Source organism: Pseudomonas sp. S31, assembly GCF_016648105.1.
GTDB lineage: Bacteria > Pseudomonadota > Gammaproteobacteria > Pseudomonadales > Pseudomonadaceae > Aquipseudomonas.
The window spans coordinates 1-57,671 of record NZ_JACVVE010000033.1; the positions used below are offsets into that span (position 1 = coordinate 1).

47 protein-coding genes (1 of these 47 running past the window's edge) are annotated in these 57,671 nt (G+C 64.8%); 23 read left to right on the forward strand and 24 right to left on the reverse strand.

Features of this window, described 5'->3' with window-relative positions:
- Positions 1 to 208 precede the first annotated feature (208 nt).
- Both rhtA and IAE37_RS21410 read left to right on the forward strand, forming a co-directional pair.
- Positions 209 to 1,096 carry a threonine/homoserine exporter RhtA gene (gene rhtA / locus IAE37_RS21405; protein ID WP_201176733.1) on the forward strand — a complete coding sequence of 296 codons (888 nt, stop codon included), beginning with the start codon at positions 209 to 211 and terminating at the stop codon, positions 1,094 to 1,096.
- 193 nt (positions 1,097 to 1,289) lie between these two features.
- Complete coding sequence (locus tag IAE37_RS21410; RefSeq protein ID WP_201176735.1) at positions 1,290 to 1,571, forward strand: hypothetical protein; 282 nt, start codon at positions 1,290 to 1,292, stop codon at positions 1,569 to 1,571.
- Between the two features lie 52 nt (positions 1,572 to 1,623).
- Here the strand turns inward: IAE37_RS21410 and IAE37_RS21415 are convergent, their stop codons facing one another.
- On the reverse strand, positions 1,624 to 3,432 hold the full coding sequence (locus IAE37_RS21415) for an aminopeptidase P family protein (RefSeq protein ID WP_201176737.1): 1,809 nt from the start codon (positions 3,430 to 3,432) through the stop codon (positions 1,624 to 1,626).
- Between the two features lie 167 nt (positions 3,433 to 3,599).
- On the opposite strand from IAE37_RS21415, the gene IAE37_RS21420 reads away from it, so the two are divergent.
- Together IAE37_RS21420 and IAE37_RS21425 are read left to right on the forward strand one after the other, a co-directional pair.
- Positions 3,600 to 4,712, forward strand: coding sequence for a DUF3182 family protein (locus IAE37_RS21420; protein ID WP_201176739.1), 1,113 nt, complete (start codon positions 3,600 to 3,602; stop codon positions 4,710 to 4,712).
- On the forward strand, positions 4,696 to 5,466 hold the full coding sequence (locus IAE37_RS21425) for an alpha/beta hydrolase family protein (protein ID WP_201176740.1): 771 nt from the start codon (positions 4,696 to 4,698) through the stop codon (positions 5,464 to 5,466). The genes IAE37_RS21420 and IAE37_RS21425 overlap by 17 nt, the downstream gene beginning before the upstream one ends.
- An 8-nt stretch (positions 5,467 to 5,474) precedes the next feature.
- Here IAE37_RS21425 and IAE37_RS21430 read toward each other — a convergent pair whose 3' ends face one another.
- Entirely contained in the window at positions 5,475 to 6,458 is a 984-nt protein-coding gene (locus IAE37_RS21430) for a GlxA family transcriptional regulator (RefSeq protein ID WP_201176742.1), read from the reverse strand.
- An 81-nt stretch (positions 6,459 to 6,539) separates the two neighbouring features.
- Here IAE37_RS21430 and IAE37_RS21435 point away from each other — a divergent pair, with 81 nt between their 5' ends.
- The gene (locus IAE37_RS21435; RefSeq protein ID WP_201176744.1) at positions 6,540 to 7,088 is read left to right on the forward strand and encodes a cysteine hydrolase family protein; all 549 of its coding nucleotides are present in this window, start codon (positions 6,540 to 6,542) and stop codon (positions 7,086 to 7,088) included.
- A 35-nt stretch (positions 7,089 to 7,123) separates the two neighbouring features.
- On the opposite strand, the gene IAE37_RS21440 is transcribed toward IAE37_RS21435, so the two are convergent.
- Complete coding sequence (locus IAE37_RS21440) at positions 7,124 to 7,687, reverse strand: helix-turn-helix domain-containing protein (protein ID WP_201176746.1); 564 nt, start codon at positions 7,685 to 7,687, stop codon at positions 7,124 to 7,126.
- An 84-nt stretch (positions 7,688 to 7,771) separates the two neighbouring features.
- Between IAE37_RS21440 and IAE37_RS21445 the strand changes: the two genes are divergently transcribed.
- The 7 genes from IAE37_RS21445 to IAE37_RS21475 all read left to right on the forward strand — a co-directional run bounded on the left by IAE37_RS21445 (position 7,772) and on the right by IAE37_RS21475 (position 14,929).
- Positions 7,772 to 8,722 (forward strand): DMT family transporter, encoded by a 951-nt coding sequence (locus IAE37_RS21445; protein WP_201176748.1) that lies wholly within the window; start codon positions 7,772 to 7,774, stop codon positions 8,720 to 8,722.
- Positions 8,723 to 8,871: 149 nt separating this feature from the next.
- Positions 8,872 to 11,787: a monovalent cation/H+ antiporter subunit A gene (locus tag IAE37_RS21450; RefSeq protein WP_201176750.1), complete on the forward strand. Its 2,916-nt coding sequence runs from the start codon at positions 8,872 to 8,874 to the stop codon at positions 11,785 to 11,787.
- Positions 11,787 to 12,131 (forward strand): Na+/H+ antiporter subunit C, encoded by a 345-nt coding sequence (locus tag IAE37_RS21455; RefSeq protein WP_201176752.1) that lies wholly within the window; start codon positions 11,787 to 11,789, stop codon positions 12,129 to 12,131. The genes IAE37_RS21450 and IAE37_RS21455 overlap by 1 nt, the downstream gene beginning before the upstream one ends.
- On the forward strand, positions 12,128 to 13,807 hold the full coding sequence (locus IAE37_RS21460) for a monovalent cation/H+ antiporter subunit D (protein WP_201176754.1): 1,680 nt from the start codon (positions 12,128 to 12,130) through the stop codon (positions 13,805 to 13,807). Before IAE37_RS21455 ends, IAE37_RS21460 begins: the two co-directional genes overlap by 4 nt.
- Positions 13,804 to 14,292, forward strand: coding sequence for a Na+/H+ antiporter subunit E (locus IAE37_RS21465; RefSeq protein WP_201176756.1), 489 nt, complete (start codon positions 13,804 to 13,806; stop codon positions 14,290 to 14,292). Before IAE37_RS21460 ends, IAE37_RS21465 begins: the two co-directional genes overlap by 4 nt.
- Complete coding sequence (locus tag IAE37_RS21470) at positions 14,289 to 14,567, forward strand: K+/H+ antiporter subunit F (protein WP_201176758.1); 279 nt, start codon at positions 14,289 to 14,291, stop codon at positions 14,565 to 14,567. The genes IAE37_RS21465 and IAE37_RS21470 overlap by 4 nt, the downstream gene beginning before the upstream one ends.
- A complete protein-coding gene (locus IAE37_RS21475; RefSeq protein ID WP_201176760.1) occupies positions 14,564 to 14,929 on the forward strand; it encodes a Na+/H+ antiporter subunit G in 366 nt (121 codons plus the stop codon). The genes IAE37_RS21470 and IAE37_RS21475 overlap by 4 nt, the downstream gene beginning before the upstream one ends.
- 31 nt (positions 14,930 to 14,960) lie before the next feature.
- Here IAE37_RS21475 and IAE37_RS21480 read toward each other — a convergent pair whose 3' ends face one another.
- Together IAE37_RS21480 and IAE37_RS21485 are read right to left on the reverse strand one after the other, a co-directional pair.
- The gene (locus IAE37_RS21480) at positions 14,961 to 15,431 is read right to left on the reverse strand and encodes a hypothetical protein (protein ID WP_176516365.1); all 471 of its coding nucleotides are present in this window, start codon (positions 15,429 to 15,431) and stop codon (positions 14,961 to 14,963) included.
- Between the two features lie 568 nt (positions 15,432 to 15,999).
- Complete coding sequence (locus IAE37_RS21485; protein ID WP_201176762.1) at positions 16,000 to 16,404, reverse strand: TraR/DksA family transcriptional regulator; 405 nt, start codon at positions 16,402 to 16,404, stop codon at positions 16,000 to 16,002.
- 62 nt (positions 16,405 to 16,466) lie between these two features.
- Between IAE37_RS21485 and IAE37_RS21490 the strand changes: the two genes are divergently transcribed.
- Entirely contained in the window at positions 16,467 to 21,266 is a 4,800-nt protein-coding gene (locus tag IAE37_RS21490; protein WP_201176764.1) for a DUF6543 domain-containing protein, read from the forward strand.
- Positions 21,267 to 21,304: 38 nt separating this feature from the next.
- Here the strand turns inward: IAE37_RS21490 and IAE37_RS21495 are convergent, their stop codons facing one another.
- The 8 genes from IAE37_RS21495 to IAE37_RS21530 form a co-directional block, all read right to left on the reverse strand.
- Positions 21,305 to 22,078 (reverse strand): enoyl-CoA hydratase, encoded by a 774-nt coding sequence (locus tag IAE37_RS21495; RefSeq protein WP_201176766.1) that lies wholly within the window; start codon positions 22,076 to 22,078, stop codon positions 21,305 to 21,307.
- Positions 22,079 to 22,091: 13 nt separating this feature from the next.
- The gene (locus tag IAE37_RS21500) at positions 22,092 to 23,219 is read right to left on the reverse strand and encodes an acyl-CoA dehydrogenase (protein ID WP_201176769.1); all 1,128 of its coding nucleotides are present in this window, start codon (positions 23,217 to 23,219) and stop codon (positions 22,092 to 22,094) included.
- An 8-nt stretch (positions 23,220 to 23,227) separates the two neighbouring features.
- Positions 23,228 to 24,421: an acetyl-CoA C-acyltransferase gene (locus tag IAE37_RS21505; protein ID WP_201176771.1), complete on the reverse strand. Its 1,194-nt coding sequence runs from the start codon at positions 24,419 to 24,421 to the stop codon at positions 23,228 to 23,230.
- Between the two features lie 12 nt (positions 24,422 to 24,433).
- On the reverse strand, positions 24,434 to 25,201 hold the full coding sequence (locus IAE37_RS21510) for an SDR family NAD(P)-dependent oxidoreductase (RefSeq protein WP_201176773.1): 768 nt from the start codon (positions 25,199 to 25,201) through the stop codon (positions 24,434 to 24,436).
- 13 nt (positions 25,202 to 25,214) lie between these two features.
- Positions 25,215 to 26,861 (reverse strand): AMP-binding protein, encoded by a 1,647-nt coding sequence (locus IAE37_RS21515; protein WP_201176775.1) that lies wholly within the window; start codon positions 26,859 to 26,861, stop codon positions 25,215 to 25,217.
- A 90-nt stretch (positions 26,862 to 26,951) separates the two neighbouring features.
- The gene (locus tag IAE37_RS21520; RefSeq protein WP_201176778.1) at positions 26,952 to 31,499 is read right to left on the reverse strand and encodes an NEL-type E3 ubiquitin ligase domain-containing protein; all 4,548 of its coding nucleotides are present in this window, start codon (positions 31,497 to 31,499) and stop codon (positions 26,952 to 26,954) included.
- A 91-nt stretch (positions 31,500 to 31,590) separates the two neighbouring features.
- Positions 31,591 to 32,613, reverse strand: coding sequence for an AraC family transcriptional regulator (locus tag IAE37_RS21525; protein ID WP_201176780.1), 1,023 nt, complete (start codon positions 32,611 to 32,613; stop codon positions 31,591 to 31,593).
- Positions 32,610 to 33,473, reverse strand: coding sequence for a LysR substrate-binding domain-containing protein (locus IAE37_RS21530; protein WP_201176782.1), 864 nt, complete (start codon positions 33,471 to 33,473; stop codon positions 32,610 to 32,612). The genes IAE37_RS21525 and IAE37_RS21530 overlap by 4 nt, the downstream gene beginning before the upstream one ends.
- A gap of 112 nt (positions 33,474 to 33,585) precedes the next feature.
- Between IAE37_RS21530 and IAE37_RS21535 the strand changes: the two genes are divergently transcribed.
- Both IAE37_RS21535 and phnX read left to right on the forward strand, forming a co-directional pair.
- Positions 33,586 to 34,692 carry a 2-aminoethylphosphonate--pyruvate transaminase gene (locus IAE37_RS21535; protein WP_201176785.1) on the forward strand — a complete coding sequence of 369 codons (1,107 nt, stop codon included), beginning with the start codon at positions 33,586 to 33,588 and terminating at the stop codon, positions 34,690 to 34,692.
- Between the two features lie 34 nt (positions 34,693 to 34,726).
- Positions 34,727 to 35,554 carry a phosphonoacetaldehyde hydrolase gene (gene phnX / locus IAE37_RS21540; protein WP_201176787.1) on the forward strand — a complete coding sequence of 276 codons (828 nt, stop codon included), beginning with the start codon at positions 34,727 to 34,729 and terminating at the stop codon, positions 35,552 to 35,554.
- An 86-nt stretch (positions 35,555 to 35,640) separates the two neighbouring features.
- On the opposite strand, the gene IAE37_RS21545 is transcribed toward phnX, so the two are convergent.
- A complete protein-coding gene (locus IAE37_RS21545) occupies positions 35,641 to 36,201 on the reverse strand; it encodes an NADPH-dependent FMN reductase (RefSeq protein WP_201176789.1) in 561 nt (186 codons plus the stop codon).
- A gap of 157 nt (positions 36,202 to 36,358) precedes the next feature.
- Between IAE37_RS21545 and IAE37_RS21550 the strand changes: the two genes are divergently transcribed.
- Positions 36,359 to 36,577, forward strand: a complete 219-nt coding sequence (locus IAE37_RS21550) for a hypothetical protein (RefSeq protein WP_133332120.1) — start codon at positions 36,359 to 36,361, stop codon at positions 36,575 to 36,577.
- On the opposite strand, the gene IAE37_RS21555 is transcribed toward IAE37_RS21550, so the two are convergent.
- From IAE37_RS21555 to IAE37_RS21570, 4 genes are all read right to left on the reverse strand, one after another.
- Positions 36,561 to 38,810: an Orn/Lys/Arg decarboxylase N-terminal domain-containing protein gene (locus tag IAE37_RS21555; RefSeq protein WP_201176843.1), complete on the reverse strand. Its 2,250-nt coding sequence runs from the start codon at positions 38,808 to 38,810 to the stop codon at positions 36,561 to 36,563. The genes IAE37_RS21550 and IAE37_RS21555 overlap by 17 nt on opposite strands.
- A 241-nt stretch (positions 38,811 to 39,051) precedes the next feature.
- Positions 39,052 to 39,807: a DNA polymerase III subunit epsilon gene (dnaQ, locus tag IAE37_RS21560; protein WP_201176791.1), complete on the reverse strand. Its 756-nt coding sequence runs from the start codon at positions 39,805 to 39,807 to the stop codon at positions 39,052 to 39,054.
- A 50-nt stretch (positions 39,808 to 39,857) separates the two neighbouring features.
- Positions 39,858 to 40,304, reverse strand: coding sequence for a ribonuclease HI (gene rnhA / locus IAE37_RS21565; protein WP_201176793.1), 447 nt, complete (start codon positions 40,302 to 40,304; stop codon positions 39,858 to 39,860).
- Positions 40,305 to 40,317: 13 nt separating this feature from the next.
- Positions 40,318 to 41,091, reverse strand: a complete 774-nt coding sequence (locus IAE37_RS21570; RefSeq protein ID WP_201176795.1) for a class I SAM-dependent methyltransferase — start codon at positions 41,089 to 41,091, stop codon at positions 40,318 to 40,320.
- Between the two features lie 85 nt (positions 41,092 to 41,176).
- Between IAE37_RS21570 and gloB the strand changes: the two genes are divergently transcribed.
- The 7 genes from gloB to IAE37_RS21605 all read left to right on the forward strand — a co-directional run bounded on the left by gloB (position 41,177) and on the right by IAE37_RS21605 (position 50,976).
- Entirely contained in the window at positions 41,177 to 41,956 is a 780-nt protein-coding gene (gloB, locus tag IAE37_RS21575; RefSeq protein WP_201176797.1) for a hydroxyacylglutathione hydrolase, read from the forward strand.
- Positions 41,957 to 42,056: 100 nt separating this feature from the next.
- Positions 42,057 to 43,487 carry a lytic transglycosylase domain-containing protein gene (locus tag IAE37_RS21580; RefSeq protein ID WP_201176798.1) on the forward strand — a complete coding sequence of 477 codons (1,431 nt, stop codon included), beginning with the start codon at positions 42,057 to 42,059 and terminating at the stop codon, positions 43,485 to 43,487.
- Positions 43,488 to 43,606: 119 nt separating this feature from the next.
- Entirely contained in the window at positions 43,607 to 45,436 is a 1,830-nt protein-coding gene (locus IAE37_RS21585) for an extracellular solute-binding protein (RefSeq protein ID WP_201176799.1), read from the forward strand.
- Positions 45,433 to 47,268: an extracellular solute-binding protein gene (locus IAE37_RS21590; protein WP_201176800.1), complete on the forward strand. Its 1,836-nt coding sequence runs from the start codon at positions 45,433 to 45,435 to the stop codon at positions 47,266 to 47,268. The genes IAE37_RS21585 and IAE37_RS21590 overlap by 4 nt, the downstream gene beginning before the upstream one ends.
- A gap of 1 nt (position 47,269) precedes the next feature.
- A complete protein-coding gene (locus IAE37_RS21595; protein WP_201176801.1) occupies positions 47,270 to 48,343 on the forward strand; it encodes a microcin C ABC transporter permease YejB in 1,074 nt (357 codons plus the stop codon).
- 1 nt (position 48,344) lies between these two features.
- Complete coding sequence (locus tag IAE37_RS21600; RefSeq protein WP_201176802.1) at positions 48,345 to 49,364, forward strand: ABC transporter permease; 1,020 nt, start codon at positions 48,345 to 48,347, stop codon at positions 49,362 to 49,364.
- A 1-nt stretch (position 49,365) separates the two neighbouring features.
- Positions 49,366 to 50,976: an ABC transporter ATP-binding protein gene (locus tag IAE37_RS21605; protein ID WP_201176803.1), complete on the forward strand. Its 1,611-nt coding sequence runs from the start codon at positions 49,366 to 49,368 to the stop codon at positions 50,974 to 50,976.
- An 82-nt stretch (positions 50,977 to 51,058) separates the two neighbouring features.
- On the opposite strand, the gene IAE37_RS21610 is transcribed toward IAE37_RS21605, so the two are convergent.
- The 6 genes in view from IAE37_RS21610 to IAE37_RS21635 are tightly spaced (at most 11 nt apart) and all read right to left on the reverse strand, a layout consistent with a single transcriptional unit that may run on beyond the window.
- Positions 51,059 to 51,838 (reverse strand): cyclase family protein, encoded by a 780-nt coding sequence (locus IAE37_RS21610; RefSeq protein ID WP_201176805.1) that lies wholly within the window; start codon positions 51,836 to 51,838, stop codon positions 51,059 to 51,061.
- Positions 51,835 to 52,821 (reverse strand): NAD-dependent epimerase/dehydratase family protein, encoded by a 987-nt coding sequence (locus tag IAE37_RS21615; RefSeq protein WP_201176807.1) that lies wholly within the window; start codon positions 52,819 to 52,821, stop codon positions 51,835 to 51,837. The genes IAE37_RS21610 and IAE37_RS21615 overlap by 4 nt, the downstream gene beginning before the upstream one ends.
- A complete protein-coding gene (locus tag IAE37_RS21620) occupies positions 52,812 to 53,804 on the reverse strand; it encodes a fumarylacetoacetate hydrolase family protein (protein ID WP_201176809.1) in 993 nt (330 codons plus the stop codon). Before IAE37_RS21620 ends, IAE37_RS21615 begins: the two co-directional genes overlap by 10 nt.
- Complete coding sequence (locus IAE37_RS21625; protein ID WP_201176811.1) at positions 53,801 to 54,373, reverse strand: cupin domain-containing protein; 573 nt, start codon at positions 54,371 to 54,373, stop codon at positions 53,801 to 53,803. Before IAE37_RS21625 ends, IAE37_RS21620 begins: the two co-directional genes overlap by 4 nt.
- Before the next feature lie 11 nt (positions 54,374 to 54,384).
- Positions 54,385 to 55,611, reverse strand: a complete 1,227-nt coding sequence (locus IAE37_RS21630; RefSeq protein ID WP_201176812.1) for an MFS transporter — start codon at positions 55,609 to 55,611, stop codon at positions 54,385 to 54,387.
- Positions 55,601 to 57,671, reverse strand: partial view of an efflux RND transporter permease subunit gene (locus IAE37_RS21635; protein WP_201176815.1) — the 3' portion only. The gene runs 434 nt beyond the window's last position; the window shows 2,071 of its 2,505 coding nt (coding positions 435-2,505); its start codon lies off the right edge, out of view; it ends in the stop codon at positions 55,601 to 55,603. The genes IAE37_RS21630 and IAE37_RS21635 overlap by 11 nt, the downstream gene beginning before the upstream one ends.

The following is a 57,671-nucleotide window of genomic DNA, read 5'->3' on the forward strand; positions in this document are numbered from 1 at the left end:
AACTGTAGGAGCGGGTTTACCCGCGAAGCGCCGCGCGGGCGGCGCTCGATCGCATAGACGCTGCAAAGGCCATGGCGAACACCTGCATGCCCCACCACAACATCAACGACCAACACCCCCTACCCTAACGCCCCAACCTAGCCATCCCCACCCATTGCGCACTATAGTGCACAACCCGCACACCCTATCCAGGAACACCACCCCAAAAATGAACACCCAGCCCCGCAGCCTGGCCGCCACGCTGTTCCCTATCGGCCTGCTGCTCATCGCCATGACTTCCATTCAATCAGGCGCCTCGTTGGCCAAGAGCATGTTCCCCATCATCGGCGCTCAGGGCACCACCACCTTGCGCCTGATCTTCGCCTCCATTCTCATGCTGCTGATCCTCCGCCCCTGGCGCGCGCGCCTGACTGCCAGGGCGCTGCGCGATATCGTGATCTACGGTATGGCGCTGGGCGGCATGAACTTCCTCTTCTATATGGCTCTGCAAACCGTACCACTGGGCATCGCCGTGGCCCTCGAATTCACTGGCCCCCTGGCCGTCGCCCTGTTTGGCTCGCGCCGGGCGCTCGACTTCCTGTGGATCGCGCTCGCCGTCACCGGGCTGGTGTTGCTCATACCCGTCGGCCACGGCGGGCAGTCGCTCGACCTGCAAGGCGCGATCTATGCACTCGGCGCGGGCGTGTGCTGGGCGCTGTACATCCTGTTCGGCCAACGCGCCGGCGCCGAACACGGGATCCAGGGTGCAGCGCTGGGGGTGGTGGTCGCGGCCCTGTTCGTGGCTCCCATCGGTATCGTCCATGCCGGCAGCGCCCTGCTCACCCCGGCCGTGATTCCACTGGCACTCGCCGTGGCCGTGCTGTCCACCGCGCTGCCCTACAGCCTGGAAATGGTCGCACTGACCCGCATGCCCGCACGTACCTTCGGTACCTTGATGAGCATCGAACCTGCCATCGGTGCGCTGTCCGGCCTGATCTTCCTCGGCGAGGTACTGAGCACCACCCAGTGGCTGGCAATCGGTGCCATCATCACTGCATCGGTGGGCGCTACACTGGCCATGCGCAAGGACTCCAACCCACCGGTAGCGGCTGACTGACATGAGAAATATTTTCATTTGAGACGGGATTAATCGTTGTAGTCACCCGCCTCGCTGATTAAGCTGTCACAAAATCATAATCTTCACGCTATCTACTATTGGACCGAACACGGACGCTGGGGAATTTTCAGGAAGAACCAAAGCGATAACGACAGGGTCAGACAGCTGGTCAGCCCTGCAATTAAGGACAGGAATGAAACGTATTCTGCTCATCCTGGCCGTTTTGGCCATTGCTGGATGCGCCGCGACGACCAAGACCGAGGTCAAGAAAGGGAAGAAGGGCCTGCATATCAACTGCTCCGGTCTCTCTTCATCCTGGGACAAGTGCTACAGCAAGGCGGCTTCCTCCTGCACCTCCCGCGGATACAAGGTCGTGGCACGCTCTGGCGACGCCGACGAAGAGCCTGGGGACTATCTGTTCGGCATCAATCCAGCCGGATACACCAGCCGCAGCATGATCGTCATCTGCAAATGAACAAGGGCAGCCTCCGTGCTGCCCCTTCTTCGTTCACAGTGCGACAGCGCTTCTACAGGGGCGTCGTACGCGCTTCCAGCCAAGCCAGCGCATCCCCTTCAAGCAAGGGCGCAAGCCGCTCGCGCACCCTGGCATGGTAAACGTTCAGCCAGTCGCGCTCTTCCTTCGCCAACAGCTCCGGCAACAGGCAACGGGTATCGATCGGGCACAGGGTCAGCGTTTCGAAATGCAGGAAGTCGCCAAAGGCGCTGCTGCCCGCCTCCCGGTTCACCACCAGGTTCTCGATACGCACGCCCCATTCGCCTGGCCGATAGGTACCCGGCTCGATCGAGCTGATCATGCCGACCTGCATCGCGGTCTGCGGCGTGGTCGCCGCCTGGTAGGCGATCACCTGTGGGCCTTCGTGTACGTTCAGGAAATACCCGACGCCGTGCCCGGTCCCGTGGCCGTAGTCGACCAGGTCAGCCCAGATCGGCGCCCGTGCAATGGCATCGAGCAATGGCGAGAGAATCCCACGTGGGTAGGTGGCCCGCGACAGCGCGATCATGCCCCTGAGCACCCTCGTGCAGTCTTGCTTCTGCTCAAGGCTTGGTTCGCCCACCGGAACCATCCGGGTGATATCGGTGGTACCGCCCAGGTACTGGCCGCCAGAGTCGATCAGCAGCAGGCCATTGCCCTCGATCACTGCGTGGGACGCCTGCGTGGCCCGGTAATGAGGCATCGCACCGTTGCCATTGAATGCGGCAATGGTGGCAAAGCTCAGCGAGACGAAGCCCGGCCGACGTGCTCGCGCGGCACTCAGTTGCTCATCGACGGTAAGTTCGGAGATCACCTGCTTGCCTTGCTGCGCTTCGAACCAGGCAAAGAACTCGCATAAAGCCGCTCCGTCCTGCTCCATCGCCTGGCGGATATGGGCCAGATCTTCATCGCCCTTGCGCGACTTGCTCAGCGTGGTCGGGTTCAGCCCTTCGACCAGTTCAACCCCGGCATCCAGGCCCTGCAGCAAGCCACAGGTGACCCGCGCCGGGTCGATCAGCAAGCGGCTGTTGGGGGCCAGCGCGGCCAGCCCCTGGTAAGCCTGGGAGTAGTCACGCAGTTCGATCCCGTCGGCTTCCAGCACCTGACGCAGAGGCTCATCGAGCTTCTCGGCAGCAACGAACAGGGTCGCCTGAGTCTGGCTTATCAGCGCGAAAGCGACGAACACCGGGTTGTAGGACACATCGCTACCGCGCAGGTTGAACAACCAGGCGATGTCATCCAGCGTCGCGATAAAGTGCCAATCCGCACCTTTGTGCCGCAGGCTCTCACGCAATTGCGCAAGTTTCTCGACGCGGCTCACTGTGGCATGCGGTGGCAAGTGTTGATAGACAGGGTTGGCTGGCAGTACCGGGCGCCCCTCCCAGATACCCTCGAGCAGGTCGCGATCGGTCCGCAGCGTCGCAGCGCGCGCCTTCAGGCGGTCTTCCAACTGGCGCGCCGAAGCCAGGGCCATGACCGCGCCATCCACTGCCACGGTGCCATTGTGCCGAACGTTGTCACCCAGCCATTCCAGCGCGCCAGGCTTGCCCGGCAGCAACTTCATCAGGTCGATCCCGCTCCCCGCCAGCTCTTTTTCAGCTTGCGCCCAGTAGCGGCTGTCCACCCACACGCCGGCAAAGTCCGCCGTTACCACCAAGGTACCCACCGATCCGTGGAAGCCGGACAACCAGCGACGCCCCTGCCAGTAGCCTGGCAGGTACTCGGACAGATGTGGGTCGGCCGAAGGGACCAGCAGGGCATCGACACCCTCTCGGGCCATGACTGCGCGCACGCGCGCCAGGCGCTCCGGCACGCTCTGCTTGATGGTGGTCTGAACGTTCATGCGCACTCCTGCGGCCACTGCGGGGTTGATTCTGGACCTCAGATAATGGAGCAGCCTTCCGTCCCCTGCAATCTCGCTACCCATCACCCCTGTCGAACGCCGCGCAGCGCTGAACTTCCTCCCCAACTCGGGCCTCAGAAACAGTACGCACACCTGGAGGCCTCGCAATGCCTCGATCCAACGAAGCCAAACGCGCTGTGGTGCTGCTCGACACCCGTGAGCACAGCCCCGACCACGAACGTGCCACTCAGCTCAAGCTGGCAGAGGGCCTGGCAGGCTTGCTCGGCTGCCCATACGTGGAGCCAGCAAGGCCTGCAACGGCCGCCGACCGTTTCTACTACCTGGCGACACAGACACTGATCGACCCGCAACGCTACGTGCCCTTGGGCATCCGCAGCGAGCAGGATCTGTTCGGCGGCCTGGTGGGCCAGCCGTACATGGCCACCAAGGCGATTTCCCATCCACGCCTGGCCGATGGCATCTTTCCACCCGGCTGGACCGACGATTTCGCCCGCCTGGCAAGCAGTGCCCTGCTCAAGGGCTACTCCGTTTTCAGCAAGGAAGATGCCCGTGAGGCTGCACGACTGCTACTCGCCGAGGGCGCACTGCGGGTCAAGCCGGTACGCGCCAGCGCCGGTCGTGGCCAGCATGTGATCGAACGGCTGGATGAGCTGGAGCCCTTGCTCTGCGCCATGGACGAACAGGAACTGCTGACCTGGGGCCTGGTACTCGAGGAGAACCTCGTCAATGTCGAGACCCTCAGTGTCGGCCAGGTCCGCGTCGCCGGCATCATTTGCAGTTACTACGGCACCCAACAATTGACCCAGGATCACCAAGGCAGCGAAGTCTACGGCGGCTCCAACCTGCTGGTGGTACGTGGCGACTATCAGGCATTGTTGCAACTGCCCCTGGAGGATCACCTGCGCCTGGCCATCACCCAGGCACTCACCTACGAAGAGGCCGCACAGCGCTGGCTGCCCGGTTTCATCGCCTCCCGGCGCAACTACGACATCGCCCGTGGCACCGACGCCCGCGGCCACCTGCGCAGTGGCGTGCTCGAGCAATCCTGGCGCCCAGGTGGCGCCAGCACCGCAGAACTATTGGCGCTGCAGGCGTTCGCCAACGACGCGGCGCTGCAACGCGTGCGGGCCTCTTCGCACGAAGTGTTCGGCCAGCCCGACCTCCCCACCGACGCAATCCTTTTCTACCAAGGACAAGACAGTGAACTCGGACAATTCAGCAAATTTGCGCAGATCCGTGAACATGGCCATTCAGAGTGAAACGGTCGAGTTGCAGGTCGACAACGACACCATCGTCGGCACCCTGGTCAGCCCAGGCAGCAAGATGCCCGGCATCCTCTTCGTTCATGGCTGGGGCGGCAGCCAGCAACGCGACCTGGCGCGCGCACGACAGATCACCGGCCTTGGCTGCGTGTGCATGACCTTCGACCTGCGCGGCCATGAAAAGACCGAGAGCCAACGGCTGACCGTAACCCGTGAACAGAACCTCAAGGACCTGCTGGCCGCCTACGATCGCCTGGCCAGCCACGCTGCCGTCGACAGCAGCGCGATCGCCTTGATCGGCAGCAGCTACGGTGGCTACCTGGCGACCCTGCTGACCCAACTGCGGCCGGTGAAATGGCTGGCCCTGCGCGTGCCCGCGATGTATTGGGACGATGAGTGGGATACGCCCAAGCAGACCCTCGACCGACAGCGCCTCAATGCGTATCGCCAACGCGCCCTGGGCCCTGCCGACAACCGCGCCTTGGGCGCCTGCGCCGAATTCGACGGTGATGTCCTGCTGGTCGAATCGGAGCAGGACGACTATGTACCGCACAATACCCTGATGAGCTACCGCTCGGCGTTCGTCAATGCCCATTCGCTGACCCACCGCATCCTCGACGGCGCCGACCATGCGCTGTCCAGCGAGGAAAGCCAGAAGGCCTACAGCTCGATCCTGGCCGCATGGATCAATGAGATGGTGGTGGGCGCACGCCTGGACCGCTATCCGCATTACGCACCCTGGTATGCCTGAGCTCGGGGTCAGCCAGCTGCAGCCGCGATACGCTGTCGGTAGCCACTGGGGGTGACGCCGGTGACACGCTGGAACACCTTGCGAAAGGCGCTCGGGTCCTGATAGCCCACGCCCCAGGCGATCTGATCGACGGTCCGCCGGGTGAACTCGAGCATCCGGCAGGCACGCCCCACCCGTACCTGCTGGCAATACTCGGTAGGCTTGAGGCCGGTGGCCGTGCGAAAACGCCGCAGGAACGTCCGCGGCTCCAGCCCGGCGCACGCCGCCATGCCCTCCAGGTCAGCCTGCTCCGCACCAGTGGCCTGCAACCAGTGCTGCACTTTCAGCACCGCCTCGTCGCCATGATCCAGGCGAGGGTTGAACAACGCGCCTGGCAACGGTGCAGAGATCGGTTCGACCGACATGTAGCGAGCGGTCTCCCACGCCACCGAGGCCCCCAGGTAACGCTCCAGCAGGCGCAACCCCAGTTCGGTCCAGGCCATCAGGCCTGCGGACGTCATGAGGTCGCCCTCGTCGAGCAATGGCCGGTTGGCTTCCACTCGTACCTTGGGGTAACGCTCGGCGAGCGTTTGTGCATAGTTCCAGTGGGTACTGGCCGAACGGCCGTCGAGCAGCCCGCTGGCAGCGATGAAGAACACGCCGATGCACACCGAGGCCAGCACGGTGCCTTGGGCATGCCACTGGCGCAGCGGCGCACAGTGGCGCTCGAGTAGCTCGGGCGCGGGCATCGACTCCAGGCTCGGCGGCACGATCAGTACGCGCAGGTTCTGCGGCGATACCTCATGACCTTCGACGGGCTGCAACTGCCCGGTCTCGTCGACCTGCCATTGGCTGACCCGCACACACGGCCGATCGACAGCGCCGAGCTCGTGGGCAACACGGTTGGCCACCGCGAACAGGTCGACCAGGCCATGCACCGCCGCGCGCTGCGCGCCGGGATAGAGCAACAGGCCGATCTCCAGGCTGCCAAGGCTGTCAGTTTTTGCCGTCATTGTGTCGTTCGCGCCAATCCCCAGATCGATGTACACAGCCTATAACTATCGTCATCCACCGACTACTGCCCAGGAGGCAGCATGAGCAAGCAGGCCCTGATCCTCATCGACATCCAGAACGATTACTTCCCCGGCGGCAAATGGACCCTCGACGGTGCCGACCTGGCCGCCGACAACGCCGCCCGTCTGCTGGCGGCAGCACGCCAGCGCGGCGATCTGGTGGTACATGTGCGCCACGAGTTCGAGAGCGCCGATGCGCCGTTCTTCGCCCCCGCTAGCCAGGGCGCGGCGATCCACCCCAAGGTTGCACCGCAGGGCGGTGAACCGGTGGTGCTCAAGCACAAGGTCAACGCGTTCTTGGGTACCGACCTGAAGAGCACGCTGGACCAGCATGGCATCGGCGCGCTGACCATCGCCGGCAGCATGAGCCACATGTGCATCGACGCGGCGACCCGCGCCGCTGCCGACTTCGGCTATGACGTGACCGTGGCCCATGATGCCTGCGCCACCTTGCCGCTGGACTTCGATGGCAAGCAGGTACCGGCGGCCCATGTGCATGACTCGGCAATGGCGGCGTTGGCGTTTGCCTATGCCAAAGTTGTCAGGACCGATGAATTGCTCGAGGGTTGAGTTCTGCGCAGCTACGATGCGGCCGATGAATACGCTCAGATCACTACATTGCGCACGAAGCGCACGGCCACGGCGCCGTCGTTGCGATAGGCATACCGGCAATTGCTGGGAAACACATGAAACTGCCGGGCCTGCAGGCACTGCTCGACGCCTTCGATGATCAGCGTCAGTTGCCCTTCGGCCACGTAGATCTGCTCGCTCCAGCCTTCGGCGTCGGCTTCGCTGGTGTACAGCTCGCCCGGCGCCAGGGTCCACTCCCAGATCTCCACCTCGCGCCGGGCGGTGCTGCTGGCCAGCAGCACCGCCTTGCTCTGTGGCAGCTCGCCAGCCCAGGCCAGTTCGTCGATACGGCTGGGGTCACGCAGGTCCGGGGCCTGGATCAAGGTGCTGAACGCCACCTCGAGGGCTTCGGCGATCAGGTCGAGGGTGGTCAGGCTGACGTTCTTTTCCCCCGCCTCGATCGCCACCAGCATCCGCCGACTCACCCCGGACCGCTCGGCCAGAGCGCTCTGGCTCATGCCTGCCGCATTGCGCAGGCTGCGGACATTGAGGCTGACGTGCTGCAGCACCGACGCGCGGTGCGTAGAATCTTTGTGCACTATATTGCTCACTTATGCAGGTTGCGCAGTATACTGCCCACTTTTGCGGCGATTGTGCGCCGCCCCCTCCGAGTGTGCAAGACCATGAACCCGCTGACCTGCCAACCACACCCCGCCGTCACCTTCCGCCTGAGCAAGGCCGAAATGGTACTGGTGTTCATTACCATGCTCTGGGGCGGTACCTTCCTGCTGGTACATAACGTCATGACCGTGAGCGGCCCGATGTTCTTCGTCGGCCTGCGCTTCGCAGCGGCAGCGTTGTTCGTTGGCCTGGTGTCGGCGCGGTCGCTGGCCGGGCTCACCCTCACCGAGCTGAAGGCCGGCGTGCTGATCGGCACCTCGATCATGCTCGGCTACGGCTTGCAGACCATGGGCCTGCAAACCATCAGCAGCAGCCAGTCGGCGTTCATCACCGCGCTGTACGTGCCGTTCGTGCCGCTGTTGCAATGGCTGGTGCTGGGCCGTCGCCCGGGGCTGATGCCCAGCATCGGCATCTGCCTGGCGTTCGTCGGGCTGATGCTGCTGGCCGGGCCCGAAGGGGGTGCCTTGCACTTCAGCGAAGGGGAAGTGGTAACGCTGGTGAGCGCCGTTGCCATCGCCGCCGAGATCATCCTGATCAGCCGCTATGCCGGCCAGGTCGACGTGCGCCGAGTCACCGTGGTGCAACTGGCCACCGCCTCGTTGCTGGCGTTCCTGATGATCGTGCCGACCCAGGAACGGCTGCCCGACTTCTCCTGGTTGCTGCTGCTCAGCGCACTGGGCTTGGGCGCCATGAGCGCGGTGATCCAGGTGGCGATGAACTGGGCGCAGAAGTCCGTCTCGCCTACGCGTGCCACGCTGATCTATGCTGGCGAACCTGTATGGGCCGGCATCGTCGGGCGCATCGCCGGTGAGCGCCTGCCGGGGGTGGCCCTGCTGGGCGGGTTGCTGATCGTGGTGGCCGTGGTGGTCAGTGAATTGAAGTGGCGTCGCAGCACCGACGAAGACGAAACGCACGAAACACAACTCGAAGGTGAACGTCACAACGGCCTGTGAACCTTCTGCCAGCGGCTATGCTCTGTAAAAAACTGTTATAAAAAAACAGCTTGTCACAGCGCTTTTGTAGGATTCTGCGACAGCTTGCGTGTTGGTGATCGATGTCCCGGCACGTATGATCCTTGGCAATCCTTCTAGAATAGACCGCTATGTCATTGATAGTGCTACTGCTTCTGCCGTTCGTGGGCAGTTGCCTGGCGGCCGTGCTGCCGCACAATGCCCGAAACGCCGAGTCCATACTGGCCGGTGTCGTGGCCCTCGTCGGTACCGTCCAGGTAGCACTGATGTACCCCCAGGTCGCCCATGGCGGGGTGATCCGCGAGGAATTTCTCTGGCTGCCGAGCCTGGGCCTGAACCTGGTGCTGCGCATGGACGGCTTCGCCTGGCTGTTCTCGCTGCTGGTGCTGGGCATCGGCACGCTGGTTTCGCTGTACGCCCGCTATTACATGTCGCCCCAGGACCCGGTGCCGCGCTTCTTCGCGTTCTTCCTGGCGTTCATGGGCGCCATGCTCGGCCTGGTGATCTCTGGCAACCTCATCCAGTTGGTGTTCTTCTGGGAACTGACCAGCCTGTTTTCATTCCTGCTGATCGGCTATTGGCACCACCGCGCCGACGCCCGCCGCGGCGCCTACATGGCACTCATGGTCACAGGTGCCGGAGGCCTGTGCCTGCTGGTCGGGGCCCTGCTGCTCGGGCATGTGGTCGGCAGCTATGACCTGGACAAGGTCCTGGCTGCCGGCGACATCATCCGCCAACACGCGCTGTACCCGGTACTGCTGCCACTGATTCTGCTCGGCGCGCTGACCAAGAGCGCGCAGTTCCCCTTCCAGTTCTGGCTGCCCCATGCTATGGCAGCTCCCACGCCAGTGTCGGCGTACCTGCACTCGGCGACCATGGTCAAGGCAGGGGTGTTCCTGCTGGCGCGGCTGTGGCCAGTATTGTCCGGCAGCGAAGAGTGGTTCTGGATCGTCGGCGGTGCCGGCGCCCTGACCCTGCTGCTCGGTGCATTCGCCGCGATGTTCCAGAACGACCTCAAGGGCCTGCTGGCCTACTCGACCATCAGCCACCTGGGCCTGATCACCTTGCTGCTGGGGCTCAACAGCCCGTTGGCGGCGGTCGCGGCAGTGTTCCACATCCTCAACCATGCCACTTTCAAAGCCTCGCTGTTCATGGCCGCCGGGATCATCGACCATGAAAGCGGCACCCGCGACATTCGCCGCCTCAGCGGCCTGTTCCGCCTGGTGCCGCACACCGCGACCCTGGCCATGGTCGCCAGCGCCTCGATGGCCGGCGTGCCGTTGATGAACGGCTTCCTGTCCAAGGAAATGTTCTTTGCCGAGACTGTGTTCATCAGCTCCACGGCCTGGGTCGAAGCCACCCTGCCCGTCATCGCCACCCTGGCCGGCACCTTCAGCGTGGCCTATGCGCTGCGCTTCACTGTCGACGTATTCTTCGGGCCCAAGGCCGAAGACCTGCCGCACACCCCCCACGAACCGCCGCGCTGGATGCGTGCGCCAGTCGAACTGCTGGTGCTCACCTGCCTGGTGGTGGGCATCTTCCCCGCCCAGTCGGTGGGCCCCCTGCTGGCTGCCGCGGCACTACCGGTCGTGGGTGGCACATTGCCAGAATACAGCCTGGCCATCTGGCATGGCTGGAACGCCCCGCTGGTCATGAGCCTGGTGGCCATGAGCGCTGGCGTGGTGCTCTACTTGATGCTGCGCAAGCAGCTGCGCCTGGGTCGCTTCCCCTACCCACCCCTGATGGAACGCTTCAACGGCAAACGCCTGTTCGAACACGGCCAGGTTCACCTGATGCTGCTGGCCCGCCACGTGGAACGGCTGCTGACCAGTCGCCGCCTGCAGTCGCAACTGTTCATGCTGGTGCTCGCCGCGTTTCTGGCCGGCCTCACGCCCTTGCTGTACAGCGGCCTGAGCTGGGGCGACCGGCCGAAGATTCCGGGCTCCGGAGTGTTCGTCGCGCTCTGGCTGATCGCCATCGCCTGCGCCATCGGCGCGGCCTATCAAGCCAAGTACCACCGCCTGGCCGCGCTGATCATGGTCGGCGTCTGCGGCCTGATGACCTGCATCACCTTCGTCTGGTTCTCGGCGCCGGACCTGGCCTTGACCCAACTGGCGGTCGAAGTGGTCACCACCGTGCTCATCCTCCTCGGCCTGCGCTGGCTGCCGCGGCGGATCGAAGGCGTATCGCCGCTCCCCGGTAGCCTGGACCGGGCACGCATGCGCCGCCTGCGTGACCTGCTGCTGGCCGTGCTGGTCGGTGGTGGCATGGCACTGCTGTCGTACGCGATGCTGACCCGGCCGACGCCCAACGATATCTCCTCGTTCTACCTCAGCCGTGCGCTGCCCCAGGGCGGCGGGACCAACGTGGTCAACGTGATGCTGGTGGACTTCCGTGGCTTCGACACCCTGGGTGAAATCACCGTGCTGGTGGCCGTGGCGCTGACCGTGTTCGCCCTGCTGCGGCGCTTCCGCCCTCCGAAGGAGAGCATGCAGTTGCCCGCCCAGCAGCGCCTGCTGGCCCCCGATGTGGTCACCGACCTGGTCAACCCGCGGCATGCCGCCGATACCGCCCTGGGCTTCATGATGGTGCCGGCGGTGCTGGTGCGTCTACTGCTGCCGATCGCCCTGCTGGTGTCGATGTACCTGTTCATGCGCGGCCACAACCAGCCGGGTGGCGGTTTCGTCGCCGGCCTGGTGATGTCAGTGGCGTTCATCCTCCAGTACATGGTCGCAGGCACCCAATGGGTCGAGGCGCAAATGAGCCTGCGGCCGCTGCGCTGGATGGGCACCGGGCTGCTCTGCGCCACGCTCACCGGGGTCGGCGCCATCGCGCTGGGCTACCCATTCCTCACCACCCACACCGCGCACCTGCACCTGCCGCTGCTCGGTGATATTCACGTGGCCAGCGCGCTGTTCTTCGACATCGGCGTGTACACCGTGGTGGTCGGCTCGACGCTGCTGATCCTCACCGCCCTCGCCCACCAGTCGGTGCGCGCCCATCGCCCGGGCAACCCGGGTAAATCCAGCCAAGCAGGAGCCGCCTGATGGAAGAAGTCATTGCAGTCGCCATCGGCGTGCTGGCCGCCTCGGGGGTCTGGCTGGTGCTGCGCCCACGCACTTACCAGGTGATCATGGGCCTGTGCCTGCTGTCGTACGGGGTCAACCTGTTCATCTTCAGCATGGGCAGCCTGTTCATCGGCAAGGAACCGATCATCAAGGACGGCGTGACCCAGGACCTGCTCCACTACACCGACCCGCTACCCCAGGCCCTGGTACTGACCGCCATCGTCATCAGCTTCGCCATGACCGCGCTGTTCCTGGTGGTGCTGCTGGCCTCGCGCGGCCTGACCGGTACCGACCACGTGGATGGCCGGGAGCGCGACGAATGAGTGGCATGGGTCAACTGATCATCGCGCCGATCCTGCTGCCGCTGCTCACCGCGGCGGTGATGCTGCTGATCGGCGAGAAGCACCGCCAGGTCAAGGCGCGCCTGAACCTGCTGTCGAGCTTCGTCGGTCTGGGTATCGCCGTCAGCCTGCTGCTGTGGGTTCGTACCCAGGGTCAGGCCGAGTCGATCGGCGTGTACCTGCCGGGCAACTGGCCGGCGCCCTTCGGTATCGTGCTGGTGCTGGATCACTTGTCGGCGCTGATGCTGACCTTGACCGGAATCATCGGCGTCAGTGCCCTGCTGTTCGCCCGGGCCCGCTGGGACAGTGCCGGCGCCAGCTTCCATGCGCTGTTCCAGATCCAGCTGATGGGGCTGTACGGCGCCTTCCTGACGGCCGACCTGTTCAACCTGTTCGTATTCTTCGAGGTACTGCTGGCGGCCTCGTATGGCCTGTTGCTCCATGGTTCGGGGCGGGCGCGGGTGCGCGCGGGGCTGCACTACATCGCCATCAACCTGTTCGCTTCGTCGTTGTTCCTGGTTGGCGCGGCGATGCTCTACGGCGTCACCGGCACCCTGAACATGGCCGACCTGGCACTGAAGATCCCGCTGGTGCCGGAGGCCGATCGTGGCCTGCTGCACGCCGGTGCGGCGATCCTGGCCATGGCGTTCCTGGTCAAGGCCGGTATCTGGCCACTGAACTCCTGGCTGGTGCCGGCCTATGCCTCGGCCAGCGCACCGGTAGCGGCGCTGTTCGCCATCATGACCAAAGTCGGCCTGTACGCGGTACTGCGCCTGTGGACCTTGCTGTTCTCCGACCAGGCAGGCGCCTCGGCGCACTTTGGCGGCCAGTGGCTGATCTATGGCGGCCTGGCCACCCTCGCCGTGGCCGCCATGTCGATTCTCGCCGCGCAGCGCCTCGAGCGCATGGCGGGCTTGAGCATCCTGGTCTCGGCAGGCACGCTGCTGGGCGCGATCGGCTTCGCCCAGCCAGCGCTGACCGGGGCGGCGCTGTTCTACCTGGTGAGCTCGACCCTGGCCTTGTGCGCCTTGTTCCTGCTCGCCGAACTGATCGAGCGATCACGTTCGGCCAACGAGGTACCGCTGGAAGACGAAGAAGGCGTGATGCCCTCGCCGCTCGAGTCGCTGCACCCACCCAAGGGCATCAACCTCGACGATGAGCAAAAAGCAGTGATCGGCCAGGTCATCCCATGGACCATGGCCTTCCTTGGCTTGAGCTTCATCGCCTGCGCCCTGCTGATCATCGGCATGCCGCCGTTCTCTGGCTTCATCGGCAAGCTCAACCTGATCAGTGCGCTGTTCAATCCGCTGGGCCTCGGCGTGCCTGCCGAACAACCGCTGTCGGCTGCAGGCTGGGCCTTGGTGACCTTGCTGATCCTCTCCGGCCTGGCCTCGCTGATCGCCTTCGGCCGCGTGGGCATCCAGCGTTTCTGGAAACCCGAGGAACGCCCCTCGCCGCTGCTACGCCGCTACGAGTGCCTGGCCGTGGTAGTGCTGCTCGGCCTGTGCACCATTCTCAGTTTCCGCGCCGAACCATTGCTGCGCTACACCCAGGACACCGCTGCCAGCCTGCAGGCGCCGGACGCCTACATCCAGGCAGTCATGGCGGCCAGGCCGCTGCCGGGCCCGACCACCCTCGACGTGCAGGTGCAGCCATGAAGCGACTGTTTCCCACTCCACTACTGTCGGTCGCGCTGTTCGTCCTGTGGTTGCTGCTGAACCTGTCGGTCAGCCCCGGCAACCTGCTACTGGCCGCCGCTCTGGCGGTGCTGGCCCCTCTGTTGATGGCGCCTCTGCGCCCGCAGCATGCCCACGTGCGCAAGCCGATGACCATCGCCCGGCTGATCGGCCGGGTCGGCATGGACGTGATCTCCTCCAACCTACAGGTGGCGGTTGGCGTGCTGCGCGCCGGGCAGCGCCCGCCCCGCTCGCGCTTCGTGCACATCCCCCTGGACCTGCGCGATGCCCACGGCCTGGCCGCCTTGTCGATGATCACTACCGTGGTCCCCGGCACGGTCTGGTCGGAACTGGCCCTGGATCGCAGCGTGCTGTTGCTGCACGTGTTCGACCTGGAGGACGAGCAGCGCTTCATCGAGCACTTCAAGGCCACCTATGAACGCCCGCTGATGGAGATCTTCGAATGACTGGCCTGCTTGCCAACGCACTTCTCGCCAGCCTGTTCATCCTGGCAATAGCCATGGCCCTGGCGCTGATCCGCCTGTTCCGCGGCCCATCCGCCCAGGACCGGGTACTGGCGCTGGACTATCTGTACATCCTGGGCATGCTGATGATGCTGGTACTGGGCATTCGCTACGCCAGCGACACCTATTTCGAAGGTGCGCTGCTGATCGCCCTGTTCGGCTTCGTCGGCTCGTTCGCCCTGGCCAAGTTCCTGTTGCGCGGCGAGGTGATCGAATGAATGCCACCCCTGAATTGCCCTTCTGGCTGGAATTGCTGACCGCCGCCCTGCTACTGATCGGCAGCCTATTCGCCCTGATCGGCGCGGCCGGACTGCTACGCCTGAAGGACTACTTCCAGCGCATGCACCCACCCGCGCTGGCCTCGACCATCGGCGCCTGGTGCGTGGCCCTGGCGTCGATCCTGTACTTCTCGTGGCTCAAGCAGGCACCCGTGCTGCATGCCTGGCTGATCCCGGTGCTGTTGGCGATTACCGTGCCGGTCACCACCCTGTTGCTGGCCCGCGCCGCGTTGTTTCGCAAGCGCATGGCCCGCGACCCGGTCCCCGAGGAAGTCAGCAGCGGGCACGACCGCGGCAATTGAACGCTTCTGCGTAAGGCCGCGCGCCCGTGGCTCACTCGCTGGCCTTGAAGGTGGTCAGCTCGCCCTTGCGCCATTTCGCGACCTTGCCGGTCACCGCCTTGAGCAACTTGCCCAGGCCTTCCTGCACCTGCTGCTGGGCGGCGAACACCAGCATCACGCCCTGGCCTTCGCGGAACACGATGCCCTCGCCCTCAGGCACCGAAACGAAGGCATAGTCGCCGACGCCGTAGACGTTGAGCTTGATCTCGCGAAAACGCATTTCCAGCTTGCCGCCTTCTCGGCTGGGCAGCACGGCAGCACGGAAATGGTCACCGACTTTCAGCTCCAGGCGCTGTTTGTCGTCGACCACCAACGCACTGTCGGTATCGATCTCGGCCATGTACAGGCCTTCGGGGTTCTGCTCAGTGACATAAATGAAACGCCCTTGGAACAGCTTGGCCAACTTGCCGCGCAAATCCCCCAAGGCAAACAACGCGTGGGTATCAAGAGTACTGACTGCCAATGAAGTGATCCTCAAACCGGTAACATCCCGCCCCCGCCCGAACTGGACGAGGCACGGCCATTTCAAGTCGATAAACAAAATAGTAATGACGCAATGCGCGAACTATCTGTGCCGCTTGGCGATGCAACTTGCAGGAATCGTCAAGGCGCGTTGCCAGACAGGCACCGCACGAGGCTTTCGGCATATATCCCAATCGGGAAGCGTAACGTCTGACAACACATACGCCAGAAAAGATGCAATGGATAGTTACAGGCCCGGGGGCGGAAGTCGGGCTCTGGGTCCATCAAGACATTGCAAACGGAAATATGCACGAAAACACTGAAATCCGTCGAGAGGGAAACGACATTTCTTGTCCGCTATCGTTGCATCACATCGTCACGGGCAAGCGCCCTGGCGCATTACTTAGCAACCTAACGATGACCGCATGATACGCCTGAGCAGGGCCGAGGAAAAGCGCGGCCTTGCAAGTCTGCCTTGCGTTCACGGCAACAAAGCTGCGGCAACGGCCGCCGAACCCATGCAAAAAGCCCCAGGGATCGCTCCGTGGGGCTCGGTACACCGCGCTCGGTCAGATCTGCCGCTGGTGGCGGTCGAGCTGCTCGTGGCGTTCCTGCGCTTCGATGCAGTACTTGGTGGTCGGGCTGATCAACAGGCGCTGCAGGCCGATCGGCTCACCGCTGTCGTCGCACCAGCCAAAGCTTTCGTCGGCGATACGGCCCAGGGCCATTTCCAGCTGCGGCAGCAGGCGCTGGTCGCGCTCGATGGCGTTGACCAACCAGTGGCGCTCTTCTTCGACCGAAGCCACGTCGGCCGGATCCGATGGGGTATCCAGGCTTTCGATGGTGGTGCGGCTCAGCTCGATGCGTTCATGGGTTTCGACTTTCATCGCCTGCAGCATGCCGGTGAAGTAGGCCAGCTGGTCGGCGTTCATGTAGTCATCGGCCGACATGGCCAGCAACTGTTCCTTGGTCATCGATATCTCTATGAAAAAATGTGCATTTGGGCGATTCGGGTGCCATCCGCGACGACTCGCGTGTGACGGAATTTTCAAGCGCCAACCGGCACTCTTTTACAGGGGGCGGCAGTCTAAGGTGCCAGGCCGCACGGGGCAACAGAAATGAAGGACGATTCGATCGATTCAGCCGATTATCCGTCCGCCGGTATCCATACCTTCACGGCGAGCATCGCATTTCTGGCTTCATCCCGGCAATGGTCGAGCATTCGTCGGCGGGTGTTAGCCGAATACGGCATCACCAGGTGCGGGGGGCGTTTAGCTGCACGTCTCATCAATCAGAAGTCCGAAACATGCCCACACCTATCCGCATCCCTCGCAGCAGCCAGTTCACTTGTGCGGTCGCCGAGCATTTCGCTGCACGGCCGACCTTGTACGATGTCGCCGAGCGCATCCTCAACGACCAATGGCAAGCACGCAGTCTGGCACCACAGCCACAGCAGGGGCTTTACCTGATCAGCCGCAAGCCAGGCTCGCAAGACACGTTCATCCGCCCGCTGCACCATGTGCTGGTGGAGCGCTACTGCCATGAGCGCACGATCAACCTCACCGAACACGAAGACCACTTGAGCAGCCGTGCCGATGCCGACCAGCAATACGCGGTCTCCGTCGACCTGCACGCCGTGGAGTTGCTGCTCAACGAATGTGGTCCCTGGCTCTTCGAAGCCTACGCGGGTGCATTGGTCGCGTTCTGGGGAGCAGCAGACGCGCAAGGGCAGACGCCCTGGCAGTGGTATGGCACCTATCTGCGCACCCAACTGGATCAGTCGATACAGCGCCTGTCCGACGACGGCACACTCGATCAGAAGGACGCCGAGATGGCAACACGGGTTCAGGCGCATTCGCAACCGGCTGACGTCGAGCAGTGGTTGAAACCCGAAAAGATCGATGTGCACTTGTTGCGCCTGGATCTGGCCAGGCAGTGGCAGTTGGAGCCCGACCTGGCCAGTGCCGTGCTCATGGAGCGCGAACACGGCGCGTTGCTTTACACCTTGTCAGGAAGGCTGCTGGCATTCACCTCGCGACAGGCGCTGCTGGAGGTTCTGGCGCAGAATTGGCCTGAGGCGCTGGCGGACGCCCGACCCTTGCTGCAACAGTCGCGTGCGGACATGGAGCTGTTCAGCGCCCAGGCACTGAATGTGCTGCACCAGCAACTGCTGCTCATGGAAACCGCGTGCCTCAGTTATCGCCAACGCTCCGATAGCGATACGCTAGCGCGCACCTTGGATAGCATCGGTGACCTGGGCGCACAGTGCGACTTTTCGCAGCAGAATCGCCAACGATCCGTGGCGAAGCGGTTGCCTGGTTGGTTGCGAGATGCCAGCGTCCATTCACTTCTGCATTACAGTGCACTGCTGGGCGATATTGCCAATGCCACATACGCATCCGCCGGGAAGTACTGGCTCGATGGCATCGAAGATGCCGAGGCCTTCGCCTACACCCGGCTCACACAACGCATCCAGCAGGATCATCCCGGGCAACTGCCAGACCTGACCAAGATACGTGTGGTCAATCATCAGGTGATCGCAGCCGCGACTGCCAACCAGGGCACACTGGTACAGGACGGCGTGATCCAGGTAGTCTCCTTCACCCTCGCTCAACTGGCGATCTCCAATCTCGGGCTGCTCAGACCCGGCCAGGTCACCCTCGAACATCTGGAAAAACGAGCATTGCCGCAATGGCTCGATGAAGCCTACGTCCGTCGACTCATCAGCGAAGTGGACATCGGTACCCACTATCCGCAGATGCTGCGCTCGCAACTGCTGGACGACCCGCAGCAGCGAATGCAACGCGAAGGCCTGCTTACCCAGCAGTTGCGTGCCCAACTGCCGGCGATGGCGCTGGAGCTGAGCATGCTCGAAGGGCAATTGTCGGCCTCGGCGGTGGACAGGCTGGGGCAATTGTTCACAAACGAGCCGCTGCCCGGAAAACCCAGGTGGGAGATGCGTCGCCTGGGTTTGCTCGCAAGCCCCGATAACAGCCCTGACCATCCTCTCAACACTTGGCTGATCGAATCACCGGAGGCTGATGTGGGCCCCTGCCTGCTCTATCGCCCGCTGCACAGCAAGCCGCTGTTATTGTTCGCGGACCGTCTGGCCCTTCTGGTCGCAATCAGTACACCCGGGGATCTTCAAGACGACATCCTGCAGCGACTCGCCCCCGAGGACCGCAAGACCTACGACCACGGCGGTTTTGTGGAGCCTCATCTGTTCCACCCGATCGACGATCCGTTCAGCATTCCCTTTGGCACTCCAGCGCCTGCCACCCTGGCCCGGGAAAAAGCTGTCGACAACTCCACGGCAGCGATCTACGAAGGCTGCGTGCGCGAAACCCTCGAACAGTTCCAGTCCCAGTCCTCCACAACCGCGCAAACACGCTGGAAGCGTTGGGCTGATTTAGGCTGGATGCTGCTCGACAGCGTACTGCCGTTCACTGAAGGCGCGGTAGCCAGGGTCGCCTGGCTGGCCAGGATGGAGATAGCCCTGACCCAGGTGGTCGAAGGCTCTACGCAGGACGACAAGACTCAACGAAACGAAGCGCTGGTGCAGCTGTTGCTCGACCTGGCCTCTGTGATCCTGCACTACGCGATCAGCCGCCAGACGCTGGAAGTGCCAGCACCGGCAGCTTCAGCCACTACCGCAATCCCGGCACCCCGCCCCCAAGCCCGGCTCATCCTCGGCAAGTCCGCTACCACCCTGGATTTCCATTGGTCCACGGCGACACTGAAGCTCACTGCAATACAACGACAGACACTCGACGAGCTGCGCGCCGGTCTCCTCGCCGAGGTGCTGGGCCCGCCGATAGCCCAGGGGCCGCTGCGTGGCATGAGCATTCATGAGGATGCATTCTGGGTTGTCATGGAAGGCGCGGTCTACAAGGTCCAGCTGGATACCGAACAAGGCGCACCGCGCATCGTCGGCGGGCAACAGGATGAGCGGCTGGGACCGTGGCTGCAACTTGACGAGGTCGGACGCTGGCACCCGGACCTGAGGCTGCGACTGCGCGGTGGGATGCCCTTGAGTGCCCGCCTCAAGCAGATGAGGCTGGCCAATATCCAGGCCCTTGCCGAAATGGATGTGCAACTGCGCCAGGATACCGAGCACATGCGCAGTCAGGTCGCCTACCTGGAGTCAGTGGCCAAAATCGCCGCAGGTGATGTCCCGCCACCGATTCTTTACAACTACTTGGACAAGGCGCAGACATTCTCGCGCTTCCTCGACGAACACCTGGCACGACTGAAGGCGCGCAACGAAAAGGAACCTCTGGCCCAGTACAAGGTGCTGCGCGCCAGCGCCCTGAACCAGAGGCTGCGCTGCGACCAGTCGATTGCGACCAACTTGTCCCGATTGTACCGACCGCTGCGCCAACAGATCGTCGAGATGGCCAAGCGTCAGGCAGATGGCCATGAGTTGAGCGAAAGCGATGAAAGCATCGTCGGCACGCGCATCGACAGCCTGCTGCCATTGCTTGCACAGATGATAGACAACAGCACCCGACTTTCCGTTGGTCTGGAGCAACTTGAGCAACTGGCGAGCCGCTCACAACCGCAGATCACCACGATGGTGACGAAGGTCCGGGAAAACTGGAAGCCCCCCACCGATCCAACGGTGTGGCGCCTGATTCGCCTGGAATCCTGCACCAATCGTCTGTCCATGCTGAAGAGTCTGGATGACGAGTCGGTGTATTGGCTGGATCACTACTGGTCCAACATCGAACTGGCCGTCGCCCAGCATCTGCACTTCAAAACCCTGGACAACGCCAGCGAAGAAGTGCGTTATCGCCTGCTACAGAGCATCGATCAGCACACAGGTACCGCGCAGCGGCAGTTGAACAACTTCCAGGCACGTTTGCCGGCCGCTGAAACAACCGGAGCCTTCACCCAGCTGCAGCAGGACCTGCAGGACTTCGCTGGGCAGATCAAAAGCGAACTGGCCGAGTATCCGGACTATCCCGCCAGGAGCTCCGTCCCCCAGCTTCGTCGAGGGTTGCCCGGATTGATCGAGACCCCCGATGAAGGCTTGCTGCTCGGCAAGCCGCGCCCCGGCAGCGACCACCTCGTCGACATACCGGCCACCAACGATAAACTGACGCCAACCCGCACCTACCGGCTGCAGGACGAGCAATGGGTGCGTGTGGAACAACCTGCCCACCGCGAACCGGTCGTCCAGCTACGCAAGCTCAAGACCCTGCTGGGCCAGGGCGCACGCCTGCTGGAAGGCGCACGTCAGGCCCTGACCAGCCTGCAGGCCAGAACCGCCAGCAACTACCTGCCAGTGGAGATCGAAGAGATTCTGCGCAACCAGAAGCTCAATCTGGACGCGCATCGCAACGCTCTGGAACAGCGCTTGACTGCCAACAACCAGACCGACGAAAGCAGCAGTAGCCAGGACGCGGCGATCACGATCAAGGCGCTCGAGGATCTATCCGCCACCCTCGATCAACAGGCCATTACGCTGCGCACCCGAGCCGCCTTGGCACAGAAACCACGCATGGGGGAACTGAAATTCCTGATCGACCATGACCAGGTTCAGATCCGTCAGGAGGGCGCCCGCAAACGGCTGGCGCAGCAAAAAGGCCGTCCTGCTGACTATCTTGATGAGTATGCGATCAGTCACGACGGCCAGGCGCTGTGGTATGCCCACTTCCACTACCGTGCCATGGACAGCGACAAGACCGACTTCGTCGCCGGTCACCTGAAAACCGCAGCGCAGCGCTTTGCCCATGGGCGCTTCTCGGTGGACGACAGCACCGGCCAGCAGACCGATGTCTATCGCATGCCGATCACCCGGGTCCAGGCACAGGAGGCGTTCTTCAACCTCTGATGCTGAAAGGGGGCGCTGCCTGGCAGCGCCCCTGCCACTCAACGATCCTTGAATTGCGCCTCGCGCTTGGCGATGAAGGCGGCCATGCCTTCCTTCTGGTCCTCGGTGGCGAAGGCCGCGTGAAACACACGACGCTCGAAACGCACACCCTCGCTCAGGTTCACTTCGAAGGCACGGTTGACGCTTTCCTTGACCATCATGCTCACCGGGATCGACTTGCCGGCGATGGTCGCCGCCACCTTGAGCGCCTCCTCCAGCAGCTCGGCCTGGGGCACGATCCGCGCGACCAATCCTGCTCGCTCGGCTTCCTCGGCCCCCATCAAGCGGCCAGTCAGGCACAACTCCATCGCCTTGGCCTTGCCCACAGCGCGCGTCAGACGCTGGGTGCCGCCCATACCCGGGAGCACACCCAGATTGATTTCCGGTTGACCGAACTTGGCGTTATCAGCAGCGAGGATGAAGTCGCACATCATCGCCAGCTCACAGCCACCGCCAAGCGCGAAACCCGACACTGCAGCAATGATCGGCTTGCGCCGATTGGCGATCCGGTCGGCATCGCTGAACAGGTCTTCGACGTAGATCTGTGGATACTGCAGATCGGCCATTTCCTTGATGTCGGCACCCGCGGCGAACGCCTTGGCGGACCCGGTGAGCACCACGCAGCCGATGTTCGGGTCGCGCTCGAGTTGGTCCAGGGCCTGGTTGATCTCGCCGACGATCTGCGCGTTGAGCGCATTCAACGCCTGGGGGCGATTGAGGGTGATCAGGCCAACCTTGCCGTGGATGTCCAACAGGATGGTTTCGAATGCCATGCAGTCTGCTCCTTCAAAGATTGCGCGCAATGACCATGCGCTGGATATCGCTGGTGCCTTCGTAGATCTGACAGACCCGAACGTCACGGTAGATCCGCTCCAGCGGGAAGTCGCTCAGATAGCCATATCCGCCCAGGGTCTGCAAGGCATCCGAACAGACCTTTTCTGCCATTTCCGAGGCGAACAGCTTGGCCATCGAGGCTTCCACCAGTGCCGGCCGCCCGGCATCGCGCAGCGCAGCGGCATGCAGCACCATCTGCCGCGCTACGGCGATGCGCGTGGCCATGTCGGCCAAGCGAAAGGCCACGGCCTGGTGTTCGACCAGTGCCTTGCCGAAGCTCTGCCGCTCGCTGGCGTAGTCGCGCGCCACCTCGAAGGCGGCGCGGGCCATGCCCACGGCCTGGGAGGCGATACCGATGCGCCCGCCTTCGAGGTTGGCCAGGGCGATCTTGTAACCTTCGCCCTCCTCGCCCAGGCGGTTGGCCAGCGGCACACGCACGTTGTCGAAAACGATCTGGCAGGTGTCGGAAGCGTGCTGGCCGAGCTTGTCCTCGATCCGCGCCACCTGGTAGCCCGGCGCGTCGGTGGGCACGATGAAGGCGCTGATGCCGCGCTTGCCCGCCTCGGGGTCGGTCACGGCGAACACGATCACCACCCCGGCATTCAGCCCCGAGGTGATGAACTGCTTGCTGCCATTGAGCACATACTCGTCGCCCTCGCGCCGCGCGCGGGTCTTCAGGCTGCTGGCATCGGAGCCGGCCTGCGGCTCGGTCAGGGCGAACGCACCGAGCATCGCGCCGCTGGCCAACGGGGTGAGGAACTGCGCTTTTTGCCGTTCGTTGCCAAAGCGCAGGATCGGCACGCAGCCCACCGAATTGTGCACGCTCATGATGGTCGAGCAGGCGCCATCGCCTGCGGCGATTTCTTCCAGGGCCATGGCATAGGCCACGTAGCCGGTGTCGCTGCCGCCCCACTGCTCCGGCACCAGCATGCCGAACAGGCCGAGCTGGGCCATTTCCTCGATGGCCTCCTTGGGGAAGCGGTGCTCCTTGTCCCATTGCTCGGCAAACGGCCGGATACGCTCTTGGGCGAAGGCCCGCACCGCGTCGGCGATCTGTTGTTGTTCGTCAGTTACCAGCATGGTTCACCTCAATACAGGCATTCGACGGCCATGGCCGTGGCTTCGCCGCCGCCGATGCAGATGGCCGCCACGCCGCGGCGCAGGTTGTTCTGGCGCAGGGCCGAGAGCAGCGTCACCAGGATACGCGCGCCCGACGCGCCGATCGGGTGGCCCAGGGCGCAGGCGCCACCGTGGATGTTGACCTTCTCGGCCGGCAGGTCGAGGTGCTTCATGGCGGCCAGGGTGACCACGGCGAAGGCCTCGTTGATCTCGAACAGATCGACATCGCCCAGGCTCCAGCCGGTGCGCTTCATCAACTTGTCGATGGCGCCGATCGGCGCGGTGGGGAACAGCGCCGGGGTGTCGGCAAAGGCCGCGTGACCGTGGATCAGCGCCAGCGGCTCGAGGCCACGCTTCTTGGCCTCGGAACGGCGCATCAGCACCAGCGCTGCGGCGCCATCGGAGATCGAGCTGGAGTTGGCCGCCGTCACCGTGCCACCTTCGCGAAAGGCCGGCTTGAGCTGCGGGATCTTGTCCAGGCGTGCCTTGGGCGGTTGCTCGTCGTCCTTGATCACGCGGGTCTGCTTGCCCTCGGTAACCTCCACCGGGACGATCTCGGCGGCGAAGCGGCCACTGCTCATGGCCTCCTGGGCGCGGGTCAGCGAGTCGATGGCGAACTGGTCCTGGGCCTCTCGGCTGAAGCCGTTGGCCTGGGCACAGTCTTCGGCGAAGGTGCCCATCAGCCGGCCTTTGTCGTAGGCGTCTTCCAGGCCGTCCATGAACATGTGGTCGATGACCCGGCCGTGCCCCATGCGGTAGCCGCCACGGGCCTTGTCCAGCAGGTACGGGGCATTGCTCATGCTCTCCATGCCGCCGGCCACCACCACGTCGGCGCTGCCGGCCAGCAGCAGGTCATGGGCCATGATCGCCGCCTGCATGCCCGAGCCGCACATCTTGTTCAAGGTGGTGCAGGTGGTGTGCTTGCCGAGCCCGGCGCCCAGGGCGGCCTGGCGCGCCGGTGCCTGGCCCTGCCCTGCGGGCAGCACGCAGCCGAACAGCACCTGGTCGACGCTGGCGGGGTCGAGGCCGGCGCGCTCGACGGCGCCGCGGATGGCCGCGCTGCCCAGTTGCGGCGCGGTCAGGCTCCTGAAGTCGCCCTGCAGGCCGCCCATGGGCGTGCGCACGGCGCTGACGATGACGATCGGATCGTTGGCGAGGGACATATCGTGCTCTCCTTACTTGGCAGCCATGCGCAGTGCACCGTCGAGGCGGATCACCTCGCCGTTGAGCATGCTGTTCTCGATGATGTGGCGGGCCAGCGCGGCGTACTCCTGCGGGCGGCCCAGGCGTGGCGGGAACGGCACCCCGGCGGCCAGCGAATCGCGCACTTCCTGGGTCATGCCGGCCATCATCGGTGTCTCGAAGATACCGGGGGCGATGGTCATCACGCGGATGCCGAAGCGCGCCAGCTCACGGGCCGCTGGCAGGGTCAGGCTGGCGATGGCGCCCTTGGACGCCGCATAGGCGGCCTGGCCGATCTGGCCGTCGTAGGCGGCGATGGACGCGGTGTTGATGATCACCCCGCGCTCACCGTTCTCGTCCGCGCTGCCTTCGGCCATGGCCGCGGCGGCCAGGCGCAGCAGGTTGAAGCTGCCCACCAGGTTGACGTTGATGACCTTGGCGAAGCTGGCCAGGCCATGCGGGCCTTGCTTGCCGAGCACTTTTTCGGCGCCGACGATGCCGGCACAGTTGACCAGCCCATGCAGGGTGCCAAAGGCGGCCAGCGCAGCATCGACCGCGGCCTGGGCAGCCTGCTCGTCACTGATGTCGGCGACTGCGAAACGGGCGTGGTCACCCAGCGCCTGGGCCCTGGCCTGGACCGCCTCGGCATTGAGGTCGACCAGCATGACCCTGGCTCCGGCCTCGACTAGCATCTGCGCGGTGGCGGCCCCCAGCCCGGAAGCGGCGCCGCTGACGATGAAGTGTTTGTTGGCAATGTGCATGTCCGGTTTCCTTTCAGGCGCTGGCGCGGGTGGCCAGCTGCGCGGTGTGTTTGGCGATTTCCTGGTTGCGCAGGATGAAACGTTGCAGCTTGCCGCTCGGGGTCTTGGGCAGCTCGGCGACGAATTCGATTTCCCTCGGGTAGGCATGGGCGTAGAGGCGCTGGCGCACGTGCTGACGCAGGGTCTCTTCAAGTTCGGCGCTGCCCTGGAAGCCGTCGGCCAGGACCACGAAGGCCTTGATCAGCTCGGTGCGCTCGGGGTCGGGCTTGCCCACCACCGCGGCTTCGACCACCGCAGGATGCTCGATCAGTGCGCTTTCCACATCGAACGGGCCGACCCGGTAGCCGGAGGTGGTGATCACGTCGTCACTGCGGCCGACGAAGCTGATGCTGCCGTCGGCGTTCAACTCGACGGTGTCACCGCTCAGGTAGTACTTGCCGACGAAGGCCTTGGTCGGCGAGCCTTGATAGCCGGCGAACCAGCACAGCGGTGACTGTTCGCGGTCGACCGCGAGGATGCCCGGCTGCCCGGCCGGCAGTTCGTGGCCTTGCTCGTCCAGTACCACGATACGGTGTCCGGGAATGGCGAAGCCGGCCGACCCCGGGTGCACCGGGTGCGCAAGGCCATGGTGGTTGCACAGGACCATGCCCAGCTCGGTCTGCCCGTAGTGATCGTGGATGGTCACCCCCAGCGCGTCGGCGAACCAACGGATCACCTCGGGGTTGAGCGGTTCGCCCGCACTACTGACCACCCGCAGGCGGCCCTTGATCGGAGCCGAAAACCCATCGCCGGCGGCGATCAGCAACCGATAGGCGGTGGGCGAGCCGGCCAGGTTGGTGATACCCAACTGGTCGATCACCCGCGTGCAGCTTTCGACGCTGAACGGGCCGTCGTAGAAGGTGGTGGCATGGCCCAGCGACAACGGGCCGGTGACCGCATAGTAGAGGCCGTAGGCCCAGCCCGGGTCGGCCAGGTTCCAGAAGTTGTCCTGCGGCCGCAGGTCGATGGCGTCGCGCATGTAGCCTTGGAATGCGACGATGGCACGCAGCGGCACCTGCAATGGCTTGGCCGGCCCGGTGGTGCCGGAGGTGAACATCAACAGGAAGGGGTCGTCGCCACTGCGCATGACCGGTTCGCAATCGCTGGCCGCAGCGTCGAGCAACTGCTGGAAGTCGGCCTCGCCGGGGCGGGCATTCAAGGTGATGCAGGCCGGGCAGTCGGCAACCTCGTCGAGCTTGGCCCGGTTGCCCTGGTCGGTCACCAGCACCTTGGCCTGGGACTGGTGCAAGCGGTGCTCGAGGGCCTTGGGGCCGAACGCCGTGAACAGTGGCTGGTACACCGCCCCCAGGCGCCAGGTGGCGAGGATCGTCACCAGCAGCTCGGGGGTTCGCGGCAGCAGCCCGGCCACCCGGTCGCCCTCGACCACGCCCTGGGCGCGCAGCACATTGGCGAAGCGGCTGGCCATGGCCTGCAAGCGCTCGAAGCTGTAGCGCCTGGCAATGCCATCGCTGCCCAGCCAGACCAGCGCATCGCGGTTGCCGCCGACATGGCGGTCACAACATTCGACACAGGCATTGAGGGCGGTCAGCTCGCCATGCAGCGCCGCCTTCACGGCACCGGCATGCTGGAACGAACGGACGGCCTCGGCGTAATCGCGCATCGTCAGACTCCTGGTTTCTTATTGTTGGAATCACACCACAGGTCTGACGATGGTCACGCCATGACTGCAGGCCGACAATGGCCAAAGCGGTCAATCGCGATGAGCGGTTTGGCCGCCTTCGGCCTCCTCCAGGGCTTCGCGGGTCAATTGCAGGGCCAGCTCATGCTCGCCTGCGTCGCGCTCGGCACGCAGATCCTCCCATGCCTGCGTGTACCGCTCGCTATTCATCAGCGCCTCTTGTTCCGCGAGCAGCGCCTTGCGCTCGGCCGGCTCTGCAGTTGGGAAGGCGCGCTCGATCTGCTCGGCACGCGATGCGTCGCGTTCGGCCCGCTCATCGAGCTTCGTGCCGCGCTCGCCGAACGCGTCCTCGACCCCCGCGAACACCTGCGTGTGCTGGGCTCGCAAGTAGGCGAGCCAGAACGACTGCTTGCTCACGCTGTGCACCAAGGCTTCGCGGGTTGCCTCAGCCCGCACCACCTCCAGCGCGTCGCGTTCGTCCTGCGCAGTGATATCGGCCAGACGGGTGAACACCATGCTGCGAGGCTGGCACGGCAGGTTCAAGGCATCGGCAAGACGAATGCGATAACCCAGCACCACCTCCAGTTCGTCGACCTGTTGCCCAGCCTGCTCCCTGTCCTTCACGACCCGCAACGCGTATGCATCGACCCGTTCGAGGCGGAACAGGCGCTTGCCCAGGTCGAGCAGTTCGCTGCCTGCCTCGGCCTGGGTGCTGCGTTGCCCGGCCTGGAACACCAGTACCTCGATCTGCAGCCTGCTGAAACGCTCGGCCACGCTGTCCACGCAGCCTCGTGGCCCTGCGGCGCTGGCGAAGATCTGTTGTCGCAGTACTTGATCGCCATCGAGGGTCTCGAGCAGGCTCCACACCTGGTCACGTACGTAAGGGGCCGCACGCAGGAAATCGCTGCCCTCGCGCAAAGCTTGCAACAGTTCGAAAAGGCCTGTGCTGCCCTCCTGCCCGTGCAGGCGGTCCCAGAGCTGCGACCTGGCCTGAGCCGCTGTGGTCGGCTCACCTCGCAACCAACTCTCCATGGTGTCCTGCATGGGCTGCGCCGGCCTGACGGTCACGCCGTGCCGGTCGACGCTGTAGAAGTCCTCACGCGTCCTGGCCGACAACGCATTACGCGCCAGATTGATCCTCGCCCGGAAAGCCCATGGCTGGCTCATGAGCGAGGTGGGCAGGTCGCTGATCTGGTTGTCGCTGAGGTCCACGAAGTCCAGGTGCTCGCACTGCTCAAGCCCATAGGGAGTCCGAGTCAAGCCGCAAAAGGCCAGGCGCAGGCTGCGTAGCTGCGATGGCATCTCGAGCCGCAAGTCCAGCGTGCGCAACGGGTTGTGACTCAGGTTCAACGAGTGCAGCCTCGACAGCGAGGCGAGCACTTCGCGGTTGCTGGGCGTCATGCGGATGCGATTGGCCATCAAGGACAGGTGGCGCAGCTCGCCCAACTGCGTCACACCGGCAGGAATGTTGGTCAATCGATTGTTGGTCAGGGTCAAGGTGCGCAGCCCATGGAAACAATGCAGGAAGTTGGCCGGTACCTGCTCCAGGTCAAGGCCCGCCATGACCAGTTCCTCGACATGCGACAGGTCCACCTCTTCGGGCAACGCGGGGAGCTGAGTGACGCGCCAGCCACTCAGGTTGAGGCGCAAGCCGCCGGTCGCGCCGTCGCTGCCAAGCATGACCTCGCCCTCCAGGCGCCATGCTGCACGCAGCAAGTCCGCCAGTTGCGTCCTCTGAGCACGTACCGCCCCGTCCCTAATCGCCGCTTGCCACCGACTCAGTGCACTGTCCAGCCGCGCGTAGTTGCGCTCTTGCCGCAGCAGGTTTTCGAAGACATCTCCCTCGCGCAGCAGCCGCTGTATGAAGACCATCACCTGGGCATTGTCGAACCCGGGATAGAGCGCGCGAACCCGGTCACGAAGCGTGCCGCGGGCACCGCGTTGACGCGTGGCCCTGCCGCCGAGCGGATAGCCCACGCGCCCATCGCTCAGGCGAACGCCGGGGTTGAACCAGGGCGCGCCCTCACGCCACCCCAATAGATTGAGCACGCCAGAGTGGCGGGCGGGGAGCAGGTCGATCAGTCGCGCCCGCAATTGCCGCGATGCGTCATCGCCCGCCATGCCCAATGCCTGGCGTTGATCGGCCGTCAGCATTGCCAGCAGCGCCTCGAACAGGCCGCCAGGGGAATCGATCTCTTCCTCGCGCTCCAGGCCCCGGTGGTCGTACAAGCGAAACCGACCCTGCCGCTCGACCAGCACCGTGCGTGCCTCGGCAGCCCCTTGTGGGTCGAGCACACTCAGCAACCGCCCGCTGGCCGAGCCTTCGCGCAGTTCCAGGTTCAACCGGTCAGGCCAGGACGCCCAACGACGCAGCAATGCGAGCGCCAGCTCACCTGTGCCCGATGTGTAGCAGTCCTCCAGGAACAATCCCTCCACGGCGCGATTGACCCGTGCCAATGCCAGCAACGAGCGGGCCTTCTGCGCCAGTTCCAGGGGAAGCTTTTTTTCGGCCAGCGCCACCTGCCGCAGGCTCGGGGACAGGCCCTGGGTGGCTTGGACCGTGTAGGCCGCAGGCAAGCCGGGAAAGTCGCGGTTGATCACGGCCAACAGGGGGTCGTCCGGCAAGGGTACGTCGCTCAGGTGCGCGAACAGCTCACCTCGCCAGGACGCCGGATCTGCCAACAGCTGCGAAGCGACCTGCGCTTCATCCAAGGTCTGCATGCCGGGTCGTGCCCTGCACCATTGCAGGATGGCAGGGTCGTCGAAGCTTGGCGGAGACTGGCGCAGGCCCTCCAGCAATCGGGTGATACGCGCATCGGCCTGGAACCTGCGCAATGCATCGCGAAGATTGAACGGCACCGGCCGGTTTTCCACCAAAATGCCGCGTAGTTCCTCTTCATCCATGCCTGCCGCCTGCAGCACCTGCCCCGCCCGCGTCGGCGACAACGGCGGGTCGCTGGGCCACAGGCGATCGAGCATGTAAGCGCGGTCGTCCCAGTCCAGCGGACGTTCCAGGCGCACGCGCCAGCAGCGCTCGCCGTTGTTGTGCACTTCGGGCTCGTATCCTTCGTCCCCCGAGGGATGGCGCAGGCGCCAGGCTGCCTGCGGATCTGGCTGGTAGACTTCGTGGAAACGCCCATCGATGCGCAGAAAGCGGCGCTCGCCATCGGTGAACAGCCCATCCTCCTGCAACATCGGCCGTAGCGGGCTGACTGCATAAGGCTGCAGGTCGCGGTGCCACAACCGCGCCTGCGCGCCATCGTTGTCCACCGGTTCCAGGCCGTCGATGAAATCGCTATGGGCAAAGCCTCGCGCGACCAGGCCCACCGTGCCCACGCCCACCGCCGTCACCGCCACCACCTCGGCCACGCCCAGCAGGTGCTCGACCGCTTCGTGCCGATGGCCGCGAGCCCAATCGGCGACACCGGCGTAGGTTTGCTGGGTGACATCGACCACCAGATCCGCCAGCAGCAACTCGCCGATCCCCGGCACGAACAGCCCGGCGACCCCCGCTGCGTCCATCGCGATACCGGCCCAGCGCGCCATACGTGCCTTGGCCTCGCTGGCATCGGCATCCGCGTTGCTCACCAGCAACATCCGCGCATCGTCCTCGATCCGCTCGACATGGGCCTCGGCGAGGTGCTCGAACACATCCTTGTGCAGGGTCGCCCCCTCCAGCGCCAGGTCGGTTCGCTCATCCAGCAAGCGCTTGTTCAGGGTGGAGAGGAACGTCTCACGGTCGCTCAGGCGAACCTGCTCGGCGAAACGCTCGCGCTTGGCAGCGCTGTCCAGGTCGGTTTTCAACGCGGCCACCATTTGCGCCTCGTCGGCGAAATGGCGCAACGGCGTTTGTGCGGACCGGGGCAGATAGAGGACCACCCCCAGGTTCTGCCCGTCGTCGCCACGCAGTTGAATCAACAAGCCGTCGGCGATCACGCAGTGCAGCATTGTCAGCTGGCCCGCCAGGCCTTTGACCTGACCGGCCTCGGACATGGCCCGCAATGCCGCGTGCTGGCTGGCACTCAAACGGCCTTGCAGCACCGCCAACTGGAGGGCCAGGGCGAACGCGCTGCGTTTGGATTCGATGAGCAACCGGCGGACCTGAGGGCTGGCCTGCTGTTTCAGCAGTTCCTGATAGCGCTTGCCGATGTCCAGCGCCCGGCAGCGCGTGACGAACTCACTCGGTTCGCCTGAGAGCACCGTATCGCTGCCGCTCCTGACCAGGCCAGTGCCCTCGTAGAAGGTGGCACCAGCAGGGAAATTCTGCATCAGCCGCAGCAAGGCGGGCGTGCGCAGCGGCAGGATTTCGTCGGTCGGCAACCCGCCACCTGGCGCAACGGTGAATCGCCGGCGGATTTCCAACCATTCGAACCCGGCCAGGTCAAGCTGGGCGGATAACGTTTCGAGCAAGGGCGCATAGGCCGCCTGGGCGAACTGCTGGGGTGTCGGCAATGGCGACAGCGCGCTGTTCAACGCCTGCTCCGTGGCCCGATGGGTGGCGAAGCAGTCGCGCAGCTTGTTGATCTGCCCGACCGAGGCCTGCCGCAGCCAGGTAGGCAGCCGGGCCGCGACGAAGGCGTCAACGTGATTGTCGAGGGTGGTGGTACGTGCTTGGGTCATGGAAATGTCCTTGAACTGACAAACCACGACTCTGATCCCTCATCGGCGCAGGCAGCAGAGGGAAATATTCCGACACCAGCGTCGGCGCCTGCTAGCCGCGCCCCTCGCCTTGCAGCATCAAGTTACGGTAATGCCCGGGATTGCAGCCGAACCATTTACGGAACGCCTTGTAGAACGAACTGCTGTCGGCGAACCCCAGGCGCTCGGCGACTTCGACCAACCCCAGCTCGGGCTCGGCCAGCCAGGCGATCGCCAGCTCACGCCGGACGCTGTCCTTGAGCCCCTGGTAAGTCTGGCCCTGCTCGCCCAGGCGGCGGCGCAGGGTCGAGGCGGACATGCACAGGTCGCTGGCCAGCCGTTCGGCATCTGGCCAGCGAGCTGCATCCAGACTCAACAGCTTGTGTCGGATCCTTCGCGCCAAACTATCGGGATCGCGGAACTTGACCAGGATATTGCCCGGCGCCTCGGCCAGGAACCGCTCCAGGTCCTGCGCGCTGCGGCGGATCGGCAGGTCCAGGCAATCGCCGGTGATGATCATGCGCGTGCGCGGCCTGTCGAACTGCAGGTTTTCCGAGAACATCACCCGGTAGTCATCGCAGAAAGGCGGCTCGGCGCAGCGCAGTTCGATGGCCAGGATCGGAATGCGCCGCCCCGCCAGCCAGCAGGCCACGCCATGCACGATCATCCAGAAGGTGAAATAGGTGAAGGCCCGGCGCGGCGCGTCACGCGGCTCGTTGATGACGATCTCGGCCAGACTCTGCTGGCGCACCAGCGTCGGTTGCAGGTCTTCGAGCATCAGCGAGAGGAATGCCAGGGCGTTTTCCATGGCCGCGGCGAGGCTGGGCTGGGCCATGCTCGAACGGCTCAGGAAGGCCAGGCTGCCACTGGGCAGGCCGCGCGGGTCCATGGCGAAGAACTCATCGTTGCAACGCCGTGCCAGCAGGCGCCAGAGCCGCGCGTAGGCCTCGGCGCTCACCCGCGCCCCTGGGCGCTGCAACGCTTGCAGGTCGATGCCGGCCTGGGACAGCAGGGCGGCATCGGGCTCACCGGCCGGGCAAGTCTGCAACAGGGCCTCGCGCACCAATTGCATGGAGATGGTGTCCTTTTCGCTCATGGCTCGCCCGCCAGTTGCAGGAACGCCTGGATCAGCCGCAGCTCGCGCCGGCGCTCCAGGCAGCCGATCATGTGCTGGTTGACCAATCCCGCGCCGCCCAGGGGGCGGGCCACCACCCGTGGGTCGTGGGCCACCTCGGTGGACGAGACCACGCCCACGCCCAGTTGCGCGGCCACCGCCTCGGTGACCGCTTCGCGGCTGTCCAGCTCCAGCAGCACCCGCGGCTGCACCCCGGCAGCGGCGCAGGCGCGGTCGAAGGTACGCCGGGTGGTCGAACTGGGCTCGCGCAGCACCATGATCTGCTCGTGCAGGCTGGCCAGAGGCAAATCGTCAGCGGCGTCGGCCCAGGCGTGCCCGGCCGGCAGCAAGGCGCACAGGTGCGACTCGCAGAGTTTCTGCAGATGCAGCCCCTGGCGCGGCTCGATCTCGGTCAGCACGGCCACATCGGCGTGCTCGGACAACAGCGCCGCCAGGGTCTCCTGGGCGTTGCCCAGGCGCAGGTTGACGGTGATGCCCGGGTAGCGCTCGCGCAAGCGCGCGAGCATCGGCATGACCCGATGCGGACCATCGGCGGCCACCTCCAGCCGGCCAGTGAGCAACTGCCGGTTGGCCTCGAGCATCACCTGGGCTTCCTCGGCCAGGCCGAACATGGCCCGGGTGATCGCCGCCAGGCGCGTGCCCTCCTCGGTCAGCTCGACCCGCCGCGCGGTGCGCCGCAGCAAGGTGATCTGGTAGTGCTCCTCCAGAGCCTTGACGTGCCCGGTGACAGCCGGCTGGCTGATGAACAGCCGCGCTGCCGCGCGGGTGAAGCTGCCTTCGCGGGCGACGGCATCGAAGGCACGAAGCTGGAACAAATTCATAGTTATCGGCCTGACTTATGACTGGCATAACGACAAACAATTTGATTGATAACCCGGGGAATTGCAACCTGAGCGCCATAGATTCAGCCCACCGCTCGCGAGGAACCACGGAATGAGCAACGCCCCGATTCTGCTGACCCCCGGCCCACTGACCACGTCCATCCGCACCCGCCAGGCCATGCTGGTGGACTGGGGTTCCTGGGACCGCGACTTCAACCAACTGACCGCCAGCGTCTGCGAGCAACTGCTGGCGATCCTGGACGCCAGCGCCAGTCACCACTGCGTGCCCCTGCAAGGCAGCGGCACCTTCGCCGTGGAGGCCGCGATCGGCACCCTGGTGCCGCGCGACGGCAAGGTGCTGGTGCTGATCAACGGCGCCTACGGCCAGCGTCTGGCGAAGATCTGCAAGGTCCTCGGCCGCGCCTACAGCACCTTCGAGACCGCCGAGGACCAGCCGACCACCGCCGAAGACGTCGACCGCCTGCTGGCCGCCGACCCGGCCGTGACCCACGTGGCGCTGATCCACTGCGAAACCAGCACCGGCATCCTCAACCCGTTGCCGGAGATCGCCCAGGTGGTCAAGCGCCACGGCAAACGCCTGCTCATCGACGCCATGAGTTCGTTCGGCGCGCTGCCGATCGATGCCCGTCAGGTACCGTTCGAGGCGCTGATCGCCGCCTCCGGCAAGTGCCTCGAAGGCGTACCGGGCATGGGCTTCGTGTTCGCCGAGAAAAACGCCCTGGCGGCTGCCGAGGGCAACGCCCACTCGCTGGCCATGGACCTGCACGACCAGCACGCCTACATGGCCAAGACCGGCCAGTGGCGCTTCACGCCGCCGACCCATGTGGTCGCCGCCCTGCACGAGGCGCTGGCGCAATACAACGAGGAAGGTGGCCTCGCCGCCCGCCACCAACGCTACGCCGATAACTGCAAGACCCTGCTCGACGGCATGGCCGCCATCGGCCTGCGCAGTTTCCTGCCGACCGAGATCCAGGCGCCGATCATCGTCACCTTCCACGCGCCGAACGACGCCCGTTACCAGTTCAAGGACTTCTACGAGCGGGTCAAGGCCAAGGGCTTCATCCTCTACCCGGGCAAGCTGACCCAGGTCGAGACCTTCCGCGTCGGTTGCATCGGCGTGGTCGGTGCCGCAGGCATGCAGGCCGCCGTCGACGCCGTGGCCGAGGTGCTGCGGGAAATGGAAGTGCTGGACATCTGACCCTTTCGCCACCCAATTTCAGGAACACGCGCACATGAACTACAGCAACCCCACCCAGCTGCAAGCCGCCATCCTCGACTGGGCCGGCACCGTGGTCGACTTCGGCTCGTTCGCCCCGACCCAGATCTTCGTCGAGGCCTTCGCCGAATTCGATGTGCAGGTGTCCATCGAGGAAGCCCGTGGCCCCATGGGCATGGGCAAGTGGGACCATATCCGCACCTTGTGCGACGTGCCGGAGATCGCCGAGCGCTACCGCAAGGTGTTCGGCCGCACGCCCACCGACGATGACGTGACCGCCATCTACAACCGCTTCATGCCGCTGCAGATCGAGAAGATCGCCGTGCATTCGGCGCTGATCCCCGGCGCCTTGGACACCCTCACCGGCCTGCGCCAGGACGGCCTGAAGATCGGCTCGTGCTCGGGCTACCCGAAGGTGGTGATGGACAAGGTGGTGGAACTGGCCGCGCAGAATGGCTACGTCGCCGACCACGTGGTGGCCACCGACGAGACCCCGAATGGCCGCCCATGGCCGGCCCAGGCCCTGGCCAACGTGATCGCCCTGGGCATTGACGACGTGGCGGCCTGCGTCAAGGTCGACGACACCGTGCCGGGCATTCTCGAAGGTCGCCGCGCGGGAATGTGGACCGTGGCGCTGGTGTGCTCGGGCAATGCCTTGGGGTTGACCTGGGAAGGCTATCAGGCACTGGACGCGGAGCAGCTGCAGAGCGAACGCAAGCGGATTCACGCACTGTTCGCGGGGTCGCGCCCGCATTACCTGATCGACACCATCAACGAGCTGCCCGAGGTGGTGGCTGACATCAACCGCCGGTTGGCGCGGGGCGAGATGCCACAAGCGTTCTGACAGACCCAGCGCATTCGCAGGTTCCACACCGCCCCTGTAGGAGCGGGTTCACCCGCGAATGCGCAGGCCCAGGCAATACTGAACGATCAGACCGCCCGATTCAGCTTCACCCAGGACGCGAACTTGTCGATGAAGGCCTGCAGGAACGGCCGGGTCTTGTCACTCAACTTGCCAGCCTCGTCGAACAGGCTCGCCGCCCCACCGATGTAGGCCTCGGGCATCTGCATGCAGGGCATGTCGAGGAACACCAACGACTGGCGCACCGCATGGTTGGCGCCGAAGCCTCCGATGGCCCCGGGCGACACACTCGCCACTGCCGTCGGCTTGCCGCTCCAGGCGCTCTGCCCGTAGGGACGCGAGCCCACATCGATGGCGTTCTTCAGGCCACCCGGCACCGAGCGGTTGTACTCCGGCGTGACGAACAGCACCGCATCGCTGCGGCGGATCTCATCGCGAAAGCGCGTCCAGGCCTCGGGCGCACCGCTGGCCTCGACATCTTCGTTATACAGCGGCAGATCGCCGATCTCGACGATCTTCAGCGCCAGGCTCGACGGCGCCAACTCTGAAAGGGCACGGGCCACCTTGCGATTGTAGGAATCCTTGCGCAAGCTGCCGACGACTACCGCTACCGAATACACCTGGGTCATGGCGATTTCCAACCTTTGCTGGCTTAAGAGACGTTGTAGTTATAGATGACCACTGCTCGGCGACTTGGTTTTTTTTCCTGCAACGGAAAACTTCCAGGTATGTTGTATGGTCTATCCCTGCAGACATTTCCTACGTAATTCAGAGGTTTTCACCTAAATGGCAGCAGTAATGGTCGGCCAATTCCACGCCCGTGACGCCGAAGGCCGCATCTATCCCGTGCACGAGTTCCAGGAGTCCACCCTCCAGGCCGACGGCAGCACCCTGGGCGCACCGATCACCACCTACCGCCTGGCCATCGGCGACCGCGTCACTCACCTGGGTGAAGACCGCTTCGAGCTGGCCCAGAGCGGCGTCGAGATCATTCGCATTCCTTGATGCAATCCACCGTGTAGCGACCGTTCTCGGCCTGCAGGCCGTGCACGTCGGCGACGAAGCCGGGGAAGCCGCTGCTGAAGGCGCGGGCGAAGGCCAGGTAATCGAGGATCGACCGGGTTTTCTCGGTGAAGCGCTCACCCGGCATGATCAGCGCGATACCCGGCGGGTACGGCACCAGCATCACCGCCGCGATGCGGCCCTGCAAGGCCTCGATCGGAACGGCCTCGACCTCGCCACGGACCATATGGTCGTAGGCTTGCGCCGGGCTCATGACCACCTCCGGCAAGGAGGTGAACAAGCGCACCAGCTGCTTGACCGTGGCGTTGGCCCTATAGCAGTCGTGCAACTGTTCACACAGGTCGCGTAGCCCCAGACCCTGGTAGCGCATGGCATCCACCGCGACGATGCTCGGCAGGCACGTACCCAGCGCGGTATTGGCGTCGTAGTGGCGCTTGAACTCCAGCAGCTCGGTCAGCAGCGTGCTCCACTTGCCCTTGGTGATGCCCATCGAGAACAGCACCAGGAAGCTGTACAGGCCAGTCTTTTCCACCACCAGCCCACGCTCCCAGAGAAACTTGCCGACCACGGCCGCTGGAATACCGTGCTCGCCCAATACGCCTCCGGCGTTCAAGCCCGGCATCACCAGGGTGACCTTGAGCGGGTCGAGCAGCACATAGTCCGGCGCCACGTCGGCAAAGCCATGCCAGGCCGCCCCCGGCTGCAGCAACCAGTCCTGTGCCGCCAGCTGCTGGCTGCCTTCGGCCGCCGGCGGTTGCCAGATGCTGAACCACCAGTCACCGACGGCCAGGTGCTCGCGCAGGTTGGCCAGGGCGCGGCGAAAGCTCAGTGCTTCGTCGAACATTTCCTGCAGCAGCGAACGCCCGGCCGGGCCCTCCATCATCGCCGAGGCCACGTCCAGCGAGGCGATGATGCTGTACTGCGGCGAAGTGGAGATATGCATCATGAACGCTTCGTTGAAACGGTCGCGGTCCAGCTGGCGTTGGGCGCCTTCCTGCACGTGGATCATCGAAGCCTGGCTGAAGGCGGCGAGCAGCTTGTGCGTGGAATGGGTGCTGAACACCAGCGGGCTGCCCTCGACGCAGTCGGTACCCATCGCATAGCGCCCAGTGAAGAACGGGTGGAACGCCGCATAGGCGAACCAGGCTTCGTCGAAATGCAGTACCTCGACGCTGGCGCCCAGGGCTTGCTTGATCAGCCCGGCGTGATAACACAGGCCGTCGTAAGTGGAGTTGGTCACCACCGCCAGCTTGATGCGCGGCGCGCGTCCCTTGGCCAACGGGTTGGCCCGGACCTTGGCCTGGATCGACTCGGCGCTGAATTCGCTCAACGGGATCGGGCCGATGATCCCCAGTTCGTTACGCTCGGGGCACAAGTAGAGGGGTATCGCCCCGGTCATGATGATCGCGTGCACCACCGACTTGTGGCAGTTGCGGTCGACCAGCACCAGGTCGTCGCGCCCGACCATGGCGTGCCAGACGATCTTGTTGGCGGTGGAGGTGCCGTTGATGACGAAGAACGTGTGGTCAGCGCCGAAATTGCGTGCCGCCCGGGCCTCGGCTTCGGCCAGGGGGCCGGTGTGGTCGAGCAGCGAGCCCAGCTCAGGCACCGAGACCGACAGGTCCGAGCGCAGGGTGTTCTCACCGAAGAACTGGTGGAACGCCTGGCCCACCGGGCTCTTGCGGTAGGCCACGCCACCGCCGTGGCCAGGCGTGTGCCAGGAATAGTTGGACTGCGCGGTGTGCTGCACCAGGGCCTTGAAGAACGGCGGCAGCAGGCCATCGAGGTAGCGATGCGCGGCGCGCGCCACCTGGCGCGCCAGAAACGGTACGGTGTCTTCGAACAGGTAAAGGATACCGCGCAGCTGGTTCAGCTCGCTCATGGCCTCGGCCGGGGCATTCTCCAGCGTCACCTGCTCGCCAAGGGCGAAGATCGGTAGGTCGGGGGCGCGCAGGCGAGCCAGGCCGATGAGTTCGGCCATGTTCTGCAGCAGGTGGGTATTGTCGCCGGCGCCCTCGGCGGCGAGCAGCATGCAGGCCAGGCCGTGGTGGGTGGCGGCGACCAGGCGCGCTTCGGCATGGTCGGCGGCCTGGATGATGGCGAAACCGTCCTGGGCGAGTTCGTCGGCGATGCCACGGATGCGTTCACCGGCCACGCTGTCGGCCTTGATGGCGCGGTGGACGATGAGGATGGGGAACTTGAGGTCCTTGTACATCAGGCGGCTACCTCCGAAGGACATGGGGTTGTCTTCAGGGTAGTTGAGGTGCGCGGCCTCAGGTGCTGGCCTATTCACCCAGGCTCAGCACATTACCGGTAGGAGCGGGTTTACCCGCGAACACCGGCCCTGCCGGTGCCATGCACCGCGGCGTCCGGTTCGCGGGTAAACCCGCTCCTACAGAATCCCGGTGGCCGTGGGGTCCATCTGCAGGACCCGGCGTGCCGGCGATGAAGCCCCATCAGCTGGCGGGCGTTTCACTCAAGGCCTGCCACATCGATGGCCCACCAGCCGACTTGGCGATCGCCGCCAGGCGCTCGGCATGGGCTTCGAGCTCCTCGGCACTGGCCATGATCACCGGCCCCGGCACACGGCCAGTGATGCGGCGGATCTCACTACCACCACTGCCCTGCCCTTCATCACCTTCGGCACCATTGCCAGCCAGCGACAGACTGGTCTGGCCACCGGTCATCGCCAGGTAGACGTCGGCCAGCAACTCGGAGTCGAGCAGTGCGCCGTGCAGTTCACGGCCGGAGTTGTCGATATCGTAGCGTTTGCACAGGGCGTCGAGGCTGTTGCGCTGCCCCGGGTGACGGGCCCGCGCCAGCAGCAGGGTATCGAGGATGGTGCAGTGCTGCGAGATGTCGGCGCGGTCAGCCTGCCCCAGCAAGGCGAACTCGTTGTTGATGAAGCCGACGTCGAACGCCGCGTTGTGGATGACCAGGGTGGCACCCTGGATGAATTCGAAGAATTCCTCGGCCACCTCGCCGAAGCGCGGCTTGCCGATCAGGAACGCGTCGGTGATGCCGTGGACGTTGATCGCGCCCTCGTCACTCTCGCGGTCCGGCTGCAGGTAGACGTGAAAGTGCCGCCCGGTCAGGCGCCGACCAATGACCTCGACGCAGCCGATCTCGATGATGCGGTGGCCTTCGGTCACCGGCATGCCGGTGGTTTCGGTGTCGAGAATCACGAACCGCTTATCTTGCTGCTGCTCCACGCGCAGACTCCACGTTGAATCGGTGACAAAGCCGGGGATTGTACCGCAGCTCAGCGCTTGCCGCGCACCTCGTCGACACCACGGTTGGCCAATTGGTCGGCACGTTCGTTACCGGGATGACCGATATGGCCACGAACCCATTTCCACGTCACCTTGTGCCGGTTGACCTGCTCGTCGAGCTGCTGCCAGAGGTCGGCGTTCTTCACCGGCTCCTTGGCGGCGGTCTTCCAGCCGCGCTTCTTCCAGTTGACCATCCACTCATTGATGCCCTTCATCACGTATTGCGAGTCGGTGGTCAGCAGCACCTCGCATTCGCGCTTGAGGGCCATCAAGCCCTGGATCGCGGCCATCAGCTCCATGCGGTTGTTGGTGGTCTCGCGTTCGCCGCCCCACAACTCTTTCTCGACGCCTTTGTAGACGATCAAGGCACCCCAGCCACCTGGGCCAGGATTACCCTTGCAGGCACCATCGGTGTAGATCTCGACGTTATCGCTCATGTACCACTCATGTTCAGTGCTTTTCGGAATCCGGCTCTACTGCACCGCGATTGACCTTGGCCAACGGCAGCGGCAACAGCTTGCCCATCGGCTCGCGGCGCTGCGGACGCAGGGGCCGCAGGCCGACCACCATCTTGCGCGCCACCAGCAGGTAGACGCCGCCGCCCGCGCTCTGTCGCGCGCCAGCGACCCGCTCCCAACCGGCCAGGCGTTGCTGCCAGGCCGGCGAGGCAAGCGGCGGACGATAGCACCCGAAGCGGCGTTTCTCCAGCGCGAAGCCCAGCAGATTGAGCCAGTCGCCCACCCGCGAGGCGGAGATGCAGCGCGCCTTGCGCAAGGCACCGTGGCTGAAGAAATGGCGCATGCCCCAGCTGCTCCAGGGGTTGATGCCGACGATCAGCAGATGTCCGCCAGGACGCACGGCACTGGCCGCCTCACGCAGCAGGCCATGGGGCGACAGGCTGAAGTCCAGGCCATGCTGCAGCACCACCACGTCGGCAGCGTGCTCACCCAGCGGCCAGGCTTGTTCCTCGCAGACGATCTCGACCCCCGGCAACGGCGCGCCCAGGCGCACGTTGCGCTGCACCTGGGGTGCAGTGGGCGGCGCATCGGCACAAGGCCCGTAGTGCACCAGGTAGCCGCCGAAGAACCGGCCGAGCTCCTCTTCGAGGAGTTTTTCCTCTTCTTTCAACATCAGTTGCCCGATCGGCCCGTCGAACCACTCACGGGCCAGGCTGATCAGCTTGACCCACTCCGGGTCGGCCTGGGCAAAGGCTTGGTCGGTCATTGCGTTCTCCCTCGAAGGTTCTCGCCCCGCGCCATCGCGGCTAAGATGCCTTCATGTCCCACGCTTGGCGAATCGGATCCGCACCATGATACAGATCGACGCACTACCCGCTTTCTCCGACAACTACATCTGGTTGTTACAGGATACTGCCAAACGCCGCTGTGCGGTGGTCGATCCGGGTGACGCCGGCCCGGTGGAAGCCTGGCTCGATGCCCACCCCGACTGGACCCTGACTGACATCCTGGTCACCCACCACCACCACGACCACGTCGGCGGGGTCGAACGCCTCAAGCTGCGCACCGGTGCGCGTGTCTGCGGCCCGGCCAACGAACGGATTCCCGCCCGCGACCTGGCCCTGGACGACCTGGACCAGGTCGAAGTGCTCGGCCTGACCTTCGACGTACTGGCGGTACCTGGCCACACCCTCGGCCATATCGCCTACTACACTGCGCTGACCCCCACCCCATTGCTGTTCAGTGGCGACACGCTGTTCGCCGCCGGCTGTGGGCGCATGTTCGAAGGCACCCCCGAGCAGATGCAGCCCGCCCTCGCCCGCCTTGCTGCCCTGCCGACGGCAACCCAGGTCTACTGCGCCCACGAGTACACCCTCAGCAACCTGCGTTTCGCCAGGGCGGTCGAGCCGGAAAATCCGCACGTTGCCCAACGGTTCGAAGACGTTACCCGACTGCGCGCCGACGATCGCATCACATTGCCATCAACGATCGGCCTCGAGCGCCAGACCAACCCCTTCCTGCGCACCGCTGAAACATCCGTTAAACAAAAAGCAGACGAATGGAAGGGGCTTTCCAATACAAGCCAAGCCGCTGTTTTTGCTGCCTTGAGGTCTTGGAAGGACACCTTCTGATAACCCCAAGATATATCGTGCGAGGCGGTCAAAGGTTGACCCGGCCGGGAGCGGTTTCTAGAATCGCCGAAATTTTTTGCCCGGATAACTGTCCCCGCCGATGTCTTCCCGTAGCCGCAGAACCTCTCATTCCGTCGCCTTGACGCGCCTGGCCCAGGTCAGTGCGCTGGCCCTGGCCGCCACCCTGGTGGGCTGCCAGAGCACCCGTCAGCTCGACGAATCCGACAGCGTTCGCGCACACAGCTACCAGGCGCGGATCAAGCACAAGCCCCAGACGCTCGTGGTCAAGCCGGTCGAACAGGCGCCGCAGGATGTCTGGGAACGTATGCGCCAGGGCTTCGCCCTGCAGGACAGCATCGACGTCAATCCGCGTATCGAGCAACAACGTCTGTGGTTCGCCAGCAACCCCTCGTTCCTCGAGAACGCCAGCGAGCGCGGCAGCCTGTACCTGCACTACATCGTCGAACGCCTCGAAGAACGTGACATGCCGCTGGAGCTTGCCCTGCTTCCGGCCATCGAGAGCGCCTACAACCCGATGGCGTATTCCCGTGCCCATGCCGCAGGCATGTGGCAATTCATCCCCTCCACCGGACGCCATTTCAACCTGCGGCAAACCAACTTCTACGATGGCCGCCGTGACGTTACCGCCTCGACCAACGCGGCGCTGGACTACCTGAGCCGCCTGCACGACATGTTCAACGGCGACTGGTTGCTCGCCCTGGCCGCCTACAACGCCGGCGAAGGCACCGTCAGCCGAGCCATCGAGCGCAACGAACGGCTCGGCCTGCCCACCGACTACTGGAACCTGCCCCTTCCGCAGGAAACCCGCGACTACGTGCCTAAACTGCTGGCACTGTCCCAGGTGGTGTCTACTCCAGAGGCCTACGGCGTCAACCTCACACCGATCGCCAACGAGCCCTACTTCGAAGCAGTGGCGATCAACGACCGCCTCGACCTGTCGCGTGTCGCCGCTTTCGCCAACATCGACGAAGACGAGCTGATCCAACTCAACCCGGCGTTCAAGAAGCGCATGACCGTGGATGGCCCCAAGCAACTGCTGGTGCCGACCGCCAAGGCCCAGTTGCTCAGCGACAGCCTCTCCAACCTCAAGCCCGAGCAGCTGCTCAGCCTGCAACCGAACAAAGCGGTGTTCGCCCGCGCAGTGGCCGAAAGCAAGGCTCCGGCGACCGCACGCAGCTATCGGGTCAAGCGTGGCGACAACCTGAGCACCATCGCCAAGGCCAATCGGGTTTCGGTCAAGGACATCCAACGTTGGAACAAGCTGCCAGGCAATCGCGTCAAGGCCGGCCAGGTGCTCGCCCTGCGTGGCGGCAATGCGCCAAGCGCCGCCGGCAACCGCGTGGCCGCCTCTGGCAAGCGCTCCACCCAGTACAAGGTGCGCAAGGGTGACTCGCTCTACTTGGTTGCCAAACGTTTCAATGTCGAGATGAAGCACCTCAAGCGCTGGAACCCTCGCAGCGGCCACGCGCTCAAGCCCGGCCAGACGCTGACCGTCTACCTGTCGCACTGATGCCCCCCGGGGCTGCCTCGCAGCCCCTGGAATTCCCCTCCCCGCCTCTCTTTTTCCAACCCCGCCAAGCTGTTACTGTACTCCGACCAAAGCCCAACGCCCCTGGATCGGATGCCGACTTGATACGTCCCCTCCTGCTGTCCCTCAGCCTGGCCTTGAGCTTTCCCGCAGCCGCGATGGTGAGCGAAAGCCACGGATACGCGCAGTTCGGCACGCTCAAGTACCCAGCCACATTCACCCATTTCGACTGGGTCAATCCGCAAGCGCCCAAGGGCGGCACCTTGCGGGCCATGGCATTCGGCACTTTCGACACGCTCAACCCCTATACCTTCAAGGGCACCAGCCCGGTCACCACGCCCAACTTCCTGCAGTATGGCGTCAGCGAACTGAACGAAACGCTGATGGTCGGCACCGGCCAATACGATCCCTCCGGCGACGAGGCCACCTCCAGCTATGGCCTGATCGCCCGCTCGGTGGAGTACAGCGAGGACCGCAGCTGGGTGGTGTTCAATCTGCGCCCGGAAGCGCACTGGCATGATGGCAAGCCGATTACTTCAGCGGATGTAGCTTTTTCCTACCGTACCCTGCTCAAGGACGGCCATCCGATCTACCGCACCAACCTGCAGGAAGTCGCCCGCGTCGACATTCTCGGCCCCCTGCGCATCCGCTTCGTCTTCAAGCGTGCCGGCAACCCGTTGCTGATCCTGCGCCTGGGCGAAATGCCGGTGCTGCCCAAGCACTACTGGCAAGACCGCGACTTCAAGGCCACCACCTTCACCCCCCCACTGGGCAGCGGCCCTTACCGCATCACCGAGGTGCAGCCCGGGCGGCGCCTGGTGTTCGAGCGAGTGAAGAACTACTGGGGCAAGGACCTGGCGGTCAACCGCGGCAAATACAACTTCAACCGCGTCGAGTACGAGTTCTACCGTGACGCGACAGTGGCGTTCGAGGCGTTCAAGGCCGGCGAGTTCGACATCTATATCGAGCACCAGGCCAAGAACTGGGCCAACGGCTACACCTTCCCGGCCGTGCGCCGTGGCGAGGTGATCAAGGCGCAGATCCCGCACCGCATCCCGACCCAGACCCAGGGCCTGTTCATGAACAGCCGCCGGGCCACCTTCAGCGATGCCCGCGTGCGCCAGGCCCTGGGCCTGATGCTGGATTTCGAGTGGACCAACCGTGCCCTGTTCAGCAGCGCCTACCGCCGCTCGACCAGCTACTACCCCAACAGCGAATTCGCCGCCACCGGCCTGCCCACCGGCAAGGAGTGGCTGCTGCTGGCCCCATTCCGCGAGCAGTTGCCAGACGCGCTGTTCACCCAGCCCTACCAGGTCAGCCACACCGATGGCCGTGGCATCAACCGCCAGACCCTGCGTCAGGCGCTGGCGCTGCTCGGCCAGGCCGGCTGGAAGCTCGATGGCCAACGCCTGGTCGACGCCAAGGGCCGACAGCTACGCATGGAAGTGCTGCTGGTCAACCCGAACCTAGAACGTATCCTCCAACCCTATGTCGAAAACCTCGCAAGCATCGGCATCGACGCCCACTTGCGCACCGTGGACCGAGCCCAATACAAGCAACGCCTGGACCAGTTCGACTTCGACATGATCCTGATGACCCTCAACCAGACCCTGAGCCCGGGCCTGGAACAATGGCTGTATTTCCATTCGAGCCAGGCCTCGACCAAGGGCAGCAAAAACTATGCTGGGGTCCAGGACCCGGTGGTCGACCACCTGCTCGACACCTTGCTCGCCGCCCGCACCCGCGATGACCAGGTTGCCGCCGCTCGCGCCCTGGACCGCGTGCTCTCATGGCAGTACTACATGATCCCCAACTGGTACCTCGACAATCATCGCCTGGCCTACCGCAACCGGTTCGCCTTCGTCACCACGCCGCCCTACACCCTCGGGCTGAACAGCTGGTGGATCAAGACTTCGGAGAAAGCCCAATGACGCCAATGCCCCGCCTGCGTCGGCTGGCAGGCAGCCTGCTGCTCGCCTGCCTGAGCCTTCCGGCCCTGGCCGCACCGCAACACGCACTCACGCTATACGACGAGGCGCCGAAATACCCGGCCGACTTCAAGCACTTCGACTACGTCAACCCCGACGCGCCCAAGGGCGGTACCTTCCGCCAGTCCAGCTTCGGTGGTTTCGACAGCCTCAACCCCTACATCAACAAGGGCGTCGCGGCGGAGAACCTGAGCATCATCTACGACACCCTGATGCGCCAGAGCCTGGATGAGCCGTTCACCGAATACGGTCTGGTCGCCGGCAAGATCGAGAAAGCCCCGGACAACAGCTGGGTGCGTTTCTACCTGCGCCCAGAAGCGCGCTTCCACGACGGCCACCCGATCCGCGCCGAGGACGTGGTGTTCACCTTCAACGCCCTGGTCAAGCAAGGTGCGCCGCTGTACCGGCAGTACTATGCCGATGTCGCCGACGTGGTCGCCGAAGATCCGCTGCGCGTGCGCTTCGACTTCAAGCACAAGAACAACCGCGAGCTGCCGCTGATCCTCGGCCAACTGCCGGTGCTGCCCAAGCACTGGTACCAGGACCGTGACTTCGCCCGCGGCAACCTGGAGATTCCACTGGGCAGCGGCCCCTACAAGGTCGCCGAGGTCAAGCCCGGGCGCTCGATCCGCTACGAGCGGGTCAAGGACTACTGGGCCAAGGACCTGCCGATCAACCGCGGCCAGTACAACTTCGACTTCATGACCTTCGACTCCTACCGCGACAATACCGTGGCCCTGGAAGCGCTCAAGGCCGGCGCATTCGATTTCTGGCAGGAGTTGAGCGCGAAGAACTGGGCCACCGCCTATAACGTCCCGCCCGTGCGCGACGGCCGCCTGATCAAGGAAGAGTTGCCCAACGGCAACCCTACTGGCATGCAGGGCTTCGTCTTCAACCTGCGCCGGCCGGTGTTCCAGGATGTGCGCGTGCGCGAGGCGCTGAGCCTGCTGCTGGACTACGAGTGGACCAACAAGCAGCTGTTCAACGGCGCCTACACCCGCACCGCCAGCTACTTCGAGAACTCCGAGATGGCCGCCCGCGGCCTGCCCAGCAGCGACGAGCTGAAAATCCTCGAACCGTTGCGCGGCAAGGTTCCCGACAAGGCCTTCAGCGAAGCGTTCCACAACCCGGTCAGCGACGGCAGCGGCATGATTCGCGACCAGCAACGCAAGGCCTACCAGCTGTTGCAGGAAGCCGGCTGGAAGATCGCCAACGACAAGATGGTCGATACCCAGGGCAAGCCGGTGAGCATCGAGTTCCTCCTCGTGCAGACCGAGTTCGAGCGCGTGCTGCTGCCGTTCAAGCGCAACCTCGCCGACCTCGGTATCGAGCTGAACATTCGCCGTGTCGACGTTTCCCAGTACATCAATCGCCTGCGCTCGCGTGACTTCGACATGATCGTCGGCGGCTTCCCGCAGTCCAGTTCGCCCGGCAACGAGCAGCGCGAGTACTGGAGCAGCGCCGCCGCCGACAACCCCGGCAGCCGCAACTTCATCGGCCTGCGCGACCCTGCCATCGACCAACTGGTGGAGCAACTGATCAACGCCGACTCGCGGCAGAACCTGATCGACCACACCCGGGCGCTCGACCGCGTGCTGCTGTGGGGCTACTACGTGATTCCCAACTGGCACATCAAGACCTGGCGCGTGGCCTACTGGAACCACATCGGCCACCCCAAGGTATCGCCCAAGTACGATGTCGGCATCGACACCTGGTGGATCAAGCCCAACGTGACGCCTGCCGTCACCGAAGCCCCCACGACCGAGGCGAACTGACATGCTGGCCTACATCCTGCGGCGCCTGCTGCTGATCATCCCGACCCTGTTCGGCATCCTGATCATCAACTTCGTCATCGTCCAGGCCGCCCCCGGGGGCCCGGTCGAGCAGATGATCGCCAAGCTGGAGGGCTTCGAGGGCGCCACCAGCCGCATCGCCGGCGGCGGTGCCGAGGTCTCGGTGGCCGGCTCCAACTACCGCGGCGCGCAAGGCCTCGACCCGGCGCTGGTGGCCGAGATCGAGAAGATGTACGGCTTCGACAAGTCGCCACCGGAGCGGCTGTGGATCATGATCAAGAACTACGCCCGGCTCGACTTCGGCGACAGTTTCTTCCGCGATGCCAAGGTCATCGACCTGATCGTCGAGAAGATGCCGGTGTCGATCTCGCTGGGGCTGTGGAGCACGCTGATCATGTACCTGGTATCGATCCCCCTGGGCATCGCCAAGGCGGTGCGCCACGGCAGCCATTTCGACGTCTGGACCAGCTCGGCGATCATCGTCGGCTACGCCATCCCCGCGTTCCTGTTCGCCATCCTGCTGATCGTGCTGTTCGCCGGCGGCAGCTACTTCGACTGGTTCCCGTTGCGCGGGCTGACCTCGAACAACTTCGACGAGCTGAGCACCACCGGCAAGGTCCTCGACTACTTCTGGCACCTGGTGCTGCCGATCACCGCACTGGTGATCGGCAACTTCGCCACCATGACCCTGCTGACCAAGAACAGCTTCCTCGACGAGATCAACAAGCAGTACGTGGTCACCGCCAAGGCCAAGGGCCTGAGCCGACCGCGGGTGTTGTACGGCCATGTGTTCCGCAATGCCATGCTATTGGTGATCGCCGGCTTCCCCTCGGCGTTCATCGGCATCTTCTTCACAGGTTCCCTGCTCATCGAAGTGATCTTCTCGCTCGACGGCCTGGGCCTGATGAGCTTCGAGGCGGCCATCAACCGTGACTACCCGGTGGTGTTCGGCACCCTGTTCATCTTCACCCTGCTGGGGTTGGTGGTGAAACTGATCGGCGACCTCACCTACACCCTGGTCGATCCGCGCATCGACTTCGCCAGCCGGGAGCACTGACATGGCCTTGTCCCCTCTCAACCGCCGGCGCTTCGAGCGCTTCAAGGCCAACCGCCGCGGCTGGTGGTCGCTGTGGTTGTTTCTCATCCTGTTCGGCCTGAGCCTGGGTGCCGAGCTGATCGCCAACGACAAGCCGATCGCCGTGCGCTACGACGGCGAATGGTACTTCCCGGCGTTCAAGCGCTACCCGGAAACCACCTTCGGCGGCGAGTTCCCGCTCGAGGCCAACTACAAGAGCCCGTACATCCGCGAACTGCTGGCCAAGAAAGACAGCTTCGTGCTGTGGGCGCCGATCCCCTTCAGCTACCAGAGCATCAACTACGACCTGCGCGTACCCGCCCCGGCGCCGCCCTCGGCGGACAACTGGCTGGGCACCGACGACCAGGGCCGCGACGTGCTGGCCCGGGTGATCTATGGCTTCCGCGTGTCGGTGCTGTTCGCCCTGACGCTGACCATCCTGAGCTCGATCATAGGCGTGATCGCCGGTGCCTTGCAGGGCTTCTACGGCGGCTGGGTCGACCTGGCAGGGCAGCGCTTCCTGGAGATCTGGTCGGGCCTGCCGGTGCTGTACCTGCTGATCATCCTGGCCAGCTTCGTGCAGCCCAACTTCTGGTGGCTGCTGGGCATCATGCTGCTGTTCTCGTGGATGAGCCTGGTGGACGTGGTGCGCGCCGAGTTCCTCCGCGGGCGCAACCTCGAGTACGTGCGCGCCGCCCGCGCCCTGGGCATGCGCAATGGCGCGATCATGTACCGGCATATCCTGCCCAACGCGATGATCTCGACCATGACCTTCATGCCGTTCATCCTCACCGGGGCCATCGGCACCCTCACCGCACTGGACTTCCTCGGCTTCGGCCTGCCGCCGGGCGCGCCGTCGCTGGGTGAACTGGTGGCCCAGGGCAAGTCCAACCTGCAAGCCCCGTGGCTGGGTATCAGCGCCTTCGCCGTGCTGGCGATCATGTTGAGCCTGCTGGTGTTCATCGGCGAATCCGCCCGCGATGCCTTCGACCCGAGGAAGTGATATGAGTGAACAGAACCTGATCGAAGTGCGCGACCTGGCGGTGGAGTTCGTCACCGGCGAGCACGTCAACCGCGTGGTCGATGGCATCAGCTTCGACATCCGCAAGGGCGAGACCCTGGCACTGGTGGGCGAGAGCGGCTCGGGCAAGTCGGTCACCGCCCACTCGATCCTGCGCCTGCTGCCCTACCCGCTCGCCCGCCATCCCAGCGGCAGCATCGGCTACCAGGGCAAGGACCTGCTGCAGCAGGGCGAGAAGGCCATGCAGCGGATCCGTGGCGACCGCATCGCGATGATCTTCCAGGAGCCGATGACCTCGCTGAACCCGCTGCACAGCATCGAGAAACAGATCAACGAAATCCTCCTGCTGCACAAGGGGCTGACCGCCAAGCAAGCCACCGCGCGCACCCTCGAGCTGCTGGAGATGGTCGGCATTCCCGAACCCCGCAAGCGCCTCAAGGCTCTGCCCCACGAGCTGTCCGGCGGCCAGCGGCAACGGGTGATGATCGCCATGGCCCTGGCCAACGAGCCCGAGTTGCTGATCGCCGACGAACCGACCACGGCGCTGGACGTGACCGTGCAGTTGAAGATCCTCGACCTGCTCAAAGAGCTGCAGGCGCGCCTGGGCATGGCCCTGCTGCTGATCAGCCACGACCTCAACCTGGTGCGGCGCATCGCCCACCGCGTGTGCGTGATGCAGCGCGGGCAGATCGTCGAGCAGGCCGACTGCGCGACGCTGTTCAGCGCGCCGCAGCATCACTACACGCAGATGCTGATCAACGCCGAGCCCAGCGGGCTGCCGGCGCACAACCCGGTCGGCGCACCGCTGCTGGAGGTGGACGACCTCAAGGTCTGGTTCCCGATCAAGAAGGGCCTGCTGCGCAAGACGGTCGACCATGTGAAGGCGGTGGATGGTATCAACTTCAGCCTGCCCCAGGGCCAGACCCTGGGCATCGTCGGCGAGAGTGGCTCGGGCAAGTCGACCCTGGGCCTGGCGATTCTGCGGCTGATCGCCAGCAAGGGCGGCATCCGCTTCCATGGCCAGGCGCTGGAGGGCATGAACCAGAAGCAAGTGCGTCCCCTGCGGCGGGAAATGCAGGTGGTGTTCCAGGACCCGTTCGGCAGCCTCAGCCCACGCATGTCGGTGGCGGAGATCGTTGGTGAAGGCTTGCGCATCCACCGCATCGGCACGCCCCAGGAGCAGGAAGCGGCCATCGTCGCGGCGCTGGAGGAAGTGGGCCTGGACCCACGCACTCGGCATCGCTACCCCCATGAATTTTCCGGCGGCCAGCGTCAACGCATCGCCATCGCCCGCGCCCTGGTGCTCAAGCCGGCACTGATCCTGCTCGACGAGCCGACCTCGGCGCTGGACCGCACGGTGCAACGGCAGGTGGTGGAGCTACTGCGCAACCTGCAGCAGAAGTACAACCTGACCTACCTGTTCATCAGCCATGACCTGGCGGTGGTCAAGGCGCTGAGCCATCAGTTGATGGTGATCCGCCATGGGCATGTGGTGGAACAAGGTGATGCCCAGGCGATCTTCCATGCGCCGCAACATCCGTATACCCGGCAATTGCTGGAGGCGGCGTTTCTGGATGTGAAGGCGACGGCTTGAGATCTGTGGGGTGGCGCAAATCGAGCGCCGCGCGGGCGGCGCTCGATATCAGCGACACTGCAAGGCTAAAGCGCACACCCCTCTACAAAATCGCCACCGCCCGAACAAACCCGGCCGACGCACGACGGATCTTGTAGGGAAAGCAACTGACCAGAAAACCGTGATCCGGCAATTGCTCCAGGTTGGCCAATTTCTCCATCTGCCCATACCCGATATCCCGCCCGGCCTTGTGCCCCTCCCAGATGAGCGAGGCATCCCCCGTTTCATTGAAGCGCTCGCGGGTGTATTTGAACGGCGCATCCCAGCTCCAGGCATCGGTGCCGACCACCCTCACCCCGCGCTCCAGCAGGTACAAGGTCGCCTCGCGCCCCATCCCCACCCCGGCTTCGAGATAGCCGGGCTGACCGAACAGGCGGCCGGCGCGGGTGTTCACCAGCACGATGTCCAATGGCTGCAGTTCATGGCCGATCCGCGCAAGTTCGGCCTCGACCTCCGCCGCCGTGACCACGTGGCCATCCGGCATCTCACGAAAATCCAGCTTCACCCCCGGTTGCAGGCACCACTCCAGCGGCAGTTCGTCGATGCCAAAAGCCGGCTTACCGCCGTCGGTGGTCGATGCGTAATGCCAGGGCGCGTCCATGTGCGTGCCGCTGTGGGTGGTGATCTGCAGGCGCTCAGCCGCCCAGGACTCATCGCCCGGCAAGTCTTCCTTGCGCAGCCCGGGAAACATCGCGGCCATCTCCGGCCAGCCCTGCTGGTGGTCCATGTAATCGATCTTCGGCAACAGGGGCGGCGGATCGGTGTAGGGGTTGTTGTCCAGGGTCACGGACAGATCCAGCAGACGACGTGTGTTCAAGCTCATGCAAGGATTCCTTTGCGGATGACCGCGCGGTTGCTGCGGCGTGGCGGCAGGTCGAGGGCGTTGCGCAGCAGGCCGGCCACCGAACCGTCGTGGCAGAAGCCCAGCTCGCGGGCAAGCGAAGTACGCAGCGGTGGATAGCGACCGAACAAGGCTTCGAGGTGCGGATCAGGATCGAAGGTGATGCGCTCGCGGTTGCCCGCGCCGAAGCTGGACGCCAGCCCGGCCAGCACCTGGGCGATGCTCAGGTGCAGCACCGGCAACTGCCAGACGCGCTGGCTGCCAGGGTCGTCCAGTTCGGCGGCGCGCAGCAGGTTGTCGACGCAGCAGCGGGCCGACATCCACCAGGCGCTCGCCTCGGGCGACACCGGGCAGGTGTAGGCCTCGCCTGCCGCATAAGCGTGCAGCAGGTCGCTCATGAACGCCGAGCGCAGGCCATTGGGCTCACGCGGTCGGGCAACGATGCCGGGCAGGCGCAAGGCGCGCCCATCGACCTCGCCACGACGGGCGAGGTCCTGCAGGGCGATTTCCACCATACGCTTGTGCGCGGCATACGACAGTTGCGGTGACGCCGGCTGGCCTTCGTCCATGCGACCCGGCAACTCACCGCCGTACACCGCGACGCTGCTGGCGTACACCAGCACTGGCGGACGATGGCGGTTGCGCAACTGGTTGAGCAGCTCGAGGCTGGCTTGCAGGTTCACCTGGTAACCCAGCTCGTACTGCGCCTCGGCAGCACCGCCCGGCACGCTGACCAGGTGGAAGACCACGTCCACGCCATCGGCCAGCACCCGGCGCAGCAAGGCCGCGTCGGTCACGCTGCCGGGGTGCCGACGCAGGCGTGCATCCTCGGGCAGGCCGTCCAGTGCCTGGTCCAGCACCAGCAAGGCTTCGATCCGCCGCCCGCGCACCTCGCCGGTCTCCAGCAAACGCCGCACCAACAGCCGCCCGACGAAGCCATTGGCCCCGGTGACCATCACACGCATGGCCAGCCTCCCTGCACCACCCGCTGGTCGATGGCGCCGAACAGCACCTCGCCCCCAGGCCCGCGCGCCTCCATTCGCACCCGGTCGCCAAAGCGCATGAAGGCCGTACGCGGCGCACCGGATGCAAGCGTTTCGATGGCACGACGCTCGGCAATGCAGGCCGAGCCGACACTGCGATCAGCGTTGGAAACGGTGCCGGAGCCCATCAGCGTACCGGCACTCAAACGCCGGGTCAGCGCCGCATGGGCAATCAGCTGGTGGAAGCCGAAATGCATGGCGCCGCCATGGGGATGGCCGAACCACTCGCCATTCCACTGCACCTGCAGCGGCAGGTGCACCCGGCCATCGCGCCAGGCCTCGCCAAGTTCATCCGGGGTGACCGCGACCGGCGCGAAGCTGCTGGCCGGCTTGGCCTGGAGAAAACCGAAACCGGTCCTCATCTCCCGCGGGGCCAGGGCCCGCAGGCTGACGTCGTTGAGCTGCAGGACCAGACGCACATGCTGCAAGGCCTGCTCCGCCGGGCAGCCCATGGGCACGTCATCGAGCAGCACGGCGAACTCACCCTCGAAATCGATGCCGTGGGCCTCGCTCGGCAAGGGGATGTCGGCGCGAGGGCCAAGGAAGTCATCGCTGGCGCCCTGGTAGATCAGCGGGGTGTGCTCGACACCCTCGATCGGCTCGAGGTTGAAGGCCTTCTGCATCAACTCGCCATGGCTGAGGAAACAGGAACCATCCAGCCACTGGCTCGCACGTGGCAGGGGCGCGGCCAGTTGCGCAGGGTCGAGTTCGAAGGCAGCGGCGAGCGCGTTGTCGTTGAGCTGCTGGTACAGCGCCTGCAACCGGGCTTCGACCTGGGGCCAGTTTTCCAGGGCAACCTGCAAGCTGCTGGCGATGTCGCTGGCATCGACCGCACGCCCGAGGTCACGGGCCACCACCAGCAGGCGGCCATCGCGGCTGCCGTCGTCGAGCGTGGCGAGCTTCATGGCAGCAACTCCTTCAGGTCATCGGCATAGCGCCCATCGAGCAGGATGAAGACCATCCGCGCCATCTGTTCGCTGCGGTTGCTCCAGGCGTGGTTGGTGCCGCGCTGGACCACGATGTCGCCACGCTTGAGGTGGACTTCGCCTTCGTCCAGCACCAGCCAGACTTCGCCCTCGGTGACGATGCCGTAGTCCAGGGTCTGGGTGCGGTGCATCAGCTTGTGCTTCGAATCGGCATTGCCGGTCCCAGCACTCGCCTGGCCGATCTCGGCGAAGGCGGCGGCCGCCTCCTCGGCACTGACTTGGTTCTGCACGCTGTCCGGCGGGATGTCCACCACACGGATCACGCTGCCCAGCGGGCCAGGGCTCAGTTGCAGCGGCTGGGCGGTCGGGTCGTCGCCGTTATTCAGCGGCGCCGGGCTGCCGACACTGTTCCAGACCTCGTAGAACAAGGTGCCCGGCACCGCGTTGAGCGGGAAGTTGTTCGGCGTCGGGCCACAACTGGCGACGACTGCCTGGCCCTGGGCATCGTGGCCGGTGACCACACGTTTGAATGCAGGAAGCGATTGCATGTTGTCTCCTTTCAATTGCCGTCGCCGATGGTCGTGCCACCGTCGACAATTAGATTCTGTGCGTGGCCGGCCGCTTTCTTGCCGCGTATCAACAGAAGACACACAGGCGTCAGTAGCAACTGGCCGAAGGCGACCAGCAGCAGCGCGTGCGGCAGCTGTGTCGATTCGCCAGCCGTCAGTGCCAGCACCAGCAACGGACTGATGAACTCACCGGCGAAAATCGCAGCGGTGAACCCGCCGGTAGCGCGGCCGCGCTGGTCGAAGCCGACCTGCTGCATCACTTGGGTGATCAGTGTCGGCAACAGCAGGCCCACGCCCAGGCCATTGACCAGCACCGCCAGCACCACCAGCGCATAGCTGCTCGACAGCGCCATCAGGCCGCCACCGAGCCCCGCCGTGGCAAAGCCCAAAGCCAGCAAGCGACCCGCCGGCAGGCGCGCCAGCAGGCGGAAGGCCAAGGCGCCCGCCAGCACACCCAGTTGGTTTGCGCCCATGGCCAAGCCCACTTGCCGGGGTGCATCGACCTGCAGCAGTTGCAGCACGTAGCCGGCCTGTACCGGGACGATGAACAGGCTGACGCCGGCCAGGCCGGTCAACAGGTACAACGGCGTCAGGGCGGCCCATGGGAAACGCGAATCCGCCGTCGCTTCGGGCGCGCCATGGCAGGCGCGCGGCTCCCACAGCAGCACGGCCATCAACGGCAGGCACAGCACGCCCACGGCGTACAGTGCGAACGGCGCACGCCAGTCGCTCTCGCCCAGCGCGCCACCCACGCCCATGAACAACGCTGCCGACAACGAGGTGACCACCATCTGCAAGGCGAACAGCCGCGCGCGGCGCTGGCCATCGAAGTAATCGCCCATCAGCGTGGTGCAGCAGGTCATGATGCCGGCTTCGGCCAGGCCGATGCCGGCGCGGCTGGCGACGATCAGGCCCAGTGAGTCCAGCCACAACGGCAACACGCCGCACAGGCTGTAGAGCAACATGCTCGCCAGCAGCAGCGCCCGCCGCCCTACTCGGTCTGCCAGCACCCCGGCCAGCGGCGCCAGCAAGGCGATCACCAGTGCCGGCAGGGTCAGCGCCACCGGCACCAGCACGGCAACACCCGCTGTCTCGGCAAAATGCGCATGCATGCGTGGCAGCACCGGTGCGATGAGCACCGCGCCCAGCACGGGCAGGCAACTGCCGAACAGCAACAAGGCGGCCTGGGCGCTTCCTGCGGTGCGTTCAGCGGCCATGGCTGACCTCCTCGAGCGGGCGCAAGCGGGCGCCCTGCTCCACCGTTGCAGCAGCGTGCTCGCGCCGCCTGGCCGCGTGCTCATGCGTCGCTGACGCTGGCTCGCGCTCCAGGTCCGCGCGCAGCTGACGCTGCGGCAAGAGGAAGTAGGCCAACGCCGGCAGCAGGATCAGCGCGCCGACCATGTTCCAGACGAACATGAAGGCCAGCAGCACACCCATGTCGGCCTGGAACTTGATCGGCGAGAAGATCCAGGTGCCAACGCCGATGGCCAGGGTAATGCCGGTGAGCATCACCACCTTGCCGGTGAACAGCAGCGCACGGTAGTACGCCTGGGACAGGCTCGCGCCCTGGCGCAACTGGGCCAGAACGATGCTCATCACATACAGCGCGTAGTCGACGCCGATGCCGACGCCCAGGGCGATCACCGGCAGTGTCGCCACCTTCACGCCGATGCCCAGAGCGACCATCAACGCTTCGCAGAGGATCGAGGTCAGCACCAGCGGCAGTACCGCGCAGAGCACCGCGCGCCAGGAACGGAAGGTCACCAGGCAGAGCAGGATCACCGCGCCGTAGACCCACCAGAGCATGTCGCGGTTGGCCTGTTTCACCACCTGGTTGGTGGCGGCCTCGATGCCTGCGCTGCCGGCGGCCAGGAGGAAACTGGCCTGCTCGCTGTCGTTGGCCTGGGCGAATGCCTCGACGCTGTCCACGACCCGCGCCAGGGTGTCGGCCTTGTGGTCGGTGAGGTAGGCGTAGAGCGTCAGCAGGCTGCAGTCGTCGTTGTACAACCCGCGTGGGGCGCCAGCGGTGACCATGTTCAGGGTCGCTTGGTTGTTGACCAGGTCGTACCATTTCGGGCTGCCTTCGGAGAGGCCGACCAGTACCCGGCGGTTGAGCAGCGCCAGCGAGTTGGTCGAGTCCACCCCCTGCAGGCCACGCAACTGCCAGTCCAGGTCGTCCACGCGTTTCAAGGTGTCATAGGCCGAGCAGCCACCGGCGGCGGTGCGCACCATCACCGCGAACACATCGCTGCTGGCGCCGTAGTGCCGGGTGACGAACGCGTTGTCTCGGTTGTAGCGCGAATCGGCGCGCAGCTCAGGGGCACCGGCGTCGAGGTCACCGACCTTCAGGTGCAGGCTCACGGCGTAGCCGCCAACGGCCATCAACGCGGCCACGGCGATGCACGCGGCGGCCCAGCGACGGCGGGTGAACAGGTCGAGGAAGCGCCACAATGCATGCTTGCGCGCCCCGCTGGCATCGGCCTCTTCGGCACGCAGGCTGCGCCGCGCCGCACGGCCGCTGACGCCCACGTAGGAGAGCAGCACCGGCAGCAGGATCAGGTTGGTGAAGATCAACACCGCCACGCCCAGGCTGGCGATCACCGCCAGGTCCTGGATCACCTGGATCTGGATGATCATCAGCACGGCGAAGCCCACCGCATCGCACAGCAGCGCGGTGAGCCCGGCCAGGAACAAGCGGCGGAAGGTGAAGCGCGCCGCCACCAGCCGGTGCATGCCACGGCCGATGTCCTGCATGATTCCGTTCATCTTCTGCGCGCCATGGCTCATGCCGATGGCGAACACCAGGAACGGCACCAGCACCGAGTAGGGGTCGAGCTCATAGCCGAGCACCGGCAGCAGGCCGAGCTGCCAGATCACCGCTACCAGTGAGCACACCACCACCAGTGCGGTGCTGCGCACGCAACGGGTGTACCAATACAGCACACCGGCCGTGATGGCGATGGCGGCGGCGAAGAACAGCAGGATCTGCTGCAGCCCGTCGATCAGGTCGCCGACGACCTTGGCGAAACCGGTGATGTGGATCTCCACGCCCTGGGCCTGGAAGCGCTCGCGCAAGGTCTCCAGTTCATGGGCGAAGGCCGTGTAGTCGAGTGCCTGGCCGTCCGGCGTGTGTTCCAGCAGCGGCACGTAGATGATGCTCGAACGCTGGTCGAAGGCCACCAGCTGGCCGATCTCGTTGGAACGCTCGACATTGCGCTTGAGCGCCGCCAGGCTGGCGGCTGCGCCATCGTAGCCATCAGGGATCACCGGGCCGCCT

Excerpts from the sequence above, each read along its gene's own strand:
- IAE37_RS21460 (WP_201176754.1), top strand. The coding sequence starts at position 12,128 with ATGAGTGGCATGGGTCAACTGATCATCGCGCCGATCCTGCTGCCGCTG.
- gloB (WP_201176797.1), top strand. The coding sequence starts at position 41,177 with ATGATACAGATCGACGCACTACCCGCTTTCTCCGACAACTACATCTGG.
- IAE37_RS21615 (WP_201176807.1), bottom strand. The coding sequence starts at position 52,821 with ATGCGTGTGATGGTCACCGGGGCCAATGGCTTCGTCGGGCGGCTGTTG.
- IAE37_RS21485 (WP_201176762.1), bottom strand. The coding sequence starts at position 16,404 with ATGACCAAGGAACAGTTGCTGGCCATGTCGGCCGATGACTACATGAAC.
- phnX (WP_201176787.1), top strand. The coding sequence starts at position 34,727 with ATGAACTACAGCAACCCCACCCAGCTGCAAGCCGCCATCCTCGACTGG.
- IAE37_RS21500 (WP_201176769.1), bottom strand. The coding sequence starts at position 23,219 with ATGCTGGTAACTGACGAACAACAACAGATCGCCGACGCGGTGCGGGCC.
- IAE37_RS21420 (WP_201176739.1), top strand. The coding sequence starts at position 3,600 with ATGCCTCGATCCAACGAAGCCAAACGCGCTGTGGTGCTGCTCGACACC.
- IAE37_RS21510 (WP_201176773.1), bottom strand. The coding sequence starts at position 25,201 with ATGCACATTGCCAACAAACACTTCATCGTCAGCGGCGCCGCTTCCGGG.
- rhtA (WP_201176733.1), top strand. The coding sequence starts at position 209 with ATGAACACCCAGCCCCGCAGCCTGGCCGCCACGCTGTTCCCTATCGGC.
- IAE37_RS21435 (WP_201176744.1), top strand. The coding sequence starts at position 6,540 with ATGAGCAAGCAGGCCCTGATCCTCATCGACATCCAGAACGATTACTTC.
- IAE37_RS21630 (WP_201176812.1), bottom strand. The coding sequence starts at position 55,611 with ATGGCCGCTGAACGCACCGCAGGAAGCGCCCAGGCCGCCTTGTTGCTG.
- IAE37_RS21515 (WP_201176775.1), bottom strand. The coding sequence starts at position 26,861 with ATGCGCGATTACGCCGAGGCCGTCCGTTCGTTCCAGCATGCCGGTGCC.
- IAE37_RS21570 (WP_201176795.1), bottom strand. The coding sequence starts at position 41,091 with ATGACCGACCAAGCCTTTGCCCAGGCCGACCCGGAGTGGGTCAAGCTG.
- IAE37_RS21550 (WP_133332120.1), top strand. The coding sequence starts at position 36,359 with ATGGCAGCAGTAATGGTCGGCCAATTCCACGCCCGTGACGCCGAAGGC.
- IAE37_RS21590 (WP_201176800.1), top strand. The coding sequence starts at position 45,433 with ATGACGCCAATGCCCCGCCTGCGTCGGCTGGCAGGCAGCCTGCTGCTC.
- IAE37_RS21625 (WP_201176811.1), bottom strand. The coding sequence starts at position 54,373 with ATGCAATCGCTTCCTGCATTCAAACGTGTGGTCACCGGCCACGATGCC.
- IAE37_RS21495 (WP_201176766.1), bottom strand. The coding sequence starts at position 22,078 with ATGGCATTCGAAACCATCCTGTTGGACATCCACGGCAAGGTTGGCCTG.
- IAE37_RS21465 (WP_201176756.1), top strand. The coding sequence starts at position 13,804 with ATGAAGCGACTGTTTCCCACTCCACTACTGTCGGTCGCGCTGTTCGTC.
- IAE37_RS21430 (WP_201176742.1), bottom strand. The coding sequence starts at position 6,458 with ATGACGGCAAAAACTGACAGCCTTGGCAGCCTGGAGATCGGCCTGTTG.
- IAE37_RS21605 (WP_201176803.1), top strand. The coding sequence starts at position 49,366 with ATGAGTGAACAGAACCTGATCGAAGTGCGCGACCTGGCGGTGGAGTTC.
- IAE37_RS21505 (WP_201176771.1), bottom strand. The coding sequence starts at position 24,421 with ATGTCCCTCGCCAACGATCCGATCGTCATCGTCAGCGCCGTGCGCACG.
- IAE37_RS21520 (WP_201176778.1), bottom strand. The coding sequence starts at position 31,499 with ATGACCCAAGCACGTACCACCACCCTCGACAATCACGTTGACGCCTTC.
- IAE37_RS21525 (WP_201176780.1), bottom strand. The coding sequence starts at position 32,613 with ATGAGCGAAAAGGACACCATCTCCATGCAATTGGTGCGCGAGGCCCTG.
- IAE37_RS21555 (WP_201176843.1), bottom strand. The coding sequence starts at position 38,810 with ATGTACAAGGACCTCAAGTTCCCCATCCTCATCGTCCACCGCGCCATC.
- IAE37_RS21530 (WP_201176782.1), bottom strand. The coding sequence starts at position 33,473 with ATGAATTTGTTCCAGCTTCGTGCCTTCGATGCCGTCGCCCGCGAAGGC.
- IAE37_RS21470 (WP_201176758.1), top strand. The coding sequence starts at position 14,289 with ATGACTGGCCTGCTTGCCAACGCACTTCTCGCCAGCCTGTTCATCCTG.
- rnhA (WP_201176793.1), bottom strand. The coding sequence starts at position 40,304 with ATGAGCGATAACGTCGAGATCTACACCGATGGTGCCTGCAAGGGTAAT.
- IAE37_RS21450 (WP_201176750.1), top strand. The coding sequence starts at position 8,872 with ATGTCATTGATAGTGCTACTGCTTCTGCCGTTCGTGGGCAGTTGCCTG.
- IAE37_RS21600 (WP_201176802.1), top strand. The coding sequence starts at position 48,345 with ATGGCCTTGTCCCCTCTCAACCGCCGGCGCTTCGAGCGCTTCAAGGCC.
- IAE37_RS21415 (WP_201176737.1), bottom strand. The coding sequence starts at position 3,432 with ATGAACGTTCAGACCACCATCAAGCAGAGCGTGCCGGAGCGCCTGGCG.
- IAE37_RS21445 (WP_201176748.1), top strand. The coding sequence starts at position 7,772 with ATGAACCCGCTGACCTGCCAACCACACCCCGCCGTCACCTTCCGCCTG.
- IAE37_RS21545 (WP_201176789.1), bottom strand. The coding sequence starts at position 36,201 with ATGACCCAGGTGTATTCGGTAGCGGTAGTCGTCGGCAGCTTGCGCAAG.
- IAE37_RS21535 (WP_201176785.1), top strand. The coding sequence starts at position 33,586 with ATGAGCAACGCCCCGATTCTGCTGACCCCCGGCCCACTGACCACGTCC.
- IAE37_RS21455 (WP_201176752.1), top strand. The coding sequence starts at position 11,787 with ATGGAAGAAGTCATTGCAGTCGCCATCGGCGTGCTGGCCGCCTCGGGG.
- IAE37_RS21580 (WP_201176798.1), top strand. The coding sequence starts at position 42,057 with ATGTCTTCCCGTAGCCGCAGAACCTCTCATTCCGTCGCCTTGACGCGC.
- IAE37_RS21475 (WP_201176760.1), top strand. The coding sequence starts at position 14,564 with ATGAATGCCACCCCTGAATTGCCCTTCTGGCTGGAATTGCTGACCGCC.
- IAE37_RS21620 (WP_201176809.1), bottom strand. The coding sequence starts at position 53,804 with ATGAAGCTCGCCACGCTCGACGACGGCAGCCGCGATGGCCGCCTGCTG.
- IAE37_RS21610 (WP_201176805.1), bottom strand. The coding sequence starts at position 51,838 with ATGAGCTTGAACACACGTCGTCTGCTGGATCTGTCCGTGACCCTGGAC.
- IAE37_RS21410 (WP_201176735.1), top strand. The coding sequence starts at position 1,290 with ATGAAACGTATTCTGCTCATCCTGGCCGTTTTGGCCATTGCTGGATGC.
- IAE37_RS21595 (WP_201176801.1), top strand. The coding sequence starts at position 47,270 with ATGCTGGCCTACATCCTGCGGCGCCTGCTGCTGATCATCCCGACCCTG.
- IAE37_RS21425 (WP_201176740.1), top strand. The coding sequence starts at position 4,696 with ATGGCCATTCAGAGTGAAACGGTCGAGTTGCAGGTCGACAACGACACC.